At 34.0% G+C, this 57,671-nt stretch carries 51 protein-coding genes (1 of these 51 only partly in view); 25 read left to right on the plus strand and 26 right to left on the minus strand.

The window, feature by feature from the left end:
* The 10 genes from J2Y60_RS08305 to J2Y60_RS08350 all read left to right on the plus strand — a co-directional run.
* Nucleotides 1-171, plus strand: the final stretch of a protein-coding gene (locus tag J2Y60_RS08305; RefSeq protein ID WP_309923229.1) for a RagB/SusD family nutrient uptake outer membrane protein. 1,464 nt of this gene lie to the left of the window's left edge; the window shows 171 of its 1,635 coding nt (coding positions 1,465-1,635); the start codon falls outside the window, past its left edge; its stop codon occupies nucleotides 169-171.
* Between the two features lie 238 nt (nucleotides 172-409).
* Nucleotides 410-2,143, plus strand: coding sequence for an alpha-L-fucosidase (locus J2Y60_RS08310; protein WP_309923227.1), 1,734 nt, complete (start codon nucleotides 410-412; stop codon nucleotides 2,141-2,143).
* A gap of 474 nt (nucleotides 2,144-2,617) precedes the next feature.
* The gene (locus J2Y60_RS08315) at nucleotides 2,618-3,709 is read left to right on the plus strand and encodes a hypothetical protein (protein WP_309923225.1); all 1,092 of its coding nucleotides are present in this window, start codon (nucleotides 2,618-2,620) and stop codon (nucleotides 3,707-3,709) included.
* 222 nt (nucleotides 3,710-3,931) lie between these two features.
* Nucleotides 3,932-4,840 carry an SMP-30/gluconolactonase/LRE family protein gene (locus tag J2Y60_RS08320; RefSeq protein WP_309923224.1) on the plus strand — a complete coding sequence of 303 codons (909 nt, stop codon included), beginning with the start codon at nucleotides 3,932-3,934 and terminating at the stop codon, nucleotides 4,838-4,840.
* Nucleotides 4,841-4,910: 70 nt separating this feature from the next.
* On the plus strand, nucleotides 4,911-7,385 hold the full coding sequence (locus J2Y60_RS08325; RefSeq protein WP_309923222.1) for a right-handed parallel beta-helix repeat-containing protein: 2,475 nt from the start codon (nucleotides 4,911-4,913) through the stop codon (nucleotides 7,383-7,385).
* A gap of 135 nt (nucleotides 7,386-7,520) precedes the next feature.
* Nucleotides 7,521-7,853 (plus strand): PD-(D/E)XK nuclease family transposase, encoded by a 333-nt coding sequence (locus J2Y60_RS08330; protein ID WP_309923220.1) that lies wholly within the window; start codon nucleotides 7,521-7,523, stop codon nucleotides 7,851-7,853.
* 4 nt (nucleotides 7,854-7,857) lie between these two features.
* A complete protein-coding gene (locus tag J2Y60_RS08335) occupies nucleotides 7,858-8,400 on the plus strand; it encodes a hypothetical protein (RefSeq protein WP_309923218.1) in 543 nt (180 codons plus the stop codon).
* 248 nt (nucleotides 8,401-8,648) lie between these two features.
* Nucleotides 8,649-9,506: a helix-turn-helix transcriptional regulator gene (locus tag J2Y60_RS08340; protein WP_309923216.1), complete on the plus strand. Its 858-nt coding sequence runs from the start codon at nucleotides 8,649-8,651 to the stop codon at nucleotides 9,504-9,506.
* Nucleotides 9,507-9,586: 80 nt separating this feature from the next.
* Complete coding sequence (locus J2Y60_RS08345) at nucleotides 9,587-10,312, plus strand: siderophore-interacting protein (RefSeq protein ID WP_309994591.1); 726 nt, start codon at nucleotides 9,587-9,589, stop codon at nucleotides 10,310-10,312.
* 188 nt (nucleotides 10,313-10,500) lie between these two features.
* On the plus strand, nucleotides 10,501-10,848 hold the full coding sequence (locus J2Y60_RS08350; protein ID WP_309923213.1) for a hypothetical protein: 348 nt from the start codon (nucleotides 10,501-10,503) through the stop codon (nucleotides 10,846-10,848).
* Nucleotides 10,849-10,938: 90 nt separating this feature from the next.
* On the opposite strand, the gene J2Y60_RS08355 is transcribed toward J2Y60_RS08350, so the two are convergent.
* Nucleotides 10,939-11,496, minus strand: coding sequence for a hypothetical protein (locus J2Y60_RS08355; protein WP_309923210.1), 558 nt, complete (start codon nucleotides 11,494-11,496; stop codon nucleotides 10,939-10,941).
* Between the two features lie 171 nt (nucleotides 11,497-11,667).
* Between J2Y60_RS08355 and J2Y60_RS08360 the strand changes: the two genes are divergently transcribed.
* Together J2Y60_RS08360 and J2Y60_RS08365 are read left to right on the plus strand one after the other, a co-directional pair.
* Nucleotides 11,668-12,315, plus strand: a complete 648-nt coding sequence (locus J2Y60_RS08360; RefSeq protein WP_309923208.1) for a hypothetical protein — start codon at nucleotides 11,668-11,670, stop codon at nucleotides 12,313-12,315.
* Nucleotides 12,316-12,879: 564 nt separating this feature from the next.
* Nucleotides 12,880-13,320 (plus strand): SMI1/KNR4 family protein, encoded by a 441-nt coding sequence (locus tag J2Y60_RS08365; protein ID WP_309923206.1) that lies wholly within the window; start codon nucleotides 12,880-12,882, stop codon nucleotides 13,318-13,320.
* 180 nt (nucleotides 13,321-13,500) lie between these two features.
* On the opposite strand, the gene J2Y60_RS08370 is transcribed toward J2Y60_RS08365, so the two are convergent.
* Complete coding sequence (locus J2Y60_RS08370; protein ID WP_309923204.1) at nucleotides 13,501-15,840, minus strand: TonB-dependent receptor; 2,340 nt, start codon at nucleotides 15,838-15,840, stop codon at nucleotides 13,501-13,503.
* A gap of 188 nt (nucleotides 15,841-16,028) precedes the next feature.
* On the minus strand, nucleotides 16,029-17,315 hold the full coding sequence (locus tag J2Y60_RS08375) for a PepSY-associated TM helix domain-containing protein (protein WP_309923201.1): 1,287 nt from the start codon (nucleotides 17,313-17,315) through the stop codon (nucleotides 16,029-16,031).
* A 671-nt stretch (nucleotides 17,316-17,986) separates the two neighbouring features.
* Here J2Y60_RS08375 and J2Y60_RS08380 point away from each other — a divergent pair.
* The 3 genes from J2Y60_RS08380 (at nucleotide 17,987) to J2Y60_RS08390 (ending at nucleotide 22,723) form a co-directional block, all read left to right on the plus strand.
* On the plus strand, nucleotides 17,987-19,345 hold the full coding sequence (locus J2Y60_RS08380; RefSeq protein ID WP_309923199.1) for a DUF1080 domain-containing protein: 1,359 nt from the start codon (nucleotides 17,987-17,989) through the stop codon (nucleotides 19,343-19,345).
* Between the two features lie 244 nt (nucleotides 19,346-19,589).
* A complete protein-coding gene (locus J2Y60_RS08385; RefSeq protein ID WP_309923197.1) occupies nucleotides 19,590-20,924 on the plus strand; it encodes a Gfo/Idh/MocA family oxidoreductase in 1,335 nt (444 codons plus the stop codon).
* A gap of 335 nt (nucleotides 20,925-21,259) precedes the next feature.
* On the plus strand, nucleotides 21,260-22,723 hold the full coding sequence (locus tag J2Y60_RS08390) for a PAS domain S-box protein (protein ID WP_309923195.1): 1,464 nt from the start codon (nucleotides 21,260-21,262) through the stop codon (nucleotides 22,721-22,723).
* Between the two features lie 198 nt (nucleotides 22,724-22,921).
* Here the strand turns inward: J2Y60_RS08390 and J2Y60_RS08395 are convergent, their stop codons facing one another.
* The 16 genes from J2Y60_RS08395 to nudK all read right to left on the minus strand — a co-directional run bounded on the left by J2Y60_RS08395 (nucleotide 22,922) and on the right by nudK (nucleotide 36,288).
* Complete coding sequence (locus J2Y60_RS08395) at nucleotides 22,922-23,257, minus strand: hypothetical protein (protein ID WP_309994593.1); 336 nt, start codon at nucleotides 23,255-23,257, stop codon at nucleotides 22,922-22,924.
* Between the two features lie 349 nt (nucleotides 23,258-23,606).
* Complete coding sequence (locus J2Y60_RS08400) at nucleotides 23,607-24,158, minus strand: dihydrofolate reductase family protein (RefSeq protein ID WP_309923190.1); 552 nt, start codon at nucleotides 24,156-24,158, stop codon at nucleotides 23,607-23,609.
* A 73-nt stretch (nucleotides 24,159-24,231) separates the two neighbouring features.
* Nucleotides 24,232-24,939: an NADAR family protein gene (locus J2Y60_RS08405; protein ID WP_309923188.1), complete on the minus strand. Its 708-nt coding sequence runs from the start codon at nucleotides 24,937-24,939 to the stop codon at nucleotides 24,232-24,234.
* Between the two features lie 124 nt (nucleotides 24,940-25,063).
* Entirely contained in the window at nucleotides 25,064-25,411 is a 348-nt protein-coding gene (locus J2Y60_RS08410; protein WP_309923186.1) for a hypothetical protein, read from the minus strand.
* Nucleotides 25,412-25,499: 88 nt separating this feature from the next.
* Entirely contained in the window at nucleotides 25,500-25,988 is a 489-nt protein-coding gene (locus J2Y60_RS08415; protein WP_309923184.1) for a hypothetical protein, read from the minus strand.
* 283 nt (nucleotides 25,989-26,271) lie between these two features.
* Nucleotides 26,272-26,679 carry a DUF2809 domain-containing protein gene (locus J2Y60_RS08420; RefSeq protein WP_309923183.1) on the minus strand — a complete coding sequence of 136 codons (408 nt, stop codon included), beginning with the start codon at nucleotides 26,677-26,679 and terminating at the stop codon, nucleotides 26,272-26,274.
* Nucleotides 26,680-26,821: 142 nt separating this feature from the next.
* Nucleotides 26,822-27,379, minus strand: a complete 558-nt coding sequence (locus J2Y60_RS08425) for an REP-associated tyrosine transposase (RefSeq protein WP_309923181.1) — start codon at nucleotides 27,377-27,379, stop codon at nucleotides 26,822-26,824.
* Between the two features lie 166 nt (nucleotides 27,380-27,545).
* Nucleotides 27,546-28,400, minus strand: a complete 855-nt coding sequence (locus J2Y60_RS08430; RefSeq protein WP_309923179.1) for a hypothetical protein — start codon at nucleotides 28,398-28,400, stop codon at nucleotides 27,546-27,548.
* Between the two features lie 156 nt (nucleotides 28,401-28,556).
* A complete protein-coding gene (locus J2Y60_RS24770; protein WP_409014218.1) occupies nucleotides 28,557-28,712 on the minus strand; it encodes a hypothetical protein in 156 nt (51 codons plus the stop codon).
* Nucleotides 28,713-29,156: 444 nt separating this feature from the next.
* Nucleotides 29,157-30,065, minus strand: coding sequence for an alpha/beta hydrolase (locus tag J2Y60_RS08435; protein WP_309923177.1), 909 nt, complete (start codon nucleotides 30,063-30,065; stop codon nucleotides 29,157-29,159).
* A gap of 348 nt (nucleotides 30,066-30,413) precedes the next feature.
* Nucleotides 30,414-31,145, minus strand: coding sequence for a Qat anti-phage system TatD family nuclease QatD (gene qatD / locus J2Y60_RS08440; RefSeq protein WP_309923175.1), 732 nt, complete (start codon nucleotides 31,143-31,145; stop codon nucleotides 30,414-30,416).
* Nucleotides 31,135-32,499, minus strand: coding sequence for a Qat anti-phage system QueC-like protein QatC (gene qatC, locus J2Y60_RS08445; protein WP_309923173.1), 1,365 nt, complete (start codon nucleotides 32,497-32,499; stop codon nucleotides 31,135-31,137). The genes qatD and qatC overlap by 11 nt, the downstream gene beginning before the upstream one ends.
* 2 nt (nucleotides 32,500-32,501) lie before the next feature.
* Complete coding sequence (locus tag J2Y60_RS08450; RefSeq protein ID WP_309923171.1) at nucleotides 32,502-33,245, minus strand: hypothetical protein; 744 nt, start codon at nucleotides 33,243-33,245, stop codon at nucleotides 32,502-32,504.
* A gap of 2 nt (nucleotides 33,246-33,247) precedes the next feature.
* Entirely contained in the window at nucleotides 33,248-35,143 is a 1,896-nt protein-coding gene (locus J2Y60_RS08455; protein WP_309923168.1) for a P-loop NTPase fold protein, read from the minus strand.
* Between the two features lie 195 nt (nucleotides 35,144-35,338).
* Complete coding sequence (locus J2Y60_RS08460) at nucleotides 35,339-35,710, minus strand: DUF4406 domain-containing protein (RefSeq protein ID WP_309923166.1); 372 nt, start codon at nucleotides 35,708-35,710, stop codon at nucleotides 35,339-35,341.
* Complete coding sequence (nudK, locus tag J2Y60_RS08465) at nucleotides 35,710-36,288, minus strand: GDP-mannose pyrophosphatase NudK (protein WP_309923164.1); 579 nt, start codon at nucleotides 36,286-36,288, stop codon at nucleotides 35,710-35,712. Before nudK ends, J2Y60_RS08460 begins: the two co-directional genes overlap by 1 nt.
* Before the next feature lie 56 nt (nucleotides 36,289-36,344).
* On the opposite strand from nudK, the gene J2Y60_RS08470 reads away from it, so the two are divergent.
* From J2Y60_RS08470 to J2Y60_RS08485, 4 genes are all read left to right on the plus strand, one after another.
* Nucleotides 36,345-37,091 carry a DeoR/GlpR family DNA-binding transcription regulator gene (locus J2Y60_RS08470; protein ID WP_309923162.1) on the plus strand — a complete coding sequence of 249 codons (747 nt, stop codon included), beginning with the start codon at nucleotides 36,345-36,347 and terminating at the stop codon, nucleotides 37,089-37,091.
* Between the two features lie 179 nt (nucleotides 37,092-37,270).
* Nucleotides 37,271-37,879 carry a YigZ family protein gene (locus tag J2Y60_RS08475; protein ID WP_309923160.1) on the plus strand — a complete coding sequence of 203 codons (609 nt, stop codon included), beginning with the start codon at nucleotides 37,271-37,273 and terminating at the stop codon, nucleotides 37,877-37,879.
* A 130-nt stretch (nucleotides 37,880-38,009) separates the two neighbouring features.
* Nucleotides 38,010-38,891, plus strand: coding sequence for a DUF1684 domain-containing protein (locus tag J2Y60_RS08480; RefSeq protein ID WP_309923158.1), 882 nt, complete (start codon nucleotides 38,010-38,012; stop codon nucleotides 38,889-38,891).
* Between the two features lie 111 nt (nucleotides 38,892-39,002).
* Complete coding sequence (locus J2Y60_RS08485) at nucleotides 39,003-39,347, plus strand: RNA-binding protein (protein ID WP_309923156.1); 345 nt, start codon at nucleotides 39,003-39,005, stop codon at nucleotides 39,345-39,347.
* 194 nt (nucleotides 39,348-39,541) lie between these two features.
* Here the strand turns inward: J2Y60_RS08485 and J2Y60_RS08490 are convergent, their stop codons facing one another.
* Entirely contained in the window at nucleotides 39,542-40,918 is a 1,377-nt protein-coding gene (locus tag J2Y60_RS08490; RefSeq protein ID WP_309923154.1) for a nicotinate phosphoribosyltransferase, read from the minus strand.
* 230 nt (nucleotides 40,919-41,148) lie between these two features.
* On the opposite strand from J2Y60_RS08490, the gene J2Y60_RS08495 reads away from it, so the two are divergent.
* The 6 genes from J2Y60_RS08495 to J2Y60_RS08520 all read left to right on the plus strand — a co-directional run bounded on the left by J2Y60_RS08495 (nucleotide 41,149) and on the right by J2Y60_RS08520 (nucleotide 46,625).
* Nucleotides 41,149-41,919 (plus strand): PASTA domain-containing protein, encoded by a 771-nt coding sequence (locus tag J2Y60_RS08495; RefSeq protein ID WP_309923152.1) that lies wholly within the window; start codon nucleotides 41,149-41,151, stop codon nucleotides 41,917-41,919.
* A gap of 22 nt (nucleotides 41,920-41,941) precedes the next feature.
* Nucleotides 41,942-43,912 (plus strand): T9SS type A sorting domain-containing protein, encoded by a 1,971-nt coding sequence (locus J2Y60_RS08500; RefSeq protein ID WP_309923150.1) that lies wholly within the window; start codon nucleotides 41,942-41,944, stop codon nucleotides 43,910-43,912.
* A gap of 28 nt (nucleotides 43,913-43,940) precedes the next feature.
* Complete coding sequence (locus tag J2Y60_RS08505; RefSeq protein WP_309923148.1) at nucleotides 43,941-44,237, plus strand: rhodanese-like domain-containing protein; 297 nt, start codon at nucleotides 43,941-43,943, stop codon at nucleotides 44,235-44,237.
* Nucleotides 44,238-44,302: 65 nt separating this feature from the next.
* On the plus strand, nucleotides 44,303-44,596 hold the full coding sequence (locus J2Y60_RS08510; RefSeq protein ID WP_309923145.1) for a rhodanese-like domain-containing protein: 294 nt from the start codon (nucleotides 44,303-44,305) through the stop codon (nucleotides 44,594-44,596).
* Nucleotides 44,597-44,702: 106 nt separating this feature from the next.
* A complete protein-coding gene (gene lgt, locus J2Y60_RS08515) occupies nucleotides 44,703-45,536 on the plus strand; it encodes a prolipoprotein diacylglyceryl transferase (protein WP_309923143.1) in 834 nt (277 codons plus the stop codon).
* Between the two features lie 309 nt (nucleotides 45,537-45,845).
* Complete coding sequence (locus tag J2Y60_RS08520; RefSeq protein WP_309923141.1) at nucleotides 45,846-46,625, plus strand: hypothetical protein; 780 nt, start codon at nucleotides 45,846-45,848, stop codon at nucleotides 46,623-46,625.
* 149 nt (nucleotides 46,626-46,774) lie between these two features.
* Here the strand turns inward: J2Y60_RS08520 and J2Y60_RS08525 are convergent, their stop codons facing one another.
* The 6 genes from J2Y60_RS08525 to J2Y60_RS08550 form a co-directional block, all read right to left on the minus strand.
* Entirely contained in the window at nucleotides 46,775-47,977 is a 1,203-nt protein-coding gene (locus J2Y60_RS08525; RefSeq protein WP_309923139.1) for a C40 family peptidase, read from the minus strand.
* Nucleotides 47,978-48,096: 119 nt separating this feature from the next.
* Complete coding sequence (locus J2Y60_RS08530; protein ID WP_309923137.1) at nucleotides 48,097-52,458, minus strand: T9SS type A sorting domain-containing protein; 4,362 nt, start codon at nucleotides 52,456-52,458, stop codon at nucleotides 48,097-48,099.
* A 63-nt stretch (nucleotides 52,459-52,521) separates the two neighbouring features.
* The gene (locus J2Y60_RS08535) at nucleotides 52,522-53,790 is read right to left on the minus strand and encodes a serine hydrolase (protein ID WP_309923134.1); all 1,269 of its coding nucleotides are present in this window, start codon (nucleotides 53,788-53,790) and stop codon (nucleotides 52,522-52,524) included.
* 154 nt (nucleotides 53,791-53,944) lie between these two features.
* A complete protein-coding gene (locus J2Y60_RS08540) occupies nucleotides 53,945-55,036 on the minus strand; it encodes a Fic family protein (protein ID WP_309923132.1) in 1,092 nt (363 codons plus the stop codon).
* A gap of 124 nt (nucleotides 55,037-55,160) precedes the next feature.
* Complete coding sequence (locus J2Y60_RS08545; RefSeq protein WP_309923130.1) at nucleotides 55,161-56,189, minus strand: aminotransferase class I/II-fold pyridoxal phosphate-dependent enzyme; 1,029 nt, start codon at nucleotides 56,187-56,189, stop codon at nucleotides 55,161-55,163.
* Nucleotides 56,190-56,362: 173 nt separating this feature from the next.
* Complete coding sequence (locus tag J2Y60_RS08550; protein WP_309923128.1) at nucleotides 56,363-57,376, minus strand: dipeptide epimerase; 1,014 nt, start codon at nucleotides 57,374-57,376, stop codon at nucleotides 56,363-56,365.
* Nucleotides 57,377-57,671 lie beyond the last annotated feature (295 nt).

The following is a 57,671-nucleotide window of genomic DNA, read 5'->3' on the forward strand; positions in this document are numbered from 1 at the left end:
GGGATGAAACTTACTAATTCACCAGCTACTTATAAGGATTATCCCGTAGATGCTCAGGGCTTTTTATTGTATCAAAAGAGGGCTTTTATCGCAGGGAAAAATGAATTATGGCCAATTCCTCAATCTGAAAGAGACATTAATAAAGCCTTAACTCAAAATCCTGGATATTGATTTTAGCTAAAGTTATATTCTTAAAAAAGGCTGTCCCAAAAGAAAACCATTGCCAAATATTCTTTGGTTTGAAACCTCACCCCCAACCCATCTCCTTCAGAGAGGGGAGCTTTTGAGCTCAAAAAGCCCCTTCTCTGAAGGAGAAGGGGTTGGGGATGAGGTCTTTCGCAGAATAATATTTGGTCGTAAAAACTTTTGGGATAGCCCCATTAATAAAAATGCTTTTTCAGCTTCAACCATGAAAAATATATTTGTAATGCTTGTTTTCTTCATGATGCCTGCTTGTGTGTATGCACAAAAGAAGAATCCATTTCCAACAATTTCAAAGCCAAAGCCAGTTGATAGTGAGACTTTAGGAGATTGGAAAACATTTCCAGAAATGAAGTTAAATATTCCTATTGCAAAAGGACCTTTTGAACCAACATGGGAATCGATTGAAAAAAACTACCCGGGTACTCCTCAGTGGCTTCGTGATGCCAAGTTTGGTATTTGGGTTCACTTTGGACCACAATCAGCAGGTGAAAGTGGTGACTGGTACGCACGTAATTTATATAAATCGGGAAAAAGGGCTTATACTAATCATATAAAAAAATATGGACACCCATCAGAGGTTGGATATAAAGAAGTATTGCGTGACTGGAATCCCACCAAGCTTAATCCATCGCAACTCACTAAAATATACAGAGATGCTGGTGCAAAATATCTTATGATTCAAGGGGTGCATCATGATAATTATGATTTATGGAATTCAAAATATCAGCCTTGGAATTCAGTAAATATCGGCCCTAAGCGTGATTTAATAGCGGAATGGGCAAAGGCTTGTAAATCAGATGGAATGCGTTTTGGTGTAACCTTTCACCATGAATATACATGGTGGTGGTGGCAAACAGCCTTTGGTAGTGATAAAGAAGGGGAGAAAAAAGGTATTCCTTACGACGGACACCTTAGTCTTGAAGATGGAAAAGGAAAATGGTGGGAAGGTTATGACCCCCGAATGCTTTATGGTATCGACCTCCGAGAATATAAAGGGGTAGAACAAAATGCACATACAGAATGGTCGCCACCACCAGCTGGTATTTTTTCAAATCATCTTGATTATGCTAAATGGTACACAACTAATTGGGCTTTGAGAATGATGGATGTTGTAGCGCATTATGACCCAGATTTTATCTATACCGATGGTACAGTGCAAGGCCCTTTTACTGGGAATGGAACAGGAACAGGGATAAAAGCCGATGCCATGCAACACGTAATTGCTGATTTCTATAACCGTACATTACAAAGACGAGGTATCGTTAATACTTTCAGTATCGTAAAATTTCGCCATAATACCAATGGTACAGTGAACACAGAAGAATTTGGTGTTCCTGAAAAAATTAATACTGCTCAACCTTGGATTGCTGAAGCTCCAGTAGGAGACTGGTTTTATGCTCCTGGCTTTACTTACGATTCAGGAATGATGATTAGATACATAATCGAAGCCATAGCACGGGATGGTAATGCTGCTCTTTGTATATCTATATTGCCAGACGGTTCTTTAGACGAAGGTAGCTTGAAAATGTTAAAAGAAGTAGGTAATTGGATGCGTAGAAATGGTGCTGCTGTTTATGGTAGCAAGGCTTGGAGTATTCCCGGTGAAGGAGAAATTATCAATAATAAGTTGAAAATGTTGCCAGGGGGTGCATTAAATAAAAGACACGCTGAATTTAAGTTTAATGAAACGGATTTTAGGTTTACAGTTGGGAAAGACAAAGCACTTTATGCTTTTTGTATGACAGTGCCAGCTTCTAATACTACTATAAAAATAAAATCTTTGGGTTCTAATTCTGGTAATTATTCTCAAGGTATAAAAAAAGTTTCCTTGCTTGGTCACAAAGGAAAACTGAACTGGAAACAAGAACCTGACGGATTAAATATTACTTGTCCTTCAAAGATGCCTTATGAAACATCAGTAGTTTTTAAAGTTGAATGAGCTTTAGAAGATAAAAACCCAAATAAACTAGGATAGTCATGCCATGAGTAAAGATTATAGCGTGTTTTAACATTAACAAAGAGGTAAAAAGTTAGCTTTTGACCTCTTTGTTTTTACAGCCATAGAACGTCAACTACTTGAAAATTATGACTATACATTTATATAATTAACTTGTGGTTTCAATTATTTTTTCAAACAGTTTTCATGTGGTTGTTAGTATTATCGAGCAAGGTAGTAAAATCTTGAGTTACCAGCGGTAAGATTTTTTGAGTAGAATTTGACAGAATAGTCATCTTGTTTGAAATCTTAAATTTAAAATAAGTTTAGTGTTTGGGGAGAGAAAATAAATTGTTAGTTTAGATAGTGGAAGTAAATATTCTAACGATACAAAAAGTACTACAAGACTTTCGCATATTAGCGAGTTCGTGGTAAAAGCCTTAAGAGAAACTGTAAACAACAACATTAAAAGTAAAAATGGCAGAATTCGACGACATAATAAAATCTACCCAATGGGCTGAAAATATTCATAAATCGGTAGGGCTAAGTTCACAAATTTCAGAAATGCTAAAAACTCAAGGAAGAATGGCAAACGGTTTTGTTGAACTGAACACGTTTACTCAATTTGCTAAAAGTTTTCAACAACAAGAAAAGTCTATAAGAAATCTTAGTGCAATAAGTATGATGACTGAACTTGCTAAAAGTATGCAACACCAAGAACAGTTTACAAAAAATTTGGGTAGTATAAGTGTATTGACTGACTTTGCCAAAAGTATGCAACAACAGCACATGGCTATAGGCCCTAGTTTGTCGGCAATTGATGGATTAACAAAATCAATGCGATTTGCTATTCCGCAAACAACACTTGATGCCATAACATCTATAAATACACAACACAACCAACTTTTTGGAAATCTTAAAAGCATAACAGAAGCGTTTACTAAAAATCAAACTGCATTTTCTCAAATTAATAATTGGCAGTTTGCGTTTAGCAGTATTTCAGGACAATTAGCTTCAGTTGTAGCAACCCAGAGAAAATGGGATTTAATTGATGACTTTGAAAGTATTACTGAAGATGCCGTTTCTCTAAATGAAAGAATATTTGACGAGAACGGTGTAACCAATGAGGGGCTAAATGAACTGAAAATTTTTCTTCAAAGTATAGAAATTAAAGTTGACAAAATTGAAACTGATGCTAATTCTTTATTTTGGAAGTTATTGACAATTATAGGTTTTATTCTTGCTGTAATGAGTGAAGCAAGAGTTTGGTTACCTAAACCAGAATATGCAACTAAGCAAGAAGTTGAAACCGTTATTAAGGAACAAATTGCTATTTACGCGAAGAAATTAAAAGTAGAAAAAGAGTTCAGAATTGTCCAAAGAGTATGCAAAGTTATGGCAAAACCAAACTTAAAGTCTCTGTTAATTGAAAGATTGCCAATTGATTTTGAAGTAACTGTTTTACAAATTAATAAAAAATGGGTTTATGTTAGCTACCATAGTCCTACAGACAACTTACCGCAGACAGGTTGGATAATGAAAAAATATTTAGTCAAACCAGTAAAATGACGAAGAAAGGTGCAACCCCTAGGACGGAATTTGCGTCAGGAGTGGAAGTGCAAAATTTATTGCTATTCCATTTTTTTTAACTTGAAACAAAAATAAAATACAAACTCTAGCTATAAATACGCATTTTTTTGCTCAAAGATTTTTCCAAACCATACAAATCTTTCCAGAAAGCAAGTTGCAAATCTGTAACTTGCTTTTTTAGTATTAACAATCCAAAAATATATGATAAAGTTTAGCCATATTCTTGCTGTACTGTTGTTGTCGAATCAGTTATTGTTAGCACAGTCGAATGAAGATATTTCTTCTTTGAATCTCATTCAAAAAGGGGCTGTGTTAGTGCAGGTTTCCAAACAATTTACTTTTACCGAAGGACCAGCGGTAGATAAAAAAGGCAATATCTACTTTACCGACCAGCCTAATGATAAAATTTGGAAGTATAGCACTGATGGTAAATTGACACTTTTTATGGAAAAGTCGGGGCGTTCTAATGGCTTGTATTTCGATAAAAAAGGTAACATTATCTCCTGTGCCGACGAGCATAACGAGCTATGGGCTATTAATTTAAAAGGAGAAAAAACCGTATTGTTAGATAATATCAAAGGTCATAAAGCTAATGGTCCTAATGATTTATGGATTGATGCCAAAGGTGGAATTTATTTTACTGACCCTTATTATCAACGTGATTATTGGACAAGACAAAAGCCTGACATCGATAAACAAAATGTGTATTATTTAGCCAAAGGAGCTACTCAACCGATAGAAGTGGATGCCGATTTAAAAAGACCCAATGGTATTGTTGGCACGCCAGACGGAAAGTATTTGTATGTTGCTGATATTGGTGATAGCAAAACTTACAGATATGAAATTCAAGCGGATGGAACATTGGCAAATCGACAACTTTTTGCTCCAATGGGCTCAGATGGTATGACCTTAGATAACCAAGGGAATTTATACATTACGGGGAAAGGCGTTACTATTTATAATCCTCAAGGCATAAAATTAGGCAATATTCCAGTACCGTCTAATTGGGTCGGAAATATTTGTTTTGGAGGCAAAGACCGCAAAACATTATTTATTACCGCCTCAGAATCGGTTTATACGCTACAAATGCAAGTGAAAGGAGTAGAATAGTATTTTTTATCAAATATTCCTTATGTATTAAAATAATGTATTGACTATCAAGGGATAATCATAAAGATTGATGAAAAATATAAAAATTGTATTACTACTATTAAGTAGCCAAATAATCTATGCCCAAGTTAATAAAACGCATTTGTTTAGTGCGGGACAAAATATCTATGTTTCCCCAAAAGGCAATGATAAAAATGCAGGAACAAAAGCGAAACCAGTTGCCAGTTTTGCCAAAGCTCAAACCTTAGCACGTAAAACACAAGCTGGCAAACCAGTCAATGTGATTTTTATGGATGGTATTTACTATTTGCCCGAAACAGTTCATTTTACTGCCGATGATAGCAAAAGTCTGACATCACCCATTAAATATACAGCCGAGCATGAAGGTAAAGCCATCATAAGTGGAGGTTTGTTACTGAAACTAAATTGGAAACCTTGGCAAAAGGGAATTTATAAAGCACAAGTGCCTAATAATGTAGCAATCGACCAGTTGTATATCAACGGAGTTCGTCAAAGAATGGCACGTTTTCCAAACGCTGTTGCGGGAAAAAATGTATTTGATACTTGGGAGTTAGATCATAATGCCAAGGCAGATGCTGCCACTAATCCTTTGATATTGAGCCGTACTCAAAACTGGGTAAATCCTGAAGGGGGTTATATTCATGCCATGCACAATGCTTTATGGGGCGATATGCACTGGGTGATACAAGGGAAGAATCCCGATGGAACACTCAAATACGAAGGTGGTTGGCAGAATAATCGTCCTTCAGCAATGCACCCACTTTATCGAATGGTCGAGAATGTTTTTGAGGAATTGGATGTGGAAGGCGAATGGTTTTATAATAAAAATGAACATAGTCTTTATTATATGCCAGCATCAACAACAGATTTACAAACTGCAAAAGTAGAGGTGGTTCGGCTAAGGCATTTGATTGAATTTAAGGGTTCTAAAGAAAAACCTGTAAGCGGAATAAGCCTTGAAGGATTTGTATTTCGCCATGCCGCTCGGACTTTTATGGATAATAAAGAACCACTTTTGCGGTCAGACTGGACGGTGTATAGAGGTGGTGCAGTTGTTTTCAATGGTGCAGAAGACTGTGCTATTAAAGATTGTGAGTTTGACCAAGTAGGAGGGAACACCATTTTTGTGAATAATTATAATCGTAGAATTACCATTAAAGGTTGTTATATCCATCATAGTGGTGCCAATGGAATTGCATTTGTGGGCGACCCTGCTACCGTAAGAAATCCTTTGTTCAGATATGGGAATCAAGATTTTAAGCATCTGGATAAAACACCAGGGCCAAAAGGCGATAATTTCCCAGAAGATTGCTTAGTAGAAGACTGTTTGATTACGATGACAGGGCGAGATGAAAAACAGACTGCACCAGTGCATATTGCTATTTCACATAAAATCAGGGTAAATCATTGTTCCATTTATGATGTACCTCGGGCAGGAATCAATATCAACGAAGGTACTTTTGGTGGAAATATCATAGAAAACTGTGATATTTTTAATACCGTCTTAGAAACAGGCGACCACGGAAGTTTTAACTCGTGGGGACGTGACCGCTTTTGGACACCAGAAATCAACGAAACTGTAGCAGAAGTTGCCAAAGAACCGACTTTGCCTTTTTGGGATATACTAGAACCCAATATTTTAAGAAATAGTCGTTGGCGATGTGACCATGGTTGGGATATTGACCTCGACGATGGTTCTACTAGCTACAGAATTTATAATAATTTGTTGTTGAGAGGCGGACTAAAAATGCGTGAAGGCTATGATAGAATTGCTACTAACAATATCATTATCAATAACAGTTTACATCCGCACGTATGGTATCAAAGCAGTGGTGATGTTTTTAAAAACAATATTGTGTTTATGGCGTATAGACCCGCCGTTATGAACAAATCTATTGCACAGAATGGCAAATGGGGGAAAGAACTAGACTATAACTTTTTTGTATCTAATCAAGAAAACATGAAGCGGTATGCTCAGAACGGTTGTGATGAACATTCTTTAAATGGGGATGCCATGTTTGTTAATCCTGAAAAAGGTGATTTTAGGGTGAAAGACACTTCACCAGCTTTGAAAATAGGGTTTATAAATTTTCCATTAGATAATTTTGGAGTAACCAAACCTTCTTTGAAAGCCATTGCCAAAACGCCTGTAATACCAACTATTAATATCAATGCTGAGTTTATTCATGCACAGCCAAACAGTGCTTTTACTTGGATGGGCACAAGTTTAAAAGAACCCCAAGGCGACGAATTATCAGCTTATGGACTGGGTTTTGATGAAATAGGAGTAGCCTTACTTGATTTTACGGACGATGCTTTAGCAACAAAATTAGGGTTCAAAAAAGGAGACCTCATTCAAACAATCAACGGGGTTAAAATCAGTAATATCCAAAGCCTAAAAGAGTACGTAAGTAGTGATAAAGCTAAGCTGAATCAACAAGAATTTGTAATTATCCGTAACCAAGCCAAGCAAAAACTCAATATCAATCAAGCTATTTTTGGCGTATTGATTATGCAACGATAGCGTAAATGTTCTTTGCTTTGCCAATTGGGCTTATAATGTTTTAGCGTAAAACTGAAAACAAAAGGTAAATTCTTCTTACATGAGTTCATTGATGCAGAATTTTGCCAAACTTATAAGTTTGATTAAATTTGTTTTATGGAAACACTATATACAGAAGGTCAAATATTTATACCGATAATATCAGATTATGGATTTAAAGCAACATTTGGTAATGAATCTAATACACTTTTTTTGAGAAAAGCTTTACAAGCACTTATTAAATCAAATGTGCCAATTAGTGAAATTAAATTTGATAAAAATACCTTTGAAGGGATAACTCAGGATGGTAGAAGCGGGATTTTAGATTTGTCATGTACAGATGAAAACGACAATCAATTTATTGTAGAAATGCAATATGGCGAAGCTTCATATTTTGTTCAAAGGATGAACGGGGTCGCCCGTGCGATTTTACGCATTACACAAGTTTAATGCAATGGTAAAAAGAGGTAAGTTTGATTATTCAACCTTAACAAAAATATATTGTGTAGCTATTTTAGCGAATGATATTTTTCCTTATGGTGGATTTCACACAGTCGCAAATCTGAGAAATGAGCAAGGAGAACTTTTCGATGAACAAATGACGTTTATTACGGTAGAATTAGATAAATTTACATTACAAGAGTCTGATTGTCAAAAGGATTTAGAAAAACTGATATATACCATGAAAACGATACATACATTTACTAAGTCAACCCAATTCCCTGAATTCTGGAATGAGGAATGGTTGAAAGTTGCTATTGATGAGTTAGATAGTCGAAAAATGACACCAGATGAAAAGGCTTCATTAGAGATTTTAATCGCTCGTAATGCCGAAGCAGTAAAAGCAGAGAGTAGAAGAATAAATCAAGAAAAAGAGAAATTTGTAATCAACCTTTTACAGCAAACGGATTTTAATAGTAGTAAAATAGCAACGCTTGCAAATGTTCCAGAAGACCTTGTTAAGGAAGTTAAACAAAAGCTAATTAAGAATAGTTAAAGAGAATTTTGTAGAAATATATCCCTAATGGTACAAGTATCAAATCAAGCAAAGCGTTACTTGTACCTAAAATTACCTCAGTTTGTAACAGAGACTAAATTAAACTCTTCTAAAATAAGTTTAACTTTTACAAAGGCTGGACTTATTTTCCCCTCCTCTTCTTGATAACCCCCTTTTAGCTTTAATAATAAACGATTACTTTACCCACGAAAAGGTAGATTTCAACAACACAAAAACACAGCAAAGCCTTGAAAATAAAAGCCGATATACCCGTTTTTAATCAAAGTAGCGAAGCTATTGGAGGTATTTATATTGCAAAGTTGTCTGTAGAAGATGTTGATTATCATGAGGATAAAAGAGGAGTCCATCGAGACGATTTCTTTATTTTTTTTGTAATCACAAGTGGCTCTGTAATGATGCAATGCGATACCGTTAATATTGAAATAGAGTCTCCAAGTGTGCTTTTGATGAAGCCTTTTCAGATTCATGCTGTCCAGCAAGTATCAGCAGGTTCCTCAGGATATTTTATCAGTATTGCTCCCTTTTTAATTCCCAATCTTTGTTCAGAAATCTTTCAAAATTTGAAGATTTCTGAACAAGTAAAAAAAATAGAGGAAGTTCTACAAGAAGACCTGATGGCAAACATTGCTTTATTGAATAGTGTTTTTACCAAAAATCAGTTATACAATACACAAATTATCAATGGACTTTTTAATGCGTTGGTGTATCAATTCTCAAATTTATTTCAATCATCAGAAATACATACGCCAGAACGTAAAAATCAATCGTCATTGATTACGACCAATTTCAAAAAGTTAATTGCTAAAAACAACTTTTTAGAAAGCCCTTCTTTTTTTGCCAAAGAGCTAAACATTAGCACTACACACCTGAACGACTGTGTGAGTTTAACCACAGGGAAATCTGTTACTTATTGGCTACAAAATGCAATGCTTTTAGAAGCACAAAGGCTTTTGTATTATACTGAAAACGAAGTGAAGGAAATAGCCTATCATTTAGGTTTTAAAGACCATTCCTATTTTTCAAGGCTATTCAAAAAAATAAGCAACGAAACACCTCTCGGATTTAGGAACAAATTCCGTGAATAGTCCTATTATCTCCCTTGCCTATTCAACCATTTATGGCTGTTTTTGTATCAATTTTGTGAGAGAATTAATACAAGAAAAATATGCCGTCGATACCCAAAATAATAGGCGACTTTATGGAATTAACGTTTAGCAGTAAAATCTGTAAAGTAAACGTTGTTTCAACTGTTATGCCAAGTCCCAACGTAAAAATCATTACGTTTAAGGGAGACTTTCCCCAAGTAAAATTCAAAATTGGACAAGCCATCTTCATTAGAATAGATGATACCAATTACCGCAATTACACCCCTAGCAAATGGGATAGTGAATCAGGAATATTTGAAGTGATTTTCCATCTTCACAGTAATGGTCCAGGAAGCCATTTTATTGAAAACATAAAAGTAGGCGACCAAGTAACCGTTGGTTTGCCAAGAGGCTTCAATATTTATAAACAGGAAGCAAAATATCAATTCTTTTTTGGCGATGAATCTTGCATTAGCGTGTTTAAAAGTATCAAAGACGAAATTAATCATAGTGAAAACAATTATCTAGGTATTTTAGAACTAGACAATACATCATTAGAAGTGCCAAAATCATTAGGGTTGATGGTGGATACCGTCCCCAAATCAGTCAACAGAGCTGAGTTTGCTATTGAGACTTTAAACAAATTGGACGACAAAATTTGGCAATTATGGCAGAACGGATTTTTTTATTTGATGGGTAATGCCAAATCAATTCAAAATTTTAGGAAAGCCCTGAGAGACAAAGGTGTATCTAGTAAAAACATTTATACACAACCATATTGGGCAGATGGGAAGGTGGGGCTTTGAGAGTTGAATTGTGAGTGATGAGTTTTCTACCCTTGCTTGATGCAGTGAAAAAATAATTCAAGCAAGGGGTTAGTTGATTTATTTTTTTCTTTGTTTTTTGCAAATCCTCCTTTGATTTTCGCAAGTACTTTTTGTTAATAAAGTATAATCTTTGTGTTATAGTTACAATCAAACAAAAAGCAATAAATATGAAAATCATTAGCGGAATCTTGATAGCCATTACAGTGTTTTTAAATGCCAAACATGCATGGTCTGCTCTTACGATGAGCATGAAACCAGAAGAAACTAAAATGCTCTCTGACATCGGTTTAAGCCAAGGCTTTGTTTTGCCGATAGGAATAGTATCATTAGCAATATGTTTGTTGGTATTGTTTCCCCAAACCTATTTTGCAGGTAATTTACTGAATGCTATTGTCATTTTGCTAATTATGGCTATGGCATTAAATACCAATAATATAAAAACGGCTTTAATCGAAATTCCCTTTTTATTAATGCCTTTGATAATGATTTGGCTAGGTCATCCTTTGAAAAAGTAAACACGAGTCATCCCGAATTTTCTTTTAAAATATTGAGTTTTTAAAGATTTCAAAATTCGGGATGACTCATGATTGCAAAACTTAATTTTATTAATAATCACTCCTTGGTATTCTCGCTTCCCAACGTCCATCAGTTTTTCTTGTTTCAATCTGTTCTTTTAAATATTCTATAATATCTTCTTCTGTTTCCTTTTCTAACAAAGCCTCCAAAGTTTGTATATTATAAGGTTCTGGCTGTGCCCCAATAGCATATATGCACTTGCGGATAAAGGGGTGTTTTAAATCTGTATCATATCTATAAAATTCAGGTAAATCATTCATTACATGCAAAATTGTATCTATATTGTTAGGATTATCATGGAAATAATCTTGAAACATTCCAACCATATCATCATGATTCTGATGCCATTTTTCTTTTAAAAAAATGGTGTTTAATTCTTCAAATTCATTTTTACTCATGGTATGAGGTAAAAGCCAATAAATAATAGAAAATAAATCAATATGCTCAACATCATCTTTTAGTGAAAATAAGATTTGTTTAAATTCCTCAAAAGAGACTTTAAAATGTATTTTGTTGTATATTTCTTCACGATTAGAAAGAGAATCGTTTACTAAAATTTCTAAATCTTTGTCTGTAAGTATTATCATTATTTTATTATTTCTATTAATTCAAATTTTACATGGTAAGCCGTGTCCGCAACTTAACAAACTTATAAAATGCGTTGCATTTTTGCAATGTAACATTGCAGTTCACCTTGACGTAGTGAAACAAACGCCAAGCAGGAGTATAAAAAAGCAAATAAAAAAACATATAAGTAAATGAAAAAGATATATACTATTTTGGTTACAGTATTTTTACTGTTTACAAATCACAGTAATATATTGCCAAACATCCCTATTGTCAATTTACGTATTCACAACAGAGAAGTTTCACCAAAAACAACTCAAGACTTTGATTGTTGTATAAAAAAGTTTGTCGGTCAATATAATAGTGTCTTTCTGAAATTAAAAAAGGCTAAAGTTAATGATATTGAGTTTGATGAATTGAAAAAGAAAATCAAGGTAAAAGGCCACAAAAAAGTTTATGGAGGCAAAGAGATAGATAGATTCTTTAATTTTATTCTTACAGATAAGAATATGAATATATATAGAATAAATGATACGAAAAATGATTTTTTAATTATAAAATCTAAAATATCAGGAGCAACTAAAGCGAACACTCTTTTAAATGCATACCTGTTAGTAAATCTAAAGGAGGGCAATACAAAGCTTTTTGAAAGTTTAGGAGATCAAGATAATACTATTTATTATGATTCAAGCAACAAGTCTTTGTCGTTTTTTGAATTTACTTTTTCTAAAAAGTTTTATAAAAAAGGTCTCGTCTCTATAAGTATAAAAAAGGAAGATTTATTAAAAGATACTTCAACTATCATTGAAAAGACTTATGAGTCTTGTGAGTGCAAATAATCTCCGTGGCTTAGTTTAGTATTTCACTCCCATCTTCCTACATCCCTTTTAATTATTAAAAATAAATTATTACTTTAGATATTAGAAGATTAGTTACAGTAACACACTAAGTGTTAAGAGTAATCACAGAAATTACTTTTATGCTGAGAAAATCAATTAAATCACTAATTAATAATAAAGTAATACAATGGTTTATCTCCTTTTAATATTCCCAATTGCTTATTTGATAATTACAATCTTAATGTGTAAACAAGAAAGTGAAAATAGGAAAATAAACTTTTTCGTTGCCTTACTAATATGTTTGGTCATGACGCCAATCATGGGATACTTTATCATTTCCAATTTTGCATTACGTAATCCAAGAGGCTGTAAATGGTGTAATAATAGCCAAAATGAAGCAGAATATTGTGGGGTTTGTAAAAAAAATAGTGCTGGATTGATACTCGGAAGTTAGTTTTAACCTTCGATTGATGTTTACTAAATAGCATATTTCAATGGTTTTGCATTTTCTATATATTGAGAGTTTTCACAGCATGAAAAGCTCTTCAATACAATCAATTAACGATGAACATTTCAGACTTGTTAAACACAATAAATTCAACCGCTAAATTTAAAGTTGATAAAAAGAAAGGTATTAGCATTAAAGAATTACATGAAATTGAAAAAACGCTTGGTATAAAACTGCCAGATGATTTGGTTGAGTTTTATACTTTCTCAAACGGGTTGGAAGGTGACGATTTGATTTTCAATATAATACCAATCAATGAAGTTGAAAAAGATAACGACAACGTAGGTGAATATTTGTTTTTTGCAGAATATTTGATTTATTCAGAAACCTGTGGACTTGAAATAGACCTATACGACAAGAATAAGTATAAATTTTTTTATTTGACTTATGAACAGGAAGACTATAATAAGCCCCAAAGGAATTATATAGGTGACTCAATAATAGATTTTATTACATTATATAGCAAGGAAGGTACATTCGGTATTTTTCGTGGCTAATATGATAACTGCGATATGAATAATGATTGCCAATTACCTGAGAACATAAAACCTTGGTGGAAGTTCTGGTGACCATTAATTGTTATTAAATCATAATCCCTAGCGAGGCACTTAAGTACCTCGCTAGGGATTATGATTTGCCTCTATTTCTTTGAAGAATAAAGTTTTTGTTGCTACCTACTAAAACTTCAACGTAACATTTCCTGTAAATTTAGCAGGAGCTTGTGGCGTTAAACGCACTGACCAAGCTTGCTCGCTTGTTAAGTTATCTACTTTAAAGCCTATACGGAATTTGCTATGGTCATAAAAAACAGTCGTATCAAAGATGGTATAAGCAGGAATGATAACTTTTGCTTTTTGTGTATTCGTCTGGAAAGATGAACTACCTGAGTTACCACCAAAACCAAGACCTAAACCTTTTAAGTTTCCTTTTGAAAGACGGTAGCTAACCCAAAAATTAAGGGTTCTCGGAGGACCCGACAAAGCAGGGCGTAATCCTTGAACAGTTTCATCGGCTTTGGTGTATTTACTATCGTTGTAAGCATAACCAGCTACGATGTTGAAACCTGTAAACGGTGTAGCTGTAAGCTCAATTTCTATACCTTTGCTTTCCTGTGTACCATCTTGGATTGAATAATTAGCATCCTTTGGATCTATTCTTAACACATCCTTTACCTGAATATCATAATAACTAATGGTTCCTACTAATTTATGGTTTAACACATCTGCTTTAATCCCATATTCAAGTTGGTTAGCCTGTTCTGGCTTAAATGGATTTCCCTGTGCATCCGAACCATTTCTATTGAAAAACCCATTCATGTAGTTACCAAACAACGAAACTCTATCTTTTATCAATTGATACACTAAGCCTAATTTAGGCGAAAGCGTAGTCTGATTGTAAGTGCCAGTAGTCACAGCCGTATTGATATTATACACACCTTGATTGAAATAACGGTCTACCCTTAAACTAAGCATTGCCATCAATCTGTCGTTAACATTGAATACGTCAGATGCATACATGGCGTAAGTATTATCACCATTGTTTTCTGCACGCAACGTTCCTGTAGATGCCAAGCCGTCTATGGTTTGTTTGGTAATTTTATAAGTAGTACCTGGGTTAATAAAATTGATAGTGGGTCCGTTGATAGTAAGTCTATCGAACGAGTTTGAGTTATTGTAATAATCTAACCCTACAACTAATCTATTACGGAATTTACCAATTTGGAAATCTCCAATAAAGTTTTGCTGAATATCATTCGCAATAAAAGCAGTATAGCCTCTGATAACGGATGCTCTCAATGTTGTATCTGTACGACCATTCAATGCTGAGATATAGCCATTGATAGACGAGCGTGCACGAGAAATAATGGTTTGTGAAGTCCATTTGTCCGAAATCTTATAGTTGAATTGGGCAAATATATTCATCATTTCTGTTTGATAAGTAAGGTCGTTTGCTCCAAATAAACGGTTGTAAGGAAACTTCATATCTACAATCGATTGCGTTTTGTTGCTTCCCGTAAAAGGGTTAAAACGCACTACCGAAGTTGCTTCTGCCTTACCAAGCTCTACGTCAACTAACAAAGCTAGACGGTCTGTGATTTGATAAGAGAAACTAGGAGCCAAGCTCAACGAATTGGTAAAGCCCATATCTTGGAAACTTTTTTCAAAAGTAGTCGCACCGTTCAAACGAAACAATACCGTTTTATCTGCATTAGCAGGGGTATTGATGTCGAATACCAAACGGTTGTAATTCCAGCTTCCGCCAAAATAGCCTACTTCGCCACCAAACCCATTGTAAGGCTTTTTAGTAACACGGTTGTAAAGTCCCCCATAACTACTTGATACGCTTGTTCCGAATAACGTAGCAGATGGCCCTTTGATAGCTTCTACACGTTCAAGGTTAGCAGGGTCGATAGATGAGAAAGCCTGTCCAGCTACACCATTTCGGGCATTTGGTTCTGTTTCAAAACCTCTTGAGCGAAACGTTACTCTACCTTGGTTTGCCAACATCGGAATACCTGCCCCTGGCACATTTTTACCGATACTTCCTAAGTCAAGCGCCATTTGTTCTTGAATCAATGCTTTCGGTATGGTATTATATACTTGTGGGTTTTCAAGGTTCTTAAGCGGTAACCTTGCTATATATACGCTTTCTTTATGAGAAAACTTGTTCGCACTTCCTACTACGGTTACCTCTTGTAAGGCACGGATGTTTTCTTCAGTAAGTTGGTAGTTAAGTGTAGCGGTTTCACCTGCTTTTACTTCTACAGCTATGTTTTTTTCTGCTAAACCAAGCATCTGAATCGTGATGGTGTAATTGCCAGCTGCAACATTAGTAAATTGGTATTGTCCATCAACATTCGTAAGGGTTGCCTTGTTCAACTGTTTGATAGAGATAGAGACAAGCTCTAATGGAAGATTCTCTACAGACGTAATACGCCCCGTTATATTCCCAGTAGTTTGGGCAAAAGTAGCTGTCAATGATGCCAAAAACAGTACAAAAAGTAATAAATATTTCATGGTAATTAAATTGTTAAAAATACGAATGCGATACGTTTTTCATGGTTGAAAAACTGTAAAAAATAAATGAAACGGCATCTGTAACTACGACTTCTCCAGCCTCTGTAAAAGTTGCTACCTTTTTCAGTGGGAAGTTTTTATAACTAGATGAAATTTACTTCTTTGAACGAGAAGAGTAGGGGTATATCCTATGAAGAAATAACTTCCTTCATACTTTTGTTAGTGATTAATGTTTTTGTTTTCTTTTTTGAACCATAGCCATTTCTACCCCACCAAATCAAGAAGCCTGTTACTGGAAGACTCGTGGCGATTAGGCAAGCAATGAAATATAATATCTTAGAAAAAGTACCAAACAATTCGCCAGTATGGATAAGCTTGGCGGAGGATACAATTTTTTCACCAAGGCTTTTTTGTGCAAAACTGTTTAGCACAATTACCTTGCCCGAATATTGGTCTAGTATCACACGGTCGAGACCCGCAGAAGTTAAGAAACCAGATTTGTACTTTAATACATTCACTGTACCTAGTGAATCTTTGGGTAATGTAATGCGGGTAGTGCCTTGGTACGGATAAATAGTATTTACTTTATCCAATATTTTCTCAAATGCCAACGGTTTAGTGTCAGCATTGATATAAACAGATTGTTCAGCGGTTTCTTTTGGACTAGGCTTTTTGCCAGTCAATGTTTGGGCAAAGGCATTTTTGTACCATGTAAAGGCAAAGTATGGCCCCGTCAAAGCCATTATCGTAACAAAAATAAAGGCATAGAAGCCTAAGGCTTTGTGCATATCAAAATTTATGCGCTTGAATTTAGCATCTGTTTTAATCTTAAATCCCTGTTTCCAAGCACTAAATTTTCCCCAGTTTTTTATCTTAGTGGGTGCCCACAACATTAATCCAGTAATTTGTAGAAAAATCATCATGATACATGCCACACCTGTTATTCCTCCTCCAATATCATGGTTTTCTATCAACAACCATCTATGCAGTTTTAAAGCCGTAGCGAAAAATTCCGCAGTAGGTGTTTGAGCATCGCCTTGAATTACACCCGTATAGGGATTTACCAGATAGCTCTTTGTTTTTTCCTGTTTAGGAGCTACTTTCTCATTTTCAGCTTTACCTTTAGAAGTCTTTGCTACTTTTTTATCGTCATTGGCTTTCTCTGCTTTTTTGTCTTTTTTGGGTAAGACAGTAAAAGTCCATGCTTCATCAGCATTTTGAGGAACCTGAATAAGGGTTACTTTCCCATTTTTCTCCTTGGCAACGGCTTTCGCTAATTGATTGACAGGGAGCATTTTTGCCCCAGCTTGTACCTGAATCTTGAATTTGTCTTTATCTACCCATTGCGTAATATCTTTTTGGAAAACATATATTGTACCCGTCAAACACATGATTAACAGCACAATCGCGCTAGGTAAACCAAGCCACAAGTGAATATCATAAATGAATTTCCGAAAAGTATATTGTTGTTTCATGGTTAGTTTTTTATATAAATAAGCGCTACAAACAGCGTTTTGTTAATGCTGATGGAATATTGATAACACTGCTATTTAGACCAAGCATTCTTCATTTTCTTTAATCCAATCTTTTAAAAACAATATTTATTTAGATTTATTATAAATAATAAACAAAGCTAGTTTAAAAAATACTAAAAGTCAATAATTACTTTATATTTAGTCTAAATAAGTGATTGGATTTGTAAAATTTAATATTGGGGGAAACACAGTTGAATAAAAAGTAATCGTTCAACGTATTGTTTAGAAGCCTAGATAAGGATTGCCAGATTTAATACTTAAGATTTTATTTATTCAAGCGTCAGCATTTAGCGAAATTCCACTGTTTGAGCGGAGCGAGACGGGTCGCCGTTGCGATTGGAATTTCTTGACTTTCTTTTGCGGTCCGCCGCGCGGTTACTTTTCTTGTGTCTGACGGGCACGCCTAGTGAAGAAAAGTAAGGACTTACGAAACAAAATATTGTTTTTTTGATATAAACAAAATATAATTTTTTATATAATAGTGACTTCTATTCTGTAAATACAACTAAAATACCCTTACCCTACAGACCCTCCAATATTCTTTCATAAAATTCAGTATAAAAATTATGTTGTATTCTTTATAAGAGTAAATCTAATTTTATAATAAAACAATGAGACAAAAGTTTTTAAGTATTTTATTTATTATCAGTATTTTATCTTTTTCGTCATTTGCTCAAAAAGAAAAATGGACTAGTTTGTTTGATGGAAAAACCTTGAAAGGTTTCAAGCAATTAGGAGGGAAAGCTAAATACAGTGTAAGAAATGGAGAGATTGTAGGCACTACCGTAAAGGATACTCCTAATTCATTTCTATGTACCGAAAGCGATTACGGCGATTTTATTTTAGAACTAGAGCTTAAAGTAGCTGACGGTATGAATTCTGGTATTCAATTTAGAAGTTTGTCGAGCCCAGATTATCAAAATGGTAGAGTACACGGCTATCAAGCCGAAGTTGACCCTTCAGAGCGTGCGTGGTCGGGTGGAATTTATGACGAAGGTCGCCGTGACTGGTTGTATATTCCAAACATCAATCCAGAAGGTAAAAAAGCCTTTAAATTACATGGACAATGGAATAAATACCGCATCGAAGCTATCGGGAATGTAATTCGTACTTGGGTAAACGATGTACCAGTAGCTAATTTGGTAGATGATATGACGGCGAAAGGCTTTATTGCCTTACAAGTGCATGCTATTTATGGAGACATGAAAGAAGGCATGGAAATAAGCTGGAAGAACATCAAAATCCAGACTGAAAATTTAAAGCCTCGCCCGACGGATAATACGCCAGTGATTAATTTAACGTTAAATACGTTATCTGAACAAGAAAAAGCACAAGGCGTAAAATTATTATTCAACGGTAAGGATTTCACAGGTTGGAGAGGTGTTCACCAAGAAAAAATGCCTGATATTCACTGGAAAGTAATTGATGGAACTATCAATGTGAGTCCTTCTGATGGCTCTGAAACAGGCAACGATATCGTAAGTGCCGAACAGTACGGGGCATTTGAATTAACTTTTGAATTTAAATTAACAGAAGGTGCGAACTCAGGCGTGAAATACTTTGTAAACGAAGCGTTTGATTCTAATGGTAAATCTGGAATCGGGTTAGAATATCAAGTATTAGATGATGAAAAACATCCAGATGCAAAAATGGGATCGGTAGGTAACCGAACTATGAGTAGTTTGTATGATTTAATACCATCGTATAAACTAGACAAACGTTTCCAACGTAAAATTGGTGAGTGGAACCAAGCAAGAGTAATTGTATATCCAAACAACATTGTACAACACTGGTTGAATGGGTTCAAAGTGGTAGAATATGAACGCAATAGTAATATTTTCAAGGCTTTGGTAGCAAGAAGTAAATATGAGAAATACAATGGCTTTGGTGCTGGAGAAAAAGGAAATATCCTTATTCAAGACCACGGCAATAATGTATCATTTAAGAATATTAAGATTAAAACATTGTAGTAATAGAGTGATTAGTAATTGGTGATTAGTGATTAGAAGTTAGTGTTTGGAGATTTTTGGGTGATTAGTGACTGGTAAATAGTAAATGTTTTAAAGGGAATAATGAATAGTGATTAAAAGTTAATGATTGGTGATGAACTAATCACTTACCGTCTTCTAATTACTATTTACCAATCACTAATTACTTACTCAACTTCTAATCACTATTTACCAATCACTAATCACAAAAAAAAACAAATAAACTATGGAAAGAAGAGAATTTATCCAAAAAACAACCTTTGCTTCTTTGGGAGCATTAACATTTAGTGCAAAATCATACGCTAAAATTATCGGTGCAAACGACCGCGTAAGAGTAGGTTGTGTAGGTTTTTCTGACCGTCACAGAGCTTCTCATGTAGGACCTTTCAAGGCTTTACAAAAAGAAATGAACTTTGAAATGACGGCTCTTTCTGATTTGTGGAACCGTCGTAGAGAAGAAGGTAAGGCTTTCTTAGATAAACAATTGGGTAGCGACGTAAAGGTATTCAGAAACAATGAAGAGCTTTATGATTCTAAAATGGTGGATGCCGTATTTATCTCAACTGCCGATTTTCAACATGCTTTACACACGGTAGAAGCCGTAAAAGCAGGTTGTGATACTTATACCGAAAAACCATTGGCTGAAACGATGGAAGATGCACGTGCGGTATTAAAAGCAGTGAAATCGTCTAAGCAAATTGTTCAGATTGGTTCCCAACGTAGAAGTGGTGAAAACTATTTTGCTGCTGAAGAATTTATCAAATCAGGTAAATTTGGCCCGATTGTGATGGTAGAATTGATGTGGAATGTAAACCAACCAGAACGCTGGAGAAGACCAGAGTTGGTTAATAGCTTGAAAGAAACAGATGTAGATTGGAAACGTTATTTAATGAACCGTCCTTTCGAAGCATTTGACCCACGTAAATATTTAGAGTACCGTTTATTCTGGCCATATTCTTCTGGAATTCCGGGACAATGGATGAGTCATCAAATTGATACAGTACACTGGTTTACTGGCTTACCTCACCCAAGAAGCGTAGTAGCCAACGGTGGAATCTATCAGTGGAAAGATGGTCGTTCGAATGCAGATACGCTAACAGTAGTATTTGATTACGGCCCATTAGATGACCCTAAATCAGGCTTCCAAGTACAGTTTACTTCACGTTTCTCTAACTCAGCGGGTGAGACGAAAGAATTATATTACTCAAACGGTGGTATGATTAACTTAGATACCAACGAGATTTCACCAACTGGAGGTTTAACTGAAGGGCACGCTAAAACAATGGGCTTGAAAGCCAATTTGTTAACGCCAATGAAGCTCGAAGGGCAGAAAGTGGCGTCAGAAGCAAATACTGGTGGAGACCCATTAACGTTCGCACACATTAAAAACTGGATGGAATGTGTACGTTCACGTAAGCAAACCCATGCTCCAATCGAAGCTGGTTATCAACATTCAATCGCAACAATCATGTCGAACGCTGCTTACAGAACAGGCTTGAAAGTTACTTTCGATGAGAAAACACAAGAAGTATTAGCAGGCGGAAAAGTATTCAAATACTAGTCGGTAATACATCATTAATAAAACAAAAATTGCCCATCAAGCCTTTGGTTTTGGTGGGCAATTTTTGTTTATTGGTCGTTAGATTTACCTTTATTGTCCATTAATCAGCGATTATGTAAAAGAGCACAATTGTATCAAATTTTACTATAAATTGTACGTTATTTTTCTAATATATGCCCACTTCTAAATAATAGCGGGTATAATTAGATTTCAATTTTAAAGAATGTGTCATTCAGACATTATCTTGTTATTAGTTATGACAATGAAAGAGCCTAGCATTATTTTGCTCGAAAAATTGCCCATAATTTGTAATAAAACAACATAAAAACATAATTATGAATGAGTATGAAATAAATAGATTAGAAGAAGTAAATACGTACTTACAACTTGATTTTGATGCCATACCAGAACTTCAACAAATTACAGATTTAGCTTCACGATTATGCGAAATGCCTATTTCGCTTATTACCTTACTTGGTGAGAATGTTAATTGGATAAAAGTATCAGCAGGTGCAGAGGAAAGACAAGCACCACGCGAAACGTCGTTTTGTCAGTATGCCATACAGCAAGATGAGATACTGATTATCAATGATGCCACCAAGGATAATCGATTTGATGGTAATCCATTAGTACATACTGCACCTAATTTGTGTTTTTATGCAGGTGTTCCTTTGGTAATGAGTAGTGGCTACAAGCTAGGGACTTTATGTTTATTTGACGTAACGCCCAACGATTTGACAGAATTGCAACGATTAACGTTAGAAATGCTGTCGAAGCAAGTAGTTTGTTTATTGGAATTAAAGTTGAGTCAAAAGAGGCTACTACAAAAAAATCAGGAGATAGAAGAAAAAAATATCTCTATGAGACAAATTGCCCAATTACAATCTCATGAAGTTCGCCATCCGCTTACATCAATTATGGGGTTGGTTAATTTAATTAAAGACGGTTTGTACGAAGTAGATGAAGAATGGATAAAGATGATGCTAGATGCAACTAGCATTTTGGATAATAAAATACGTTCGATTGTGAATGAATCAATGGGTAATAAAGATTTCAAAATAATGCAATTGAATAAAGCCATTGAAGAGATTGAAGATTACGCTATTTTATTGTTAGATATAAATGGGAATATTGAAAATTGGAATATAGGAGCTCAAAAAATTAAAGGCTATACCTCCGCCGAGATTGTTGGCAAAAATTTTAGGAACTTTTACTCGTCGACTGATAGGGAAAATAAACTACCAGAAACATTATTAGCTGAGGCGCGACTCAATAAAGTAGCTAGAAATACTGGTTGGCGGATAAAAAAAGATGGCTCGCAATTTTGGGCAAGCGTCATTATCACCAGTATTCACAATGAGATTGGCGACGTGATAGGATATATTAAAGTCACCCGCGACCTAACGGATATCAGAGAGGTACAAAACTCGCTCAATATATCAGAAGAACGAAATCGAAGAATGATTGATGAAATAGAAGACTACGCAATTATATTATTAGATGATAAAGGAATTATTGAAAGATGGAATAAAGGAGCTCAGCGTATAAAAGGATATACTGCCCAAGAAATAATAGGTAAAAGTTTTAATGTTTTTTATAGTGAAGAAGATATTCAAAAGGGATTTCCTAATTCATTCCTTGAGCAAGCTAGAAAACATGGTAGAGCTTATCATGAAGGATGGAGAGTTAGGAAAGATAAGTCAAACTTCTGGAGTTCAGTAGTACTGACGGCGATACACAATAATGAAAAAGAGGTAATAGGGTATGTGAAAGTTACGAAGGATTTAAAAGATAAATAGAGAATAACAATCTCTGAGGAACATCGTATCAATGGTAGTCGCTTCAGCAACAATTCAGTTAAGTTTCAATTTTTACCCTTAGCGAGTTAAGTACCTCCCTAAGGATAAAAATTGGAATAAAGTTTTGTGACCATTTACCCAAAATGCGAACAAGGTAATAGCAGTCGCCGATATTTAGCCTCTGCTAGGCTATTTGAATTAAAATATTTCTTCAGAAACAATTTGTGATTCATTGCCTAACTGTTTGTTAGTAGCGATAAACAAATTGTAAAGGTTCATTGAAAAGCTTAGAATATGAGGAGCGAGTATCAATAATTGTTCTTGTTCAGATTGTTCTTCATTTTCTCCCAAAGACACTCGCAATATCTCCCCAAGGCAAATCGGAATCAAGATAAGAACCAATACATTAAAAACAATCAACAAAAGGTTCACTGTAAATGTGCTAACTCTAGGAGAAAGTATTTTATTTATTTTTTGCATGAAAAAATAAATTGATACTGCAAGTACACTGTGGATTAATAATATTGTATTCATGTTCGCTGATTGTTTTGTTACATTAATTTAAAAGTTAAAAACTTCTTTTAATTTGAGATACGTAATTATTGGGGAAAAGGTTGTTTGTGAATTTAATTTTTTTTAATAAATCTTTTTTGAGATGGTAAGTGGAGTATCTTAATGCAGTGGTATTTGGATGTGTTGTCAAATGACATTTCAAACATAATCTTAATTCAAAATATTTCCAAGTGATAGAGACGTATATTTATTAAACGGTTTGTTTGCACAGTGGCACAGCTTAAAATGTCTGTCATACCATGAGTGACATTATATTCTTTGTTTTCAAGCTAACTTATTAGTCATGCCATGAGAATGCCTTCTCTAATGTCTAAAGGAGTTTATTTTTATTCCTAATAAAGTGTGTTTGAACTAAATTGCCCAAAAATATTTGAGAAGATTGTACTTCAAAAGCTAAGGGTTGAACTAAGTCACCAAAGAGGGGAAAACCTCCACCAAGTAGGAGAGGAAAAGTTGTAATAATCATTTCATCTATCAAATCTTCTTTTAAGAATTGTTGAATAGTTTTTCCGCCATCTATGTATAAACGAGTATATCCTTTTTGGTGTATCTGGGAAAGAATATCTGTCAGTGTTCCTTTTACGAGAAATGCTTTCTCATGATGGCTTTCAGGAATTTCAGCGAGCGTATTACTCAATACAAAAACAGGTTTGTTATAAGGCCATTCACAATCAAAACCGCAAACAGTTTCAAAGGTTACTCTACCCATTACGAGGGCGTCTATACGATTGAAAAAAGCATAATAACCCATGTCATCACCATCAGGATTGGCTATAGAGTCTAGCCAAGCAATACCACCATTTTTGTCGGCAATGTATCCATCAAGACTTTGAGCAATATATACAGCGTTTTGTGTGTTCATGGAGTTGAAATATTAAAGTCGTTGTTTGAAAATTAGCTATTAAATAAATCTTTCCTATTAACATTTACACTAATTAAAGATAAAAGTTTATCCAATCGTAAGGGGAGGGATTAGTTAATTTGTAAATAGTTTTATCTCTTTCGTTCAGCCCTAAATAATACTTACTAAATTGAAATAAGTATTCCTCTCCAAGCCCCATTCGCCAAAAACAATCTTTGTCATTAATATTAGGAAATTTTATCCAAGGTGCTTGCATAGCATTTTCAAGAGGTTTGAAATGCCCAAATTCTTTTAAAAAGTCTCTTGTCTCCATCAATACAAAACCAAGTAGATTTTGACCACGCCAAGTATAAATATTTTCAATGTCATTGTTATCTTGTGATAATCCAACTCCCCATATTGTATCGACTGGACTCGCTTCTACTAAAATTCTACTTCCTGTTTGCAACAAAAAATCAGTGATAAGAGGATGCTGATTAAACTTATGAATATTTCCAAGTTTTACAATATCGAATTTTTTATCATTCCAAATTTGTTCGTCATATCCCATTACTTGTCTCCCCAGCTCTTTAGCTTCTCCTGGTTTGTCGCAAAGAATTATTTTATCAAAATTGTTTTTATCACCAAACAGCAATGCTTTATGAGCCATCATCCAATGTTCTGATGTTTTATAAGTAACATCGTTAACGGTGAAAGGGCAGCGAAACCATTGACTAAAACAGAATTTTCCAACAGTCTCATTGTATTTATTAGTATGTCCCCAGAAGTATATAAATTTCAAAATGTCACCATTTTCAAATTTCTCAGTTAACCAATTGATGTTGTAGTGTATCATTATATTGTGCTTAATGTAGATTCATTTAAAGATAGTATGTCTGATAGATATCATTTATTTTCAAAGTTGCTTACGAATCATGCCAGTCGTGCAGACAATACCTACATTGCTTTGCTTTAGGTGTTCGTGCGAGTAAACCACAATTGGGACATCTATTAAAAAATATTTTATCTTCATGTGTGGCTAATATCTTTTTTGCAGTATTTTCTTCAAAGTTATCATAGCCATCTTTTAATAAATTCAATACATCATTATCATCAGTCAACCATCCCATTTTTTTGTACATTTCAAGCTTTTTTGGACTTTCGTTTCCTTCAAGCTTTATACTTGAACTGTAATGTTTCCATGCAAGTTTTTCTTTATCATTAGAAAGGTGGAAATAATGGTCCATAATATATTTAACTGTTTGTTTGTCCATGATGAGTGTTAATATAAATATGTTGTTTTGTGTTTTCTAGCATTAGAGGTAGGGCAGTAGTAATAAATTTGATTGTTTTATTCAAAGCTTAAAGGTTTAAAACCGCTTGTAGATTATAATGGTCTAAAACAACTTTCTGGATTCTTTTATGAATCCACCATGCACCTATTGGTAGAATAAATACCATAAGAAAAGTCATAATAGATTTAATATTTACTTTCTTATTTTGTTCCAATCTTAATAAATAAATTGTTAATATAACAGCTAAATAAATGTAGCATATCAAATTAAAATAACCAATAGGAATTGGGTTAAACCCAAATCCCCTACGTAAGCTTGAAGTAATCACTAACCATATTAATGCAAAATTATATGATAGCTTAATTTTAATATTTTTGTCTGAAATAGAAGATAAATGTTTAAATGCGAAATAGAACCAACTTAAAAGAAACATCGTCCAAATCCAAAATGCCAATCCACTATTTTTAAATTGTTTGGGTAAAATCATGTCAGTCCATACAGTGAAAAATAGAAGAAAAACTACTGTTTTATTGCTGATTTGTAAAAAGAATTTCATTTATCAAATTGTTTAGTTTTACACATAGAAGAGATATTACATGTGCAAGTAAATAAAAAATCCGAAGGATTAAAATGTTTATAGACAGACAAGAAGCTTCCTCAAAATTGTTTGATTCCGAAGGAGTCGTATTTTGAGTAGGAATTATTTGGCGTAATCGCTATTAAGTTTGTTTTGTAGTCTGAGACTACAATTTATTTATTGTTCGAATCTCTAAAGCTTGGAACAGCGAGAGGCTAATGATGTCAAAAATCATTAGCCATGATGAAGATGCTTAAAAAAATTACTTAAGTGTTTGGTTCTTTCTTGAATTACTTGTTGAGAACCTATTCTCTACATAAATCACAAAAGCAATGCCAAGCGTATAAGCAATTAAGTCAATCCATTCAAACGATGTTCCTATAACAGTTCTGGCAAATTTTGAATGTCCTAATCCAAGTTTAGTAACAATATCAAAGTATTGCAAAATCTCTAGTGTAAAAGAAAAAACTAAAACGGCTAAGGCTGTTTTAAAAACAGGAGTATCCAGAAAGGACTTTACAAAACAATAAATTAGGATTACAACTAAAAAGTCGCCAAAATAAGGGCGAATGAATTGATCATGAACATACAAAGCAATAAGTACTTCGACTACAAATAACAAAAATGCGATGATAAAATAATTCCAGTTGAATTTCAGGAAACTCCTCATAGGTAATGGTTTATAATTTGGCGAATTTACCAAATTACTTTGTAGATGTGGCTATTTTTGTATCAAATATCTGTGTGCTGTTCCATGTCTAGAGACTTGGAACGCTCAATAAAAAGCAGTCTCCGACTGCGAAACACATGTTTCAAACAAAATCAATCTCTAATAATCCTTTTCTATTAGTCATATAGTCTTTTGCAGATGAAAGTAAATACTCCCACGGTTCTTCTACTAAGCCAGCTTTTACAGGATTGTTATGAATATAATCTAATTTACTTTCCATAAATTTTGTTGAAAAAATCTCTTCTGGATGATTGTCTTGTCTCCAGAATTGGAAATATGTATTGTTTGGATTACGCTCGCCCGCACTTTTAAATAACCATAACATCCAGCCTTTTCTGCTTTCTATTTCTCGTTCATCTTGAATGGCTTCTAAGATTTTATTGGAAGTGAATTTTTTAAGGTCTCTTAAAATATCGGATAAAGTAGGTTTTGGATGTAGTGTTGAAGCAATCAAATGAACATGGTTAGACATGATACACCAAGCATGAATCCGTAAACCTTTTTCTTTTTGGCAGTACTTTATACTTTCTAAAACAATATCAGCATAACGTTTTCTAGTAAAAGCATCAACCCATTGAACAGTGGCAAAGGTGATAAAATATGTTCCTCTAGGATTATTTATTTTATAGGCAAAACCCATTATTGTATTGTTTTGTAGAACTGTATTTTATTTTTCTTGCAGTCTTAGACTGCATTTTATTTTTTGTTCCAAGTTTTTAAACTTGGAACAGCGTGTCATCAATTACTGGTGCAAGTGTTTAGCGAAGCGTCACTTGTACCAGTAATTGATGACCATTTTTATACTACTATTCAATCTTTTCAACTCCTATTACCACACCATTATCATCTAATTTGAAAATATAAGTTTCAATTACATATCCTCCAAAAGAATTTTTTGCTCGATATTTATGTCTAACAAAATAAAAGTCTTCTTTTTTAGCTACTTCACCCCATTCAATTCCTTTATAGCTTTCGGGGTCTTTCAAAGTTTTGTTTAAATAATTTTTAACTTGATATACAGAACCATCCCAAGGACTATTTTCAATTTTAGGTTTATTATCTAATTTTTTGCGTTGTTCTTTAACGTCTTTGCGTATTTGGTAATATTGCTCAATATCACGATAAAAACTTTCTTGTTCAAGAGAAGAAGCTTTTGGAGCATTGTAATATGTTAATGTAACAACAGGATAATTGACAGAGAATTCAGCAACAATATTATTCTTAATCCAATATTTATGATAGTTAGATAGTTCCTCCGTTTCTGTGTCTAATTGAAAATCAACTACCTGCCAAGTGTCATCAAACAATGTATTAATAGTATTAAGTTGTTCTCTAGTTTTTGAATCAGATTGAGTTCGTAATTCATCGAACATAAAAGTAATAGAACTAATTGTATCTGTTTCGGTATTAGGGGCACTAAAATAGTGAAAATTTGAAATACTTATTTCTTGTTTCTTGCCAAAATAATCAGTACTTATATCAGTGTATGAAAAAATTCGCTTGCTATCGACTATACGATTAGTTTTCATTAAAATGTCTTTGTGATTCTGATACTCTTTTTCAGTCGCATTCAAACTAAAGCCTAATGGGATATTAGTATCTAACACTTTTGAATTACGAGCTTGATTCAATAATTCCCAAGTATAATTAACTTTTTCCATTACGTCTTTATCTTTATCAGAAGAACAAGACGAAATAAAACTAATGAAAAAGAGCATGAAAATGTGCTTCTTTATAGTTTTTTTAAACAATTTTTTAAAAAAATCATAGTAATGTATTGTGGATATAATTGATACACAATTTAAAGCTTTTGTTATTCATTTAGGTACAAGTTCATTAAAACTTTTATCGTATTTTTCTTGAATGGCTTCTAAGATTTTATTGGAAGTGAATTTTTTAAGGTCTCGTAAAATATCGGATAAAGTAGATTTAGGATGTAGCGTTGAAGTAATCAAATGAACATGGTTAGACATGATACACTGAGCATGAATCTGAAAACTTTTTTCTTTTTGGCAGTACTTTATACTCTTTATAAAACAATATCAACTTAGCGTTTTCTGGTAAAAGCATCAACCCATTGAACTGTGGCAAAGGTGATAAAAATGTTCTTATTGGATTGTTTATTTTATAGGCAAAACCCATTATTGTATTGTTTTGTAGAACTGTATTTTATTTTGCTTGCAGTCTGCGACTGCATTTTATTTTTTGTTCCAAGTTTTTAAACTTGGAACAGCGAGGGACGAATGAATTGATCATGAACATACAAAGCAATAAGTACTTCGACTACAAATAACAAAAATGCGATGATAAAATAATTCCAATTGAATTTAAGGATACTGCTCATAGGTAACGTTGTAACGGTTTATAACTTGGCGAAGTATAGCTAGAGTTTGCCAGTCAATACTAAAACATTATTTTTATCGATAGTTTTTTATTTTTTCTCCTATATAATTTATTGCTTTATTATAGGTTTCTATTCCGTGTCCAACATTTTCAAATACAATATATTCTTTTAAATTAGGAATATGTTTTTGAGCATTTTCAATTGATTTTTCAAACGGGAATAATAAATCCTTATTTCCTTCAAGTAAATATGTTTCAACGCTAACTTCTGCTAATTGTTTATCCATATAATAAGGTTTTTGGGTATTATCCTTGTATCGACTTATTGCAAACACCTCATAATCTACCAACTTTTTTTCAGATTGCTGAGATAATTTATGATTTGGTTTAGCAAAAACGGCTTTGTCTAAAAACTTTAAAACATTTGCTGGTGTAGGACTTAAAATTGGTAAAATATTGAAATACAGATTTTTTAAAGTCAGTGAAAAAGGTTGAAGACAGCCCGGATTAAGTAAAAAAACAGCTTTAATCATTTCAGGTTTTACGATTGCAAGTTTCATACAAATTAACCCTCCAAATGAAGCACCTGCAATAAACGCTTTTTCTATTTTCAGCTTTTCTAAAACTTCAGCAGCCCATATCCCATATCCTAATGATTTAATATCAGGAGTTTCTCCATCACTTAAATTTGGTAATCCATTTGTTTCAACTAGATAGATTCTTATTTTAAGGTTTAAATTATCTAAACCTTTGTCAAAATCCCAAATTAATGAAGTAGTTCTTGCTCCTGGAAAGATAACAAGGGTTTCGATATTTTCTTCTTTAGTGTTTAAACCATAAATTTGAGTTTTACCAATACTAGTTTTAACTTCAAATTTTTCATAAACTCTTTGGTTATTTACTTCTAATTCTTTAACCCAATTTTCAAAGTAATCTTTATCTTTTTGTTCATCTTTGAAAGATGATTTTGCTTTTATTTTCATTAACTTTTTTTAAGGCAAAATTACCGCTAACTCACTAATAAGCCAAAGCCTTGTCGTACTTTATAATATTAATTATTTTAAACTTCTGAATACGAATGCCAGCATCAAGCGAAGCGTTACTTGTACCCATAACCGTTTCAGTTTTAAACTGAAACTTACATGTTTTCGATGCCAAAAAATAGTTCTTTGCTTTTAGCCTCAGTTACAAACAGAGGTGATTTTAGGAACAAGTGATGGTTTGCTTAACACTAGCACTAGTGGGGGGCTACGTGAAAAAAGACTCAGACTAGCGAGGGATAGGGCTTTGCAGTCTGAGACTGAATTTTAATTTTTTTCAAAGAAGATAAGTCATTTTATTCTACTGATTAAATTATAAAAATTAGTTTGTATATGCATTTCAACCTCATTTACATTCAATTGTTTAGAAGTTGAGATATAATTTAAAACTACTGTTAAATCCCATGGATGGACTGTCTTTTGATTAAACTTTACAAAAGGTCCATCACTTTCCGTCAACATTTTGTCAATTGGAATTTTAGAAATAATCGTTCGACCATTGGCAGAATCAATCATACTTGGGTTGATAGAAAAATAATATCCAGCGTCAATAATTTTATTTATTAAATGAATTGGACCTGAATACCAATGAAAAACTGCATTTGATATTTTGTATTTAACCAATAATTCTAAAACTTCTTTTTCTGCTCTTCTCGAATGAATACTTAATATTTTCTTTTTATTAGAGACATTTTGAAGTACTTTTTCGAATGAATCTATTTGAATTTCTTTTGTTCTAATACCTTCTCTTGAAAAATCTAATCCAACCTCACCGATATATGAAGTTTTATCAAGATTTCTAAGGAATGAATTAAATTCTGATTTATGATTTTCTGCCAAAAGTGGATGTAAGCCTAAAGAAATTCTTGTTTTTTTAGCCATACGGAGAAATGGATAACCTACTTCAAAGTGACTTGGAAGGTTTGTCATTGCAATTACACTAATTCCAATACGTTCACATTCGGAAAGTATTTTTTCTGGATTGTCGTAAAGGTCGATATGACAATGCGTATCAATAATCATTTATACCCAACTTTGATTTTACAAATTCATTTCCCTTATCTATAAACAATTGTAAAACTTCTTGCCTTGACCTTATCACCATTTTAGCATATTCAGTAAGGTTATTAATGTCAATATTTCCATTCACTAATAAATCTCTCTTCATTTTTTCCAGAGAAATCTCCCTTTTTAGGTAAGTAAAGAGTGCTGGTAAATCGTTATTCCCTAAAGATGTTACTTTTGTTATAAAGTTTCCATAGTGGCTTTCATTATCCAGTCCTGCTTTATTTAATGCAGCACGTCTGTAAATACATGGCATACATCTGCCACAGTTGTGTTTCTCATTGGAATTGTCAAAATGAAATTGTCTTCTACCTCTTTTACCACAAGAAACTGAATCTTGATAAATGTTTTGTAAAAATCTTTGGTTTGCACATTCAACAAACATTTCTCCTTTAGTTTTAAATGTATAAGGATTATGTATTCTAGTAGATAATGCTACATCTGAAAGTAATTCTTGAATATTTTTTAAAACATAAGGATGCGTTGTTCTTGTACTTAAAGAACTTACTCTTGATGGTGTCAATGGATAATTGATTGAAATTGTTCCATTCTCAGGAATTATTAAATCATCAATTGGTGATAGGTAACAACCTAAACCGATAAAAAATAGAGAGCGACTACGATAATTGTTTTCTATTGTCACTCTATTTCCGTCAGTGTCTTTTCTTGATAATGCTAATTTTGACTGTACCCAATATATTTTATTTGGATATTGATTTATTAAATGTCTCAATAACTTTATTTGGTCTCCATTCGGCCCCGGTGATTTCGAATCAAAATGAGAGACCAAAAGTATTCTTTCATTGCTTCTTAGCTTTTCTAATTCATCTATAACCCCGATTAAAGAATCTAATCCGCCCGAGAATAAACTTACAGATTTAATAGTATTACTTTCGTAAAGTGCAATTTTTCTTCTATTAGTGCGTGTTTGAAACAAACTAACATCTTCTATCTCTCTAAAAGAAACCTGCCAATTATCTCCTGTTAAGAAATCCAAAATCTGTTTCAATTTTTCTTCCTTACCTCTCCAAACGGATAGATTGTTTACTGGAAGTTCAATTTCTATATCTCTTGTCCAACCATCATTTGAATAGATAGCACGACTAAGTAGATTATCAACACCGTAAACTATTGCAGAAATAAGGAAGAAGTCAAATCTTACAGAAGAAAAATCAGTTGTGAAATCAAAAACTCTTTCATAATCTAAAAAAGATAATGGAACTTTTCTATTCACTCCATTATCGGCATAACTAAGTTGCAAATCTGAAAACTTGCCATAATCTGCATCATCAATAACTACATTTATTCTCATAACTATTCAAATACGGTTAATATATCTTGTTGAATATTTTTTATAAGTCTGTCGGCTTCATTAGAGCTCCAATCAATATTTTGTAAAGGATTATTTTTATGCATATCTCCAACTCTTTCAACTATGAAATTTTTTATTTGATGGAAGAGGTTGTTACAATCACCTTCATTCTTACTTTTTTTTATTAATTTTTCATAGAACCACTTTGATAAGAGTTCATTAATGTAGTAACCGAAATACTTTATTATTATATCCTCCAAAGTGTTGGTTGCAAAAGTTTCTTCTAATAAAGTCTGTAATTTATCAATTGATTCAGCTTGACCCATTAGTTCTTCTAATAATAATCGTGTTGCTTCTTTTGCTGCATTATCGTCAATTGATGTAGCATTGCCAGAACAATACTCAATCAAATGATTAATTACATCGCCAACCGTTTGGTTATCAATATCGGTTAATCCTGTAGATTCAAGCGTTTGCCTAATATTATTACCAGAACTAATAAACTTTGAAAAAACTCCTCCAATTTTTTTTGCAGTTCTGATACTACTTCTTCCTCCAACTTTTGAACCACCTCGTCCTCCTGTTGATGCTCCACCCAGTGCTGAAACAAAATTCACCATTATACTTTGTAGCTTCTGATCTGGAAGAACAGAAGAATCGCAATTTGAGGTAAGCGAAGAACTAAGATTACCCCAATTCGGAACCATTGAGTGCTTTACATCAGAAAATGATTTAGATGTTCCCATTTTTATTTTTTTAGATTAAATGCCTTACTTGCTCTTGATTTTCCATCTTTGAAATAATCAATTAAAAATTCTCCAATCTCAGGTTCTGATTTAAAATCTGCTAATCTGGTAGCAACCGCAGGTTCAATATCTGATACACTGATTATTTTAAGGGCTTCTATATAATGATAAACTGTATTTTCAATTTTATTCTCTGTCATTATATTGAAAATGTCATACAATCGTTTTTGCTGAGGATTCCTTTTTAAATTTGAAGATATGATATTGAAGAAAGCATCCTTTTCAATATCGCTAAAGGGTTGAAACTTTTCCGAAAGTAGAGATTTTGTAACTGTTGCCGTCATATTATCAGGCAATAACTCATTAAACAATGCCCTTACTACTGGTGGAATCATACTGGTTGCAGTAATAGAATTTTCTAATTTATCACGAGCAATCCAATAATAATCTCGTAAGTCAACTCCAGACAATAAAGGTTCTATTTGAAACCATTTTATTATTTTAGGTTTACTCCATTCTTTGAAATCAGAATCTTTCATTTCTGAAAGAACATCATCAATACTTTTCTCTTTAGATTTAGTTTCTATCTCGGTTATTTCTTTTGGTACTCCATCTTGAATAATTTGCCATTCAAATAGCTTCCTAAATAATTTTGGTTCAGAGTATTCAAGTATCATCATTTTCGCAAGAACAGCATCATTAAAACTTTCTAAAGATGCAACTTCAGCAAGTCTTTTTCTGATAGTATATGTATTTAAAAACCGTTTAATCTGTCTGGGATTTCCATACAAACTATTTGTAATTAAAGGAACTAATGATGGAATTGTAATTACATTGTCTTTAACTTTCCCGAATGCCTCAGCTTCTAAAATTTTTTCAAAGTTTGATAATCCAAATGTAGAGTATCTATTCTTTAATCTATACTTCTTAAACTCATTAAGCACATTTTCAAACTTAGTAGCGCCAATCTCTTTTTTACAGATAAGCATGGATATATAAGTTTCAACTTCCGATTCCGAAAGTCTTGGTAAAGAATATGGAAGCTGAATCAATTTTTCTAAATAATCAATTACTATTCTATTGTTATCTTCCTCAATTTCTTTGTTGTTTCTGTACTTATGCTCAATGGCATATTTCACAATTCGAGGGTCAGCTCCAATGATAAATGCTGTTTTTGGTACATTTAAAAAAAGTTTAATAGCTTCCAGATTCTCAATAATTCTTTCAGGGCTACATCTATCTAAGTCATCAATAATAACAACCAATCTTTTGAAATTTGTAGCTTTTAATAGTTCTTTAAAATCTTCCCTAAACTCAGCTACTACATTTGTATGTTTTTTCCCTTCTTTTTCTTCTTTTACTAAAGCTTTAAATAATTTCTGTCCTTCTTCCGATTGAAGCTTTTCTATTATTTTTTCAGGATTATCTCCCCATTCAGTTAACTTCTGAATTGCAAAAGGAACTAAACTAAGCCCTCCTGTAAAATAGGCAGAAACAGCAGGTAAAGCAACATTCTTCATAACCATACCTGCACCACGTATCCAATCAATAGATTTCCAAAGCTTCTTTGCCTTTTCTTTTATCGTATGTTTTATCTCTGCAGAAATCTTTTTGTTGTTTTCCAATTCTTTGAGAATTGAATTAAGTAATGCTGCTTTAGCATCATCATAACCTTCGAATGTCCATCCATTAAAGTATATACATAGAGAATCTTTATCCTCATCCTTATCAAATTCCTCTTTTACGATTTGTAAGACGCTGGATTTCCCACTTCCCCAGTCACCAAAAACTCCAATTGTAATTGGTAAGACAGATTCGTCATTGATAACGTTGATTAATAAATCTGCATGTACTTTAAAGCCTAATAAGTCTTCTGAAGTTTCGTTATCTGCCCACATATAAATTCATAATTTGGTTGATTATTGAGAACTTAATTGAAATTTCCTTGCTGTTCCAAGCCACAGACTTGGAATGATAAAAAAAGCAGTCTCAGACTGCTCAATAACTCTTTAACCCAATGTACCAATTCCCAAACACACCAAAAAACATTAACCCCAAAAACCACCAAAAAACTTATTATACGGTAAAATATCTTATACCATCCCAATCTCCCTCGTATCATAAAACACCATCTTCCCCTTCGCCACTCCAACATTCACCATTTCGTCTGCACCCGTAGATGCTCCGCCAATTCTTAATACGGCATCACAATGGCTAATTAGCTTGATGGCTACAGGGTGAAATATTTCATTAAATATGGCGTCGCCCACTTCTTTTGAACCTGCTGCTTCGATCAAGGGTAGGGCAAACCATTCGCCTAATACTGGTAGATGTCCCATCCGGTACAATTCCAAGGCGGTGTCGGTCATGGCTTTTACGTTGGCTGCTATCAAAGCTGGGTCGTCATTCGTACCTGACCGATATGGTCCCGCTACTAATATCATCATAGATTTGTCGTTTGGCATTATAGTATATTGTTAAGTCTGATATATTGCAAAAGCATGATTGTCTTGGCATCTTTTATTTCACCAGTTGTTATCATGTCGAGGGCTTTTTCAAAAGGTAATTCTAATACCTCAATATTTTCGTGTTCGCCCTCTACACCGCCACCTTCGCTTACTTGCTGACTTTTGTCGTATTCGGCAATGAAGAAATAGAGTATCTCCGTCACCGAACCAGGTGACATATATGCTTCGTAAATCTTCTTTACCTCGGTAATCCTAAAACCTGTTTCTTCTTCGGTTTCTCTTTTGATACAATCTTCTGCATTGTCTTCGTCCAACAAACCTGCGCAAGCTTCTATTAACATGCCCGTCGGGTTTCCATTATGATAGGTCGGCATTCTGAATTGTTCGGTCAATATCACCGTTTTGTTAGCCACATTGTATAATAAAATCACAGCCCCATTACCACGGTCGTAGGCTTCTCTTGACTGTGTTATCCACGAACCGTCTTTTTGCTCGATGTCAAAAGTTATTTTGCGTAATGTGTACCAATTGTCTGAAAGTACCTCGGTTTTCTTAATTTTGATGCTTGGAGTCATTTTATGATTATATTTGATAATTATTGATTATTTTTGAACAAATTAATCATGTTTTTATGAGTTTTCAAAATAGAAAGCAGATAATTCTAAAAATTTTAGAAGAAAGGGGAGAAGCGGAGGTAAAAGATTTTGCCCAAGCTTTAGATATTTCAGAGATTACTATCCGTAGAGATTTGCAACAAATGGCTACGGATGGCTTGTTGTTTCGTACACATGGCGGAGCAATGAAGCTTGCTTTGGCACAAATGCCTTTTACGTTTGCCAACAAAACAGCCGTAAATGCCAAGGAGAAAGATAAGATTTGCCAGCTAGCCGCACAGCAGATTCAAGAGGGTGATATTATTTTGATGGACTGTGGCAGTACTGTTTTTAGGATGTGTCAATTTATCAAAAACAAGCGGATTAAAGTCATTACTAATTCATTGCCTGTGGTTTATGAATTGATGAATAGTCAAGTATCAATCAACCTGATTGGAGGAGAAATCGACCAAGAACGCCAAGCGGTGCATGGTAGAATTGCTGAAGAACATATCGCTCGCTATAAAGTTGATAAAGCCTTTTTGGGTGTTGATGGCATCTCGCCTGAAAACGGTCTAAGTGCCTTTGGAGAAGATGAGGCCAGCATTACTTTAGCGATGGCAAATGCTTCTGCCAAGAAATATTTTCTTTGTGATGCTTCAAAACTGGGAAAGGATAAGTACTTAACGTTCGCTCCTATAACTTTGGTAGATGTATTGATTACGAATGCGAATATTGAAGATATTAAGGTTTATCAAGATAAGGGAATAGATGTTTTAATTTGAAAACTGGCTAATTTGAAAATTTGAAAATTTGAAGATTTGGAAATTTGAAAATATTAGAATAGTCAATTTTGAATTTCAATCATCAAATCAAAAGCTTGAATCATTTTCAAATCTTCAAATTCTCAAATCAAGAAGTTTAATCATTTTCAAATCTTCAAATCACCAAATTTTCAAATTAATTGGAAGATACATACAAAACAATAGAAAGTCCCGCAGAAGGGCTTTTTAAAGATAAGAGCAGTAAGTTTTTTGCTTTTGCCTATCATATAGAACAAGAATCGGAAGTAAAAGCTTTGATAGAACCACTCCGCAAAGAACATTTCAAGGCGGTGCATTTTTGCTATGCCTTTCGCTTGGGGTTAGATAAAACCAATTTCAGGGTAAACGATGATGGCGAGCCTTCGGGTTCGGCTGGTCGCCCGATATTGAATGTGCTTTTATCCAAAGATATTACCAATATTCTGGTAGTAGTAGTCCGCTATTGGGGCGGAACATTATTGGGTGTTCCGGGGTTAATCAATGCTTATAAATCAGCTACGGAAGAGGCTCTTTCGATGGCTGATGTGATTGAAAAGACAGTTAATGAAGTCTACCAAGTGCAATTTGAATATATCCAAATGAATGATGTGATGAAGGTAGTAAAGGATTTTGATTTGAAAATCAAGAATCAAGTCTTTGATAACCAGTGTACAATAGAAATTGATTTCAGAAAATCATTGGCCAATCAGATTCTAGGAAAATTAGAAAAGATTGATAACATTTCGGTAGAATATTTACGAACCGTGTGATTTTTAGTAGGATACAGCAGTAAGCAATTGCGTTTTACAATTTTTCTATTAATTTTGATATTAAATCTATTTAAAAGGTAGATTATATAGTGTGTGTTCCTTAAAACCTTTATCAATCAATCTAAATTCCATGAAGAAAAATAGTATAATCCTATCCGTGATATTATTATCAGTACTCATTTCTGCCTTTAGGCTTGACTCTCCTTATGAAAGTGAAATAAAAAGCTGGCAACAAAAACGCATTGAAGGCTTGAAAAGTGAAAATGGTTGGCTAAATCTGGCAGGCTTAATTTGGCTTGAGGAAGGTGAAAACACTATAGGTGGTGATGCTAAAAACAAAATAGTTTTTCCATCAGACCATAGCGATGCTAATTTGGGCAAAATTATTTTGAAAGACGGTAAAGTAACCTTTGAAGCTTATAATAATACTTCGGTTTATAATGGAGAACAACCTGTAAATCAAACAATTTTGTTTCCATACGAAGGCAGACCTGTAGTGCTTAAACACAAGTCTCTGCGTTGGTTTATTATTAAAAGGGGAGAACAATATGCCATTCGTTTGCGTGACTTAGAAAGTCCGATTTTGAAAGAATTTAAAGGAATTAATACCTTTCCAATCAGTGAAAACTGGCGTATAAAAGCCAAATTTGTGCCTACTCAAGGCAAAAAGTTGAAGATTACAGATATTACTGGACGTACCTATGAACAAGATTCACCAGGCAAATTAGTGTTTACTGTAGATGGTAAAGAGTATTCATTAGATGCAACTAGCTCGGGCAATGATTTGAGTTTGGTCTTTGGCGATTTAACCAACCAACATGACAGCTACGGCGGAGGTAGATTTCTGGAAGTGCCTAAGCCAGATGCTGACGGATTCACCTATATAGATTTCAATAAAGCTTATAACCCGCCATGTGCATTTACGCCTTACGCTACTTGTCCGTTGCCAACACCAGACAATAAATTGAAGGTGGCAATTTTAGCAGGTGAAAAACGATATGGTAATCACTAAGAGAATAAACATTTTTCGTTCACACAATGAAAAGCTAGCAAACGAATCATCTAAATAGTATCCATACTATGGTATATTGCTTACCTTTGTAGTGAAATAAAATAATAAACAATGGATATTTATGTAGGAAGCATTCCTTTCAAGTGGAAGGATGCAAGACTGAAAGAGATTTTTGAAGTATATGGCGAAGTAACTTCTGCTAAAATTGTGATTGATAAAATTACGCGTCAGAACAAAGGTTTTGCGTTTGTGCAAATGCCAAACGATGCTGAGGCTCAATTAGCGATTGAATCATTGAATGGTGCTGAAATAGACGAAAGAAAAATTGTAGTAAACGAATCTATTCCAAACAATGCTGGAAGCTTAGATAAAAACAAAAAGAAAAAACCTTTTGTAAAACCTGAAAATAAGGAGTGGAAACCTTTTAGAGGGAATAATAAGGGGAGGAGAGATTAGGAGTGGTTTAGCTTTGAGCTTTCAGTTTTGTGCTTTGAGTTTAGAAAAGATAAAGAGCTTGTAAATTGGTGCTAATCGCCATATATTGATCTTGCATTTCTAGCGAGGGACTTAAGTCCCTCGCTAGAAATAAGAATGAAAACTCGCTCGCTTCGTCATGTTGGAACGATGGACGATAGGGTTTGGAGATGCGACTAATTACTATTCCCCTTCACCTCCGCAAAACTAATTTCTTTCAGAACCTCACCATTTTCAAAGACAGTTTCCAAAATATCCTCACCGCTTTCTTCTTGTTTTTTGGTGTGGTAAGTACCGTTTTCAAAAACTAATTTCAATCTGCCTTTTTTGCTCAATTTACCGTGGTCGGTGATAGGGTCTTTAAAAACCTCTTGTTCTTGACCATTGATAGTAGCGGCACTACACTTAAAAGCAAATTTTTGGGTATCACGATTTACCTTTTGTAGTAAAGCTCCTCCCATTCCAAAAGCCACATTGTCGGCACTCCAACCATGATTTTTTAAATGTGCCAAAATCTCTCCAATACTTTCATAATTTACACCATCACCCTGTATTATTCTGATGGTAGGATGCAATACTTTATATCCCTTTGAATTAAGGGTAAAACCAATCTTCTCCCCTAAAATCTCCGCTACTTTCAGTACTATATCTTTTGGTTCACCACTATCAGGACGAACTACTAAGGTACCTTTTCTTGCCAGAATATCATCTTTTAGCACTTCTCCCCATAATTTTTCACAGGCATGATAGATGTCATAACTATCGCTTACTACCGCCACCAAACCTTCTAGATATTGTGCTAACATGTTTCGATAGGCATCTACTTCATGTTCTTTTCCCCAACTAGTTATCGTACTATGTTCAGCAGCAGGAATACTAAATCCAAACATATCGTCTTCGTTGCCATAATAAGCTTGGATAAAAGTCAATGCTGCAACGGTATCCGTTCCCATAAAATTGATTAAATGAGCTGCTCCGCCGATACTTGCACTATCTACACTGCTTACGCCTCTAAAACCAAAATCATGTAATTTAAAATCGATGGTAGTAGGGTCGCCTGTTTCTTCAAGATAATGACTTATTACTTTTTTTACTTCTCTGCTGATGGTAGCTACGGTACTTGGATACCATAATTGAAGCAAAAGCGTTTCTAAGAAATTAGTTAACCAAAAGCAATTTGGGTCGGTGTTTTCTACCGTCATCATTACGTTGTGGGTCGGGATAACCTTTCCTTCGGGTACAGCTTTTATCCTGATGGGTAAGCGTCCACCATGATTGTGCAAAATATATTCCCAGCCTGCCTTGTTGAATAAAGAAGCATTGCCAAAATGCGCTTCGTACAATTTGGCAGCACGGTCTATTTTATGTTGAGTAACAACTTGTCCTGCTAAATATTCTTTTAATAAATATTGTAAACCGAAAAAAGTAATTTCCTCAAATTTACCTCCACGACTTTCAAAGTAGCTATAAATTTGTGTGGTGCCTTCGGGATATTGTTTGTAATGACTTACTTTGTAACTATCGGTTAATAAAATAATATTGTTTTCCATCATAAAATCGTGAATGCTTAAATATCATGCAATATGTTAAAATATTACGAAATCTATTCTTCTCAAATGAATATCTTGTAAATTGCAACATAAATATCCTTTATCAGTTGGTAAATATCTCAAATATTTAAAAAAGTAGATTTATTATTTACAATCAAACCAAGTAATTGTTTAAACATAATATAAATTGAATAGATACTAACCGATAAGTGTTAATATTTCCCTAAAAAACAATGATGAAAATTTCCACCAATTCAAAAAAAGACGTTTATATCCATGCTGCCATCATAACCTTGTTATTAATGGTTCTATTTTTTGGTTTTTTCTTCGTGTATTTGCCTTGGAGCACCAATCACGGCGATGCTATTACTGTTCCTAATTTAAAAGGGTTGACGATGGAGGAGGCAGAAAACCTTTTGGATGAAAGAAATCTTGATTTTGAAGTAACTGACAGTACTTTTACGGCTGGCGTAAAACCTCTAACTGTACTTTCGCAATATCCTTTGGAAAACTCAAAAGTGAAACAAGGACGAAAAATTTATTTGACCATTAATACTGAAACAGCACCCATGATTAAGCTGCCCAAGCTTACAGAGATGTCTGTTAGAAGTGCCGAACAACAGTTATTGGTATCGGGTTTGTTAAAGCCTGATTTAGAATATCAGAACGATAGTCGCCAAAATGAAGTATTAGAAGTGAAGTTCGAAGGTACGAAAATCGATGCTGGTTCGTTAATTGCAAAAGGCTCTAAAGTTACACTGGTAGTAGGCAATGGAACCAATTCAGTAGAAATGGATGTGCCATGTGTGGTAGGACAATTGTATGACGAAGCTCAGATTGTTATCAAAGGCTCTGGTTTACAGATTGGTACTGTTATTTATGACCCAACCTCTACAGAACCAGCAGGAACGATTATCAAACAAAATCCTGAATGCGAAAATGGTAACAAAGTGCATTCTGGAGACATGGTAGACCTTTGGGTAGCTGGTAATCCACCGAATTGATATTTTACTTTTAAACGATTTCATGAAAAAAATATCTTCTGATTTAAATCAATCAAAAAATATAGTGTTGTGTGGTTTCACGCAACACTTCTTTATTTTTCTACTCTTATTGCTTACTCATCAAGTTTCAAATGCTCAGTTTTTTACGGTTCCAGTCAAACACGCAGTAGAAGATTTCCCTCAAAGTCGGGCTAGAATTACGGCTTTAACTCTTCCATTTTTTGATGATTTTTCGACGGTAAAAAATGGACAAGCTATACCCTCACTTTGGCAAACAGGCGGAGGCGTTTTTGTGAATAATACCTTAGCGGTCAATCAGCCAACGGTAAATGTTGCTACTTTTGATGGGCTTCAAGCGAATGGTTTTCCCTATGATTTTACGAATCAACTTACTCAGGGAGCTACCGATACGCTCACATCATTACCCATCTATTTGTCTGTAAATAGCCCATCAGATTCCCTGTATTTCAGTTTCTTTTGGCAAGGTAAAGGGCTAGGCGAACAACCAGATTTGTCAGATTCTTTAACGCTACAATTCTTGACAAATGGCAACACATGGAATACTGTTTGGGTACAAAAAGGCGTAAACCTACCTGCCAATTTTAGTCAGGTAATATTACCCATTCGTGCTAGCTTGTATTTTCATGGTAATTTTCAATTCCGTTTTCAAAGTTTTGGTCGAAAATCGGGACAGTTTGATGTTTGGCATTTAGACTATGTATGCTTGGCCAAGAAAAGCGATAATTCTATCAATGGGTATATTTTGGGAAATATTCTGAATAATCAGACCAATAAATTTGAAAGGGTTTCTTATCTAAAAGACATTGCCTGTAGTGATAATATCGAGCCAGTCTTGAAACGATATAGGGCTATGCCCATGGTTCAGTTTTTGGCTGGAAAGCCCTCGCCAGCCGCTGAAATTAATGACTCTACAGGTGTAAAGGTGAACAATTTGTATAGCAATAACAACGACGTAAATATCTATTATTCTGTACGAAACCTCAATTTAAATGCAGGCAGTGATACCTTACAAAAAGACCAAAGAGTAGGACGAGATGCCTTGACTGCGGGAGCTTCAAAAGTATTCAAATTCAAAAATAACTTTGCCAGTAAAGTTTCTGGCGATAAGGCATATTTGAATATGAAATTCTTTTTGGGAACACAAGATGCTAGTAATATCTCTTTTAGAAATAGCATTCTTACCCAAAACGACACCATTTCAACTACTGTAGCACTGGATAATTATTATGCTTATGATGATGGTACAGCCGAAGCAGGAGCGTATTTGAAAAAAGGGTTTGGTAGAGTAGCAGTACAGTTTGTAAACAATAAAGCAGATGTCGTGAAGGCTATTCGTATTAACCTTCAACCATCGCTGACTAGTATTGCTGGGAATGCTATTACCTTGCAAGTAATGGGCAATGACAAAGGTAAGCCAGGGCAAATCCTGAGAGGGCTTTATACAAAAGTACAGTACTCAGATATTCAGAATGGATTTATAGAATACGCTATTGACCCTGTGGCGGTTACGGATACTTTTTATGTTGGTTACCTTCAATTAACAGATGATGAACCCATTATTGTAGGCTTAGATAAAAACTCAGCACAGTTTACAAACAAACACTTTTTCAGTATCAGTAACGCTTGGACGAACGTAGCTAATGCCGATACAAGTATTTATAAAGCCATCAAAGGAAGCATGATGATTCGTCCTGTGATGGGAGGGAAGCCTTTGGATGTTGTGTTAGGAAACGAGCAAGAAATTCAAGATAAAAACTTGGTGGTTTCGCCTAATCCTAGTGCTGATGTGATTCATTGGAACGACTCTTCTTTAAAAAATGTTGAAATCTTAGATCTTTTTGGGAGAAGTATTTTACAAGAAAATGTTGATAGTCAATCGATTAATTTACAACATCTAAATTCTGGAATGTATCTTTTGCGACTTTCAAATGAACGTAATACATTTGTTAGAAAAATATGGATAAGTCATTAAAATTAACAATAAATAAAATCCCAATATAATGGATATTACGGTAGAAGAACTTAAAGAAAAAATGGACAAGGGCGATACATTCAATTTCCTTGATGTAAGAAATGAATATGAATATGAGGAACAGAATTTAGGTGCTAAGTTGATTCCCTTAAACGAATTACCTGACCGTTTGGATGAGATTGAAGCTTGGAAAAATGAAGAAATAATTGTTCATTGTCGTTCAGGTGCTCGTTCTGGTCAAGCAAAAGCATTTTTAACCGCAAATGGTTATACCAATGTTAGAAATGTATTAGGTGGTATTTTAGCTTGGAATCAATTAGACTAATCTTTTGTTCCGATTAAAAGCATATTTCGGGTGGTCTGTCGGAAGGCAGACCACTTTTATTTAACATGACTTCATCCAGTATTACGGCTACGGAATTTAAAGAGCGTTTGGCAAATCTTACTATTTTAGACATCCGAACTCCCTATGAAATTGAAGATTTTGATGTCGGAGGGATACAAATTCCTTTAGATGCATTGTTGCTTTCTGTAGAAAGCATAGCACATTTAAAAGATAAAGAAATTATAATTGTTTGTTATTCAGGCTTGCAAAGTGAAATAGCCAGAAAAATATTAGCCAAAAAAGGCTTTCAGCACATGAGAAATCTTGAAGGAGGCTTAGAAGCTTTCTTAGCACTATAAACGAAAGGTAAATTAGTTTATAGCATTTTAATAAATTAAAAGAAAGCCTTTAGGGATAAAAGCAGTATTTTTGAAAATAATTTTATTTTAAAATCAACATATTCAAATGTTATTAACATACATTGACTGGCATACTTCACCAGAAATTTTTGAGGTTTTCGGCTTCCCAATTCGTTGGTACGGACTAATGTTTGCAATGGCTTTTTTAGCAGGCTACCAAGTATTGAGTTACATCTTTAAAAAAGAAGGCAGACCAGTAGAAGAGGCAGATGAACTGTTGCTTTATGCAATGATTGCCACTGTAATTGGGGCTAGAATGGGGCATTATTTCTTTTATGAATATCCATTATTATTAAAAGACCCAGTTCATTTTTTCACTAGTATGATTACGCCACCATATGCAGGATTGGCTTCACATGGTGCGGTAATCGGGATGTTAATTGCCTTTTATTTGTATTCAAAAAAACGGAATACTCCTTATTTATACGTTACTGACAGAGTAGTTCCAACGGCAGCTTTAGGCGGAGCATTAATTCGTTTTGGTAATTTAATGAATTCGGAAATTGTAGGGAAGCAAACGGATGTGCCTTGGGCTTTTAAATTCTTTAATGACCCATCGCTTGGTCATGATTATTTCGAAGTAGTGCCTCGTCACCCCTCTCAATTATATGAATGTCTATCTTGCTTGGTGTTATTTGGAATATTAATGTGGTTTTGGTCAAGGAAAAAAGAAAAGACAACCAATGGTTTTATGACAGCCATTTTCTTGCTATATGTCTTCATCCTTAGATTCTTCTATGAGTTTTTAAAAGAGAACCAAGTAGCTTTTGAAAACCAAATGGAATTTAACATGGGTCAATGGTTAAGCGTTCCAGTAGTGCTTTTTGCGATAGGAATATTGGTTTTTGCATTTAAAAGTGATAAAAAAGGAGGTGTTTAAAAGCTTCCCTTCTGCTCAGTAGTGCGATTAAACTTTAACCTTTTATTTCTAGCGAGGAACTTAAGCCCCTCGCTAGAAATAAAAGGTTTGCTTTTTATAAGGGAGTGTTGTAATTAATGAAATTTTTTATGGATTACAATGTTCCTTTGTAGTTTGCGGACTTTTAACATCATTGATATATTGCGATTACTTAATCTCTTGATTTTGTTAACTTATTCCTCTTTAAATGTAATAACTTATTGTATTGATTATTAGCGAGTTTGCTTAATTTTTTTCATATTTGTTATAAATAAACATCAAACATTAATTATGAAAAAAGAAGAACAACAAGCTAAAGAAGAATTAGCAAAAGACAAAACTGAAATAGTTGAGAAGGTAGAAAGCTTAGCTACAGAAGCTACTGAGACAATTGAAGAAAAAGCAGCCGAAATTCCAGAAAAAGTGGAAGAAATAAAGGCTGAAGTTGTTGAAGAAACTACTGAAAAAATTGAAGATATTGAAGAAGATGTAACTAGTAAAACTGCCGAATTGAAAGTCGAAGCTACAGAAACACTTGAAGAAGTAAAAGAAACTGTTGCCGAGAAAGTTGAGGAAGCAGAAAGCAGTGATTTTGCTGCCAAAGTGGAAGAATTGAAAGAAGAAGCCAAAGATAAAATAGAGGCCGTAAAAGAAGCGGTTGTTGAAAAAATCGAGGAACTAAAAAATACCGATTTTTCAGCCAAAGCAGAAGAGCTGAAAACAGAAGCTACTGCGAAGTTTGATGAAGTAAAAGCCGAGGCAACTGAAAAATTTGAAGAAGCCAAAACTGCAGCTGCTGAGAAAATAGCAGAACTAAAAGAAGATACTTCAGAAAAACTAGCTTCGGTAAAAGAAACTGTAGCAGAAAAAATAGAAGAGCTAAAAAGCGTTGATGTTGCTGCGAAAGCAAAAGCCTTGAAAGAAGATGCTATTGAAGAGCTAACTGATTTGAAAGAGGACGTAGCAGAAAGCCTTGAAGAAGCTAAAGTAGTGGCTGCTGAAAAGATAGAAGAAGCAAAAGAGGCATCTAAAGGACTATGGGGTAAGATTAAGGGTATTTTTGGCTCGTAATTTTATCCAACTCTTATCTATCACTAGCGAGGGACTTAAGTCCCTCGCTAGTGATAGATAAGAGTTGAAAGCAAGTATTTACAAAGATGTGGGTAATTAATAGGTTTTAAATTTCTCCCCAAAATTAAAATTACATTCTGCTTTGTTTATTAATACACCTTATCGCTCTTTAAAGCACTGACACCAACCATCCCCGTTTTTAAAATACGTTTAGCACGCAGGTATCTTTTAAAGTTATAAGCATCAAAATTTGGTGCAGTAGCAATCATACTGCTGATAGTTACTTTATCAGAGGCATGGATAAATTCACCATTTCCTAGCCACATGGCTACGTGTACTACTCTTTCAGAACCGTCTTCACGCTTTTCGCCAAAGAATAATAAATCTCCAGTTTTCAAGTCTGCCCAATTCCCTGATTTATCAACGGTTTCACCCACCATTACTTGTTGCGAAGCATCACGAGGAAGCATAATGCCATTCAAAAAGTAAACCGTTTTTGTAAAACCACTACAGTCAACACCTTTGAATGAAGTACCACCCCATAAATACGGTACACCCATTAATCTTTTTGATGTTTTATCAAGACTCTCCCCAGTAATATTTAGTCCTGAAAGCCATTTATTATAAATACTTGCTTCGTTTTTAGCCACAAATCCTTTTCTATTATCCGCAAAGATTACTTGAAAGAAATCGTCTTTTTCAGCCTGTATTTCCAGGATACAGCCAGCCACTAAATCAGAAACAGTCTCTGAATTGACATTGGGTTCAGAATAGGCAACACCATACGAACGAGTGTATATAATTTTATTACTTGTCTCCCAACGTGTTAATTGTCCTTTATTGATGGCAGTAATGGCTCCTCTATCTACCCAAGCAATGTATTTGTCAGGCGTTTGAATCAGTAGCCAACCGTTGTCTTCTCTTTCTAAAATTTTCACAGGTGTTCCCATCAAAGCTTGTGATGCCAACTCGCCACTATGGCGTGGGGAATAGCGAATATTGCAAACAGAAACTTCTACCAAGCCATAAATTTTGTCTTCCAACTCAGCCTCAGGCAAGGTTTTTATTTCATCCACAACAGTATTATGAGCTTTCAGCTGATTAACCAAAGCATTTTTGGCTTCAATCAGGTTGGTTTTACCTGTTACAATCAATTGGTTGTCTTTTCGATAAGCATCAATTTGAAAGATAGCTGTGCGTTTGTCAGGTGCAAACCGCTGAGTAAAACTATCGATGATTTGTGTGACAGAAGAATCAGCAATATGTTTTATAAAAGATTTTTTATATGGTTTTATCGGTTTGGCAATAGTTGCAAAACTGATGAGTAAGCATAAAAGGAAGTATTTTTTCATGGCGTTGATGATTAAAGCAGTATTATTGAATGGAATGCATAAGTATTTCTAATTAAGAAAGCCCTAAAAAAGAACTCCTTCCAAATTTAACACTTGAAAGGAGTTTAGTACTAATAAAATTAAAGTTTTTGGATTTTATAAACTACCCGTTTATTGTCTTTATCGAACTGTAAAAAATACAAGCCGCTACTAAAACTACTGATATCCAAAACAGTTTCAGATTTAACCAAATCTTGTTCTAAAATATCTTTTCCCACGGCGTCAACAATCTTCAACTTTGTGTTTTTAAAATAGTCACTTCTAATTTTAACGAAGTCGGATGTCGGATTAGGGAACACTGTTATATTCAAATCTCTAGGGTCTTCATTAGCGGTGACAAGCTCTATCCTAACAATTCCTGTTCCTATGCCTTTGCCTAAGCAGTAGGCATCATTGAAGTCATATATTTTATAAGAAACAGAAGTTTTAGGAGTTATTGTTATGGTAAATGGCGAAGTTTCTATTTTATAAGATTGTGTTGTTGATTGGTCCATACCAAATCTAAAAAACCATGGAGGTGTACCATTAAAATCAAACTTTAAATTTATTGGTTTACTATCACTCATATAAACTAAAGAATCAAAACTTACTGTAGGGTTTATCATCACATTTAAAGGTGAAGAGCTAGCTGAACTACTTATATCCTTTTCTGTTGATACTACTCTAAAACGATAATTATTCCCTTCAGGTAAATCAACAGGAATGGTAACAAGTAATGGGCTACTTGTTCCTTGCATTTTTAAGTCCACAAAGTTTTCACCATTTTTATCAGAAATTTGTGCTGAAAATTTAGTGCCCGCTGCAAAATTTCCATTGGTGTAATAATATAAATTATAATTAGCCCCACGACATATATATTTATTGCCATAATTTGAATAAAATTCTGTACTAATACTTTTGCTTGAAATTGGGTTAACTATTATAGTAACATTACCTGATATTTTACTTAAACCACAAGTATTGTTAGCAGAAGTAAGGGTGTAAGTTGTTGTTTGGCTAGGTCTAACAGCAACCATATTTTCATAGTAATAAAAATTACCTTTCGTACCATCTGAAAGCTCATAGTTTCCAGCATCTACACTCAATAATTCACTTGATTTAAGTGAATTATTAGTAAGTTTGAAATAGGCCGTTTGCCCAGCATTGATGATTGTATTGCCAGTAATAGTAATATCAGATGTGGTGAAAATATTGAAGTTTTTGTCTGTATAAGTCTTTGTTAGGGCTGGCTTTGAAGAAATTACTTCTAATTGATAACTCCCAGTAAGAGCATCACTTGGTATTTTTAACTTTATATTCCCTGAAGCATTACTACTTTGCCCTACTTCATACTTAATATTTGGCTTCGATTTGTTTATAAAAGAAAATTTAAAAGTATTACCAGCTTCATATTCGCCTACAGGAGAATAATTTATTTCTATTTCTTTCCCGTTACAAACATTTAATGAACCAGTTGATTGAATGACTAGGGCTGGTATAATAGTAACTTTTACAGAACCAGTAACTGTTCCATAACCACAAATATTTTCAGTTGCTTTGATAGAAAATGTAGCACTTTTTTGGGGAGTAATGCTTATTGTGTTTCCAAGTGATTGAATGTTATAAGAGTATACCTTACCAAGGTTATCTTCAAGGGTAATATTTGTTGGTGTTACTGTGTTACTTTGATATTTTAATTTAATTTGCTCACCTCCATATACCGTTATTGTATCATAACCTAATTCGGTTGTCAAGCTTACATTATTAATAACATTGATTTTGTATTTTATCCATGGAGAAGACTGCTGCTCTTTCGTATTACTTATTAAACGAATAAAATAGTCTCCCTCTTTAATTTGAGTAGGAATCTTAACATTTATGGGGTTTTCGATTGTTTGGCTTACCAAATCTGTAAAGATGGAGTCTCTGATTGAGGCAATTTGCAGATTATATGTTGTTCCTATTTCGGCATCTCCTGAAATGGAATATGGATAGGTTAGATTAGCTCCTGAGCACACAGCTAAAAGGGGTGGATACTCTAGTAATGTATTACGACTTGGAATTATTTTAAAAGGGACAATTTTAATTTTTATATTGTTGTTACTAGTACCATTACCACATTCATTTGATATTGATAACAAAGAGTATGTAGTGCTTTTTGTAAAAGTTGGATAAAAATATTTATTTCTTCCGTATTCGATAGTCCCATCTGAAAAACTATATCCATAATTGCTATAAGTACGGTCATATACAGAGGAATTTTGAACATCTAAGTAGGTATTAATAGGTTCACCAGACAATAATATAGCTTCATTATTTGGTAAAGTAGGATAGGTCAAAATTGTTGCATTAGGTTTAGCATTAATCATTACATTTCGCTTATAACTACTCAGCACAGGATTGGTTGATACTGCCTGAATATAATATAAGTTTGTGCTACCTACTAAATTATTGGGGATTACCGCCTCTATTGATTCCCCTTTACCAGTTCCAATAACAGTAAAGTTTCTACTATCACTACCGCCTGTATAAAGTAAAACTTTAAATTCATTGTTATCTTGAAATTTACCTAAGGTATCAATTAATACTTTTATCTTATCGCCAGCACAAACTTGATTATTTACATATTTTATTGTTATATCATTTTTCTTTGGATTCTTTATGATGACATCAATCTTTTTATTTTCATTAATATATGTTGTCCCACATGAATTACTAACAGAAGTAAGTTTGAATGATGTATTTTTTATAACATTTATATCTATTACAGGAATATCGCCAGTTGTTCCATATCCAGGATAACTTCTATCCTCACAGTTAATAGAATCATTAAATACAAATGTCATAATACCATTACCAGTGGCTCTTACAGGGAGATATACTATTTCACTTTCTTGTATTTCAATGGGTTCAGTACGAATTAAGGTAGCATTAGGCTTATTTTTTATTTGAATTGTATTAGGACTATAAACTATATTTTTGTCATTGTTAAATGATATACCTAAACGGTAGTTAAGGTTTACCTTTTTGATATCAAAAAAAGTTTCAGGAATAATTAATTTTAATAAACCATTTTCGAAAGTAGCAGGAAGAATAGCTTTATGAGCATTTAAATCACTCAATACAGCCTTAAAAGAATTGGGATTCAATGATGAACTATTAAGACGAAATTTGGCGGAAATAGTTTGTCCTACACATATTTCTTTAAATTGTTGTATTGAATCAAGTACTACCCCAGGGTTGACAGTAACACTTGTGATATTTTGTCCACCAACACCTGAACCACACCCACTTGTAAAGGAAGCAATAGAATAGTTTTGTGATTGTTCAGGTTTGATTTGGAAATTCTGTTTGAGAGAAGAATTTGGTAATGAATAACTAATACCAGTTAAAGATATATTAGAGCCATCATTCATTTTTATCGTCCATGGTCCTAACCCTTTTGTAGTAAAAGTAAGGTCTGCTTTATTGCCCCAAATGACGTCAATATTTTCTTTGGCAATTTCTACATTACCTTTTTCTGCGATAAATATCTTAAAATCATACCATATTGAACTGGCTTTTGGACTACTACTAACAATTTGTAAAGAATAATAATATAAGCCCAGCCGAACCTTTTCAGGAATAATAGCTTCTATGATATTATCTTTAGCTACGGCATCAATTTCATAGATTTCATTGGCATCATTTTTAAGATTTATTTTAAATTTATTGTCAGTATTGATTTTGCCTGTGGCAGAATATGAAACTTTTAATGTGTTACCTACACATATTTTAGTGACGTTAGGTTCTAAAACTTTTAATCCTATTTCATTAATAGTTACATTCACATTCCCAGAACCGCTACCTCTACCACATATATTTTCAGTATAAGCTATTTGATAATTTGTTGATTTGATTGGATATACTGTATTATTATATGGATCGTTTGTCTCACCTCCATAAATTAAGTAATTGAGAGACATTTTGGTACTATCCTTGAGTGCTATCTTGATAGGAGTAGTGCCTGTTCCTGTAAATTTTAATACTGTACTAGCATATGGATTCACATTAAGTACTGAGGCTCCAGAAAGTGTAATGTTAGGTTTTGTATAAACTGCTGAGAAAAAAGATTCTTGACCAACAATGTTGGGTTTGGTTGCAACTACTCTAATAGATTGTTCAGAAGCTGAACTGTTATCTTCAGTGTAATAATTTAAAGGAATTGTTGCTTTTAAGGGACTTGTAGTTCCTTCTGTAGCTAAGTCAACCCATTTTTGGGAATAGATATTACTACCTTTAATCTGAACTTTAAAGCTATTTCCAGCATCAAAAATACCTGTAGTAGTAAATGGTACCGAGATAGCTTCTCCTTTACATGCAATTCCTATTATTTTTCCAGTAGTAATAGTTGGAACTTGCTGTGCTTTGAGGTGAAGAAATGAAAGAAGTAAAATAATAGTGGTAAGAATAAGTTTTTTCATAGAAAGTTTGAGAAAATGTGAACATGTATTGATAATTATTAGTGTAGGGCAAAGGTAGTATTTTTACTTATCATAACTCATCTTAAACTTACTTAAGTCTGCTTTAAATTTACGTGGTCGGCTTAGTTCATAGTTGTAAATCAATTGTCCTAAATTTTTCATGAATGGGAATCCTACCGTATCGTAATCGTAATGGTCGTCGTTGAAAACTTCATCATTATTACATAGCAATACCGTTGTTAGCATAAATTCTACGCCTGTTGAAAAATCTACGATGTAAGCATTGTCCAACAAAAAGCCATAAGCATCGCCTACTTTATTGAAGATTCGCATATTTGGATTTATCACTGCGTCTTTGCTACCTCCATACATCAAAAATTTACAATAGGCTGGGTAAAAATCAGGGGCTTCGTATTTCGGATAAGTACTTTCAGTAGGCATTTGCGACATATATTGATATAGGAATTTATAGTCAGCATCAGTCAATTGAAAACGTTGTTTAGCAGAAATAGCCTCGGGGAAAAGTACAGATTTTAGTATAGCTTGTTGTTCTAATAATGGGAAAAAGTTTTTATCAGTAAAAGCAAAAGACTCGTTTACTAATGAGTCACCTCGCATATAACCTTTACCTATCGTGATGGGCGTAGGCGAAACATAGTTTTTTTCAGAAATCACCATTGGTTGTTCATAAAGTACTTTCTCTCCATTCATAAACTTAATAGGATTTGTTCTACGATTTTGCTCGCGGTTCATACCTACTTGTAAACGGTGGTAAATACGGGTATCCTGATAACCTTTTTGACGAAGCGTTTCATTAAAAGCTTCTTGCCCCATGAATTCATATAGACGGTTGAAAGCATCATTGTCGGAAACCATCAATATCTTTTTAATATAATGTGCTACCGAAGGCAAACCATTTTCAGCAGTAGAATCTTTGGTAACAGGCGTATGGCGTTCGTATTCCGCTCCTGTAAACATCGGTGTTTCTTTCGTGAGCCCTTTGATATTTAACTTGTTAATTTTCTCTAAAGCCATTACACTAGCAGGAAACTTTACTGTACTGGCTGGATAAAAGTATTCCGTGTTATTGATTCTGAAACCATAACTAGTGAAAGTCGGACGGTTCTTTTTGTCTCTATCAATCTGCGTATAAAGAATCTGAACGCGGTATTTATCCGCATTGTCAATAATCTCCTTAAATTGCTCTGGCTTGGTGGCTAATAATTTCGGAAGCAATTCAGTGTTGAGTTGCTGTGCTTGAATAGAAGATGAAATCACAAGTAAGAGAATAGTTAAAAGCTGTACGCTTAAAGATTTGTATCGTTTTTTCATTAGCTTATTAGTTGATGGTTAGTTTAACTCAATTGACTTTTCTGGGGACACTTTATCTCACACTGTTCTTATATGTCGATTGAATCGACATATAAGAACAGATATGTCGATTTTTTTAAAAAAAATCGACATATTAAACTGGAGATACAATAAGTTATTGCGATAAGACATCTATAAGTCTATGATTAATATAATAGGTTTCTCTACCTATTTTCATTGAATGTAACCATCCTAACAGTTCTATTTTCTTTAGGTATTCAGAAGCTGTTTGACGCTTAGCAATCCCAAATTGTTCTAATATTCCAATTTTGATATATGGATGACTAAAAAGTAAATCAAGCAACTCTTTAGAAAATGCCAATTTAAGTTCATTTTTTATTTCTATTTCGGCTTGTTGCTTCAATTCAAGAATAGTATTTATTTTTTTTAGCGTCATTGCCGCTGTTTCCGCTACACCATTTACAATATAAAGCACCCACTCTTCCCATTTATTTTCTTCAGTAACTTCTCTCAACAAGCGATAGTAGTCATTCTTATTCTTGATAATATAGCGACTCAAATACAAAATAGGAAGTCCAAGTAAGTTTTGCTGAATAAGATACAATACGTTCAAAATTCTACCAGTTCTGCCATTCCCATCATTAAAAGGATGGATGGCTTCGAACTGATAATGAATTAGAGCCATTTTGATTAATGGATCTAATGCTGAAAACTCATCATCATTGATAAAAATTTCTAGATGGCTCAATTTTTTTCTAATAATATCTTCACCTTCTGGTGGAGTGTAAACAATTTGACCATTAGCAGGATTAGTTATTTTAGTGCCACTATTTTTCCTGATATCTTCATTAATATTTCTTAATCTTTGCATAATACCTATTAGCAAATTTGTAGAGATGATATTGTTTTTTTTTAATTGTCCAATGCCCCAATACATTGCTTTACGGTATTGTAATACTTCTTTAGAGGCTTGATTTTTAATGTTTTCGCCCATTAACGTTGCTTGATATAGCTCGTCCTGTGTAGTAACTATATTTTCTATTTCATTAGATTCCTTACTTTCCTGAAGTATAATAGTATTAAGTAATAAATCTGGATTAGGCAAAGTTTGACAGTAGCCTTTAAGTTCGGCTAAAAGTTTATTAGCATTTATGGCTGATTTAAAAATTATTGTAGTTTCTAGGTTTACCTTTGGGGGTATATCTGGTAAACTATTAAATGGTATATTTTTATCAAATGCTTTCATATTTTCTTCTATATTTTGTGGTATTGGCTTTCAGGATAGTTGCCATGTCCTCATAATCATTACGCCTAAATTCTTGGCTCTATAAATGTTTTTTTGTCCATAACTCAATCATAAGACAAACCTTTTACTTCCAACCATTCAATACCGCTGTCAATATATCCAAATTCTCTTTGGTATGCAAGGCGCTTATTACTAATCTGGTAACGGGTAAATCATTAGCTGTTGGATATGGAAAACAAGCCGTCATAATACCATGTTGTTTGAGGTATTCATGCAACCCTACCTGATGGGTGCAATAAGCAGGATAATTTTTGATGGAATCTATCCCAAGGTCTGGCTTAACTAAATGATTGAAGTATTCAATATTTTCTAATAGCTTTTCACGTTGTTCATCAAAAATCTCAATAGAGGTAACAAAGGCTTCTAACAAAGCGGGCATCATGGGCGACGCTCCAGAAAACATTGGGAAATACCTGATTTGTTCTATAAAATCATTATCTGAAAAAATTACTCCTCCTGTCATACCCATCGCTTTGTTGAGCGAGGAGGTAATCACTAAACGAATATTGTTTGAATGAATCTCAGGTAAATCTATCCCAAAACTGTGTGAAGCATCTATCACAACAGTAATGTTTTTATCAATTGGAAGTGATTTAATCCATTCAAAATCAAAATACTCAACATAAGGAGAACCTACAGTATCGCTACAAATAACGATGTTTTTTGCCTCAGAATTTTTGATGGTTTCTGCAATAGTCTTAGCCCAAACTTGATAAGTATCCGTTGAAGATTGCATAAAATCATTCCATAAGGCGGGATGAGTTTTGGGAGCGAAAAAGAAAGCATTGTCTTTACTTTTTAAAAAATTAACGACTAGTTGCCCTGCCCACATACCTGACGAAACGGTTAGTGCTGAAGGCATTTTTGCAAAATCTGCCAATACTTTTTCTGCCTTGTCATAAATGCTTAATTGAACAGTATTATTCCTAGAACTACCCCAAGATGTACCATATTGGTCAACTGCTTTAATAAAATTCTCTTTAAAAACAGGATGGTGGGGAATACCCAAATACGAAGTACCGCTAAACCAAAGGTAGCGTTGCTCGTCACTGATTAAAGTATTACTGGGAATTTTATTAGTAAGGTATTTCATGTTTGTAGCTATGAGCTGTGAGCGATGAGCCGTGAGATTTGAGCAGGGAGCAATTTAGAAGATGTTAAGTGAGTGGTAAAGCTTATTTTAATCTGTAGTTGAAAATTTCATCACTCAAATCTTACTACTCATCGCGCAAAGCTTATTGCTCACAGCTCAAATCTCACAGCTTATTAAATCAAATTCGCTCCAGTTCCGTTTTCTTGGGCGTAAATTACTTTTCCGTAATCGATGGTTACACCTGTTGAGATTTGGTCATCTACCAACAAAATGCCGTCCATGTCTACATAATCTAATAAAGGCAATAATTGGGCAATAGCCGAACAGCCTACATTTGATTCTGTCATACAACCGACCATTACTTTCAAGCCTAGTTGATGTGCCTGCGCAATCATTCTACGGGCAGGCGTCAAGCCTCCGCACTTCATCAATTTTACATTTACACCATGAAAGAACCCAAAGCAACGGGCAACGTCTTCTTCCACAATACAACTTTCGTCGGCAATGATGGGTAAAGCAGATTCCGCGAATACCTTTTTCATGCCTTCCCAGTTGTCTGCTTTCATGGGCTGTTCTATAAATTCTACGCCTAATTCTTTGAGGGCAAACGAGTTTTTGATGGTTTCTTCAACTGTCCATGCCGTGTTGGCATCTACCCTAAAAACAGCATCAGTATGTTTTCTTAGTTCTTGAATAATTTTGATGTCCTCTTTAGTTCCTAATTTTATTTTATACAACGGAAAAGGTACTTCTTGCATTTTCTCTACCATTTTCTCAATGGTATCAATTCCGATGGTATAATCTGTAATAGGGTTTTTAGCCGTATCTAATCCCCACAGTTTATACAAAGGTTGTCCTTTTTTCTTAGCCCAAAGGTCGTTAGCAGCAATATCTAAGGCACATAGTGCAAAAGGGTGTTCATCTTTTAGATGAGGATATAAATCATCCCAGAATTGCTCGGGACTTTGTAAATCGTAGTTTTCAATGATTGAACGAACGCCTTCTAATTGTGCCGACATTTTAGCCATCGTAACACCATAATAAGGCGTTTCGGTAGCCTCGCCAAAACCACTGAATTCGCCATCGCGAAGTTCGACGATGAGGGTTGGTTGTACATCCCGAGATTCGTGAGTGATGGTAAAAGTATGGCGGAGTTTTAGATTAAACGAGTGAAGGATTAGTTGCATTGATGATACATTGGTTTTTTGAAATATCAAGTTAGTAAAAAAGTGGCAGATTTTATAGCGATATTTTGAATAGCAAAGAAGAAAGGTTTCTTTACAAAATACCTCAACGTATCAATTTGTCATTTTTGGTAAAAATGCCATTTTTATCAAAAAACTGTAAAAAAAATAAACTTTTTGACCAATTTAATAAAAAAATGACCTGTTTTTGCTTAAAAAAGTGTAAATTTGAAGAAATTAGAAATTTGATATTTTTATAGATTTTTATTCACAACACACTTTTACAAGAAATTTAGGT

The sequence above is a fragment of the Arcicella sp. BE140 genome, assembly GCF_031456255.1.
Classification (GTDB): domain Bacteria; phylum Bacteroidota; class Bacteroidia; order Cytophagales; family Spirosomataceae; genus Arcicella; species Arcicella aquatica.

Excerpts from the sequence above, each read along its gene's own strand:
- J2Y60_RS08370 (WP_309923204.1), bottom strand. The coding sequence starts at position 15,840 with ATGAAATATTTATTACTTTTTGTACTGTTTTTGGCATCATTGACAGCT.
- J2Y60_RS08410 (WP_309923186.1), bottom strand. The coding sequence starts at position 25,411 with ATGGACAAACAAACAGTTAAATATATTATGGACCATTATTTCCACCTT.
- J2Y60_RS08495 (WP_309923152.1), top strand. The coding sequence starts at position 41,149 with ATGATGAAAATTTCCACCAATTCAAAAAAAGACGTTTATATCCATGCT.
- J2Y60_RS08315 (WP_309923225.1), top strand. The coding sequence starts at position 2,618 with ATGGCAGAATTCGACGACATAATAAAATCTACCCAATGGGCTGAAAAT.
- J2Y60_RS08435 (WP_309923177.1), bottom strand. The coding sequence starts at position 30,065 with ATGAAAATAAAAGCAAAATCATCTTTCAAAGATGAACAAAAAGATAAA.
- J2Y60_RS08500 (WP_309923150.1), top strand. The coding sequence starts at position 41,942 with ATGAAAAAAATATCTTCTGATTTAAATCAATCAAAAAATATAGTGTTG.
- J2Y60_RS08375 (WP_309923201.1), bottom strand. The coding sequence starts at position 17,315 with ATGAAACAACAATATACTTTTCGGAAATTCATTTATGATATTCACTTG.
- J2Y60_RS08320 (WP_309923224.1), top strand. The coding sequence starts at position 3,932 with ATGATAAAGTTTAGCCATATTCTTGCTGTACTGTTGTTGTCGAATCAG.
- J2Y60_RS08470 (WP_309923162.1), top strand. The coding sequence starts at position 36,345 with ATGAGTTTTCAAAATAGAAAGCAGATAATTCTAAAAATTTTAGAAGAA.
- J2Y60_RS08455 (WP_309923168.1), bottom strand. The coding sequence starts at position 35,143 with ATGTGGGCAGATAACGAAACTTCAGAAGACTTATTAGGCTTTAAAGTA.
- J2Y60_RS08400 (WP_309923190.1), bottom strand. The coding sequence starts at position 24,158 with ATGAACACACAAAACGCTGTATATATTGCTCAAAGTCTTGATGGATAC.
- J2Y60_RS08360 (WP_309923208.1), top strand. The coding sequence starts at position 11,668 with ATGAAAAAGATATATACTATTTTGGTTACAGTATTTTTACTGTTTACA.
- J2Y60_RS08510 (WP_309923145.1), top strand. The coding sequence starts at position 44,303 with ATGACTTCATCCAGTATTACGGCTACGGAATTTAAAGAGCGTTTGGCA.
- J2Y60_RS08420 (WP_309923183.1), bottom strand. The coding sequence starts at position 26,679 with ATGAGGAGTTTCCTGAAATTCAACTGGAATTATTTTATCATCGCATTT.
- J2Y60_RS08380 (WP_309923199.1), top strand. The coding sequence starts at position 17,987 with ATGAGACAAAAGTTTTTAAGTATTTTATTTATTATCAGTATTTTATCT.
- J2Y60_RS08310 (WP_309923227.1), top strand. The coding sequence starts at position 410 with ATGAAAAATATATTTGTAATGCTTGTTTTCTTCATGATGCCTGCTTGT.
- J2Y60_RS08415 (WP_309923184.1), bottom strand. The coding sequence starts at position 25,988 with ATGAAATTCTTTTTACAAATCAGCAATAAAACAGTAGTTTTTCTTCTA.
- qatD (WP_309923175.1), bottom strand. The coding sequence starts at position 31,145 with ATGATTATTGATACGCATTGTCATATCGACCTTTACGACAATCCAGAA.
- qatC (WP_309923173.1), bottom strand. The coding sequence starts at position 32,499 with ATGAGAATAAATGTAGTTATTGATGATGCAGATTATGGCAAGTTTTCA.
- J2Y60_RS08365 (WP_309923206.1), top strand. The coding sequence starts at position 12,880 with ATGAACATTTCAGACTTGTTAAACACAATAAATTCAACCGCTAAATTT.
- nudK (WP_309923164.1), bottom strand. The coding sequence starts at position 36,288 with ATGACTCCAAGCATCAAAATTAAGAAAACCGAGGTACTTTCAGACAAT.
- J2Y60_RS08325 (WP_309923222.1), top strand. The coding sequence starts at position 4,911 with ATGAAAAATATAAAAATTGTATTACTACTATTAAGTAGCCAAATAATC.
- J2Y60_RS08545 (WP_309923130.1), bottom strand. The coding sequence starts at position 56,189 with ATGAAATACCTTACTAATAAAATTCCCAGTAATACTTTAATCAGTGAC.
- J2Y60_RS08385 (WP_309923197.1), top strand. The coding sequence starts at position 19,590 with ATGGAAAGAAGAGAATTTATCCAAAAAACAACCTTTGCTTCTTTGGGA.
- J2Y60_RS08480 (WP_309923158.1), top strand. The coding sequence starts at position 38,010 with ATGAAGAAAAATAGTATAATCCTATCCGTGATATTATTATCAGTACTC.
- J2Y60_RS08425 (WP_309923181.1), bottom strand. The coding sequence starts at position 27,379 with ATGGGTTTTGCCTATAAAATAAATAATCCTAGAGGAACATATTTTATC.
- J2Y60_RS08490 (WP_309923154.1), bottom strand. The coding sequence starts at position 40,918 with ATGATGGAAAACAATATTATTTTATTAACCGATAGTTACAAAGTAAGT.
- J2Y60_RS08430 (WP_309923179.1), bottom strand. The coding sequence starts at position 28,400 with ATGGAAAAAGTTAATTATACTTGGGAATTATTGAATCAAGCTCGTAAT.
- J2Y60_RS08350 (WP_309923213.1), top strand. The coding sequence starts at position 10,501 with ATGAAAATCATTAGCGGAATCTTGATAGCCATTACAGTGTTTTTAAAT.
- J2Y60_RS08485 (WP_309923156.1), top strand. The coding sequence starts at position 39,003 with ATGGATATTTATGTAGGAAGCATTCCTTTCAAGTGGAAGGATGCAAGA.
- J2Y60_RS08335 (WP_309923218.1), top strand. The coding sequence starts at position 7,858 with ATGGTAAAAAGAGGTAAGTTTGATTATTCAACCTTAACAAAAATATAT.
- J2Y60_RS08330 (WP_309923220.1), top strand. The coding sequence starts at position 7,521 with ATGGAAACACTATATACAGAAGGTCAAATATTTATACCGATAATATCA.
- J2Y60_RS24770 (WP_409014218.1), bottom strand. The coding sequence starts at position 28,712 with ATGTCTAACCATGTTCATTTGATTACTTCAACGCTACATCCTAAATCT.
- J2Y60_RS08535 (WP_309923134.1), bottom strand. The coding sequence starts at position 53,790 with ATGAAAAAACGATACAAATCTTTAAGCGTACAGCTTTTAACTATTCTC.
- J2Y60_RS08345 (WP_309994591.1), top strand. The coding sequence starts at position 9,587 with ATGCCGTCGATACCCAAAATAATAGGCGACTTTATGGAATTAACGTTT.
- J2Y60_RS08540 (WP_309923132.1), bottom strand. The coding sequence starts at position 55,036 with ATGAAAGCATTTGATAAAAATATACCATTTAATAGTTTACCAGATATA.
- J2Y60_RS08355 (WP_309923210.1), bottom strand. The coding sequence starts at position 11,496 with ATGATAATACTTACAGACAAAGATTTAGAAATTTTAGTAAACGATTCT.
- J2Y60_RS08395 (WP_309994593.1), bottom strand. The coding sequence starts at position 23,257 with ATGAATACAATATTATTAATCCACAGTGTACTTGCAGTATCAATTTAT.
- J2Y60_RS08450 (WP_309923171.1), bottom strand. The coding sequence starts at position 33,245 with ATGGGAACATCTAAATCATTTTCTGATGTAAAGCACTCAATGGTTCCG.
- J2Y60_RS08550 (WP_309923128.1), bottom strand. The coding sequence starts at position 57,376 with ATGCAACTAATCCTTCACTCGTTTAATCTAAAACTCCGCCATACTTTT.
- lgt (WP_309923143.1), top strand. The coding sequence starts at position 44,703 with ATGTTATTAACATACATTGACTGGCATACTTCACCAGAAATTTTTGAG.
- J2Y60_RS08530 (WP_309923137.1), bottom strand. The coding sequence starts at position 52,458 with ATGAAAAAACTTATTCTTACCACTATTATTTTACTTCTTTCATTTCTT.
- J2Y60_RS08460 (WP_309923166.1), bottom strand. The coding sequence starts at position 35,710 with ATGCCAAACGACAAATCTATGATGATATTAGTAGCGGGACCATATCGG.
- J2Y60_RS08520 (WP_309923141.1), top strand. The coding sequence starts at position 45,846 with ATGAAAAAAGAAGAACAACAAGCTAAAGAAGAATTAGCAAAAGACAAA.
- J2Y60_RS08505 (WP_309923148.1), top strand. The coding sequence starts at position 43,941 with ATGGATATTACGGTAGAAGAACTTAAAGAAAAAATGGACAAGGGCGAT.
- J2Y60_RS08525 (WP_309923139.1), bottom strand. The coding sequence starts at position 47,977 with ATGAAAAAATACTTCCTTTTATGCTTACTCATCAGTTTTGCAACTATT.
- J2Y60_RS08390 (WP_309923195.1), top strand. The coding sequence starts at position 21,260 with ATGAATGAGTATGAAATAAATAGATTAGAAGAAGTAAATACGTACTTA.